Annotated in this window: 54 protein-coding genes and 1 pseudogene (1 of these 55 cut by a window edge); 30 read left to right on the forward strand and 25 right to left on the reverse strand. The window is 58.2% G+C overall.

All coding sequences use genetic code 11. The features are described from left to right. Nucleotides 1–32: 32 nt before the first annotated feature. Nucleotides 33–2,537, reverse strand: coding sequence for an ABC transporter permease (locus ACIPL2_RS07255; RefSeq protein WP_401354411.1), 2,505 nt, complete (start codon nt 2,535–2,537; stop codon nt 33–35). Beyond that, nucleotides 2,537–3,220, reverse strand: coding sequence for an ABC transporter ATP-binding protein (locus ACIPL2_RS07260; RefSeq protein WP_007943616.1), 684 nt, complete (start codon nt 3,218–3,220; stop codon nt 2,537–2,539). Before ACIPL2_RS07260 ends, ACIPL2_RS07255 begins: the two co-directional genes overlap by 1 nt. A gap of 10 nt (nt 3,221–3,230) precedes the next feature. Between ACIPL2_RS07260 and ACIPL2_RS07265 the strand changes: the two genes are divergently transcribed. From ACIPL2_RS07265 to ACIPL2_RS07275, 3 genes are all read left to right on the forward strand, one after another. After that, complete coding sequence (locus tag ACIPL2_RS07265; RefSeq protein ID WP_149417566.1) at nt 3,231–3,836, forward strand: arylesterase; 606 nt, start codon at nt 3,231–3,233, stop codon at nt 3,834–3,836. Between the two features lie 56 nt (nt 3,837–3,892). Beyond that, nucleotides 3,893–4,186, forward strand: coding sequence for a hypothetical protein (locus ACIPL2_RS07270; RefSeq protein ID WP_003226812.1), 294 nt, complete (start codon nt 3,893–3,895; stop codon nt 4,184–4,186). Between the two features lie 102 nt (nt 4,187–4,288). Further along, entirely contained in the window at nt 4,289–5,260 is a 972-nt protein-coding gene (locus ACIPL2_RS07275; RefSeq protein ID WP_401354413.1) for a L,D-transpeptidase family protein, read from the forward strand. A 123-nt stretch (nt 5,261–5,383) separates the two neighbouring features. Here the strand turns inward: ACIPL2_RS07275 and ACIPL2_RS07280 are convergent, their stop codons facing one another. After that, nucleotides 5,384–5,635: an Lpp/OprI family alanine-zipper lipoprotein gene (locus ACIPL2_RS07280; protein WP_401354416.1), complete on the reverse strand. Its 252-nt coding sequence runs from the start codon at nt 5,633–5,635 to the stop codon at nt 5,384–5,386. A gap of 638 nt (nt 5,636–6,273) precedes the next feature. Between ACIPL2_RS07280 and ACIPL2_RS07285 the strand changes: the two genes are divergently transcribed. Next, entirely contained in the window at nt 6,274–6,561 is a 288-nt protein-coding gene (locus ACIPL2_RS07285; protein WP_020800382.1) for a GNAT family N-acetyltransferase, read from the forward strand. Between the two features lie 61 nt (nt 6,562–6,622). On the opposite strand, the gene ACIPL2_RS07290 is transcribed toward ACIPL2_RS07285, so the two are convergent. Then, nucleotides 6,623–7,699, reverse strand: coding sequence for a 3-deoxy-7-phosphoheptulonate synthase (locus ACIPL2_RS07290; RefSeq protein ID WP_059403656.1), 1,077 nt, complete (start codon nt 7,697–7,699; stop codon nt 6,623–6,625). Nucleotides 7,700–7,827: 128 nt separating this feature from the next. Then, complete coding sequence (locus ACIPL2_RS07295) at nt 7,828–8,271, reverse strand: PilZ domain-containing protein (RefSeq protein ID WP_059403655.1); 444 nt, start codon at nt 8,269–8,271, stop codon at nt 7,828–7,830. Here ACIPL2_RS07295 and ACIPL2_RS07300 point away from each other — a divergent pair. The 5 genes from ACIPL2_RS07300 (at nt 8,270) to cysB (ending at nt 12,251) form a co-directional block, all read left to right on the forward strand. Further along, nucleotides 8,270–8,656 carry a thioredoxin family protein gene (locus tag ACIPL2_RS07300; RefSeq protein ID WP_401354419.1) on the forward strand — a complete coding sequence of 129 codons (387 nt, stop codon included), beginning with the start codon at nt 8,270–8,272 and terminating at the stop codon, nt 8,654–8,656. The two genes, ACIPL2_RS07295 and ACIPL2_RS07300, sit on opposite strands and share 2 nt — an antisense overlap. Further along, nucleotides 8,653–9,609: a putative 2-dehydropantoate 2-reductase gene (locus ACIPL2_RS07305; protein ID WP_401354421.1), complete on the forward strand. Its 957-nt coding sequence runs from the start codon at nt 8,653–8,655 to the stop codon at nt 9,607–9,609. Before ACIPL2_RS07300 ends, ACIPL2_RS07305 begins: the two co-directional genes overlap by 4 nt. A gap of 25 nt (nt 9,610–9,634) precedes the next feature. Continuing rightward, on the forward strand, nt 9,635–10,540 hold the full coding sequence (locus tag ACIPL2_RS07310; RefSeq protein ID WP_059403653.1) for a 5'-nucleotidase: 906 nt from the start codon (nt 9,635–9,637) through the stop codon (nt 10,538–10,540). A gap of 95 nt (nt 10,541–10,635) precedes the next feature. Next, entirely contained in the window at nt 10,636–11,139 is a 504-nt protein-coding gene (locus tag ACIPL2_RS07315; RefSeq protein WP_401354423.1) for a universal stress protein, read from the forward strand. A 137-nt stretch (nt 11,140–11,276) separates the two neighbouring features. Next, on the forward strand, nt 11,277–12,251 hold the full coding sequence (gene cysB, locus ACIPL2_RS07320) for an HTH-type transcriptional regulator CysB (protein ID WP_008148549.1): 975 nt from the start codon (nt 11,277–11,279) through the stop codon (nt 12,249–12,251). Nucleotides 12,252–12,259: 8 nt separating this feature from the next. Here the strand turns inward: cysB and ACIPL2_RS07325 are convergent, their stop codons facing one another. After that, entirely contained in the window at nt 12,260–12,742 is a 483-nt protein-coding gene (locus ACIPL2_RS07325) for a transcription elongation factor GreAB (RefSeq protein ID WP_401354426.1), read from the reverse strand. 2 nt (nt 12,743–12,744) lie between these two features. After that, on the reverse strand, nt 12,745–13,155 hold the full coding sequence (locus ACIPL2_RS07330) for a hypothetical protein (protein WP_401354428.1): 411 nt from the start codon (nt 13,153–13,155) through the stop codon (nt 12,745–12,747). A 124-nt stretch (nt 13,156–13,279) separates the two neighbouring features. On the opposite strand from ACIPL2_RS07330, the gene earP reads away from it, so the two are divergent. Then, nucleotides 13,280–14,422, forward strand: a complete 1,143-nt coding sequence (earP, locus tag ACIPL2_RS07335; RefSeq protein WP_401354431.1) for an elongation factor P maturation arginine rhamnosyltransferase EarP — start codon at nt 13,280–13,282, stop codon at nt 14,420–14,422. Between the two features lie 48 nt (nt 14,423–14,470). Beyond that, the gene (locus tag ACIPL2_RS07340) at nt 14,471–15,040 is read left to right on the forward strand and encodes an elongation factor P (RefSeq protein ID WP_007943632.1); all 570 of its coding nucleotides are present in this window, start codon (nt 14,471–14,473) and stop codon (nt 15,038–15,040) included. A 177-nt stretch (nt 15,041–15,217) separates the two neighbouring features. Here the strand turns inward: ACIPL2_RS07340 and ACIPL2_RS07345 are convergent, their stop codons facing one another. The 4 genes from ACIPL2_RS07345 to ACIPL2_RS07360 form a co-directional block, all read right to left on the reverse strand. After that, entirely contained in the window at nt 15,218–16,234 is a 1,017-nt protein-coding gene (locus tag ACIPL2_RS07345) for an alpha/beta hydrolase (protein ID WP_059403648.1), read from the reverse strand. Between the two features lie 32 nt (nt 16,235–16,266). After that, nucleotides 16,267–16,686, reverse strand: a complete 420-nt coding sequence (locus tag ACIPL2_RS07350; RefSeq protein WP_214377271.1) for an organic hydroperoxide resistance protein — start codon at nt 16,684–16,686, stop codon at nt 16,267–16,269. A gap of 354 nt (nt 16,687–17,040) precedes the next feature. Further along, nucleotides 17,041–17,502, reverse strand: a complete 462-nt coding sequence (locus tag ACIPL2_RS07355) for a MarR family winged helix-turn-helix transcriptional regulator (RefSeq protein WP_401354792.1) — start codon at nt 17,500–17,502, stop codon at nt 17,041–17,043. A 67-nt stretch (nt 17,503–17,569) separates the two neighbouring features. Further along, entirely contained in the window at nt 17,570–18,526 is a 957-nt protein-coding gene (locus tag ACIPL2_RS07360) for a LysR family transcriptional regulator (protein ID WP_401354434.1), read from the reverse strand. Between the two features lie 126 nt (nt 18,527–18,652). Between ACIPL2_RS07360 and ACIPL2_RS07365 the strand changes: the two genes are divergently transcribed. Then, nucleotides 18,653–19,387, forward strand: coding sequence for a sulfite exporter TauE/SafE family protein (locus ACIPL2_RS07365; protein WP_401354795.1), 735 nt, complete (start codon nt 18,653–18,655; stop codon nt 19,385–19,387). Here the strand turns inward: ACIPL2_RS07365 and ACIPL2_RS07370 are convergent. After that, entirely contained in the window at nt 19,377–20,231 is an 855-nt protein-coding gene (locus tag ACIPL2_RS07370) for a LysR substrate-binding domain-containing protein (RefSeq protein WP_401354435.1), read from the reverse strand. The genes ACIPL2_RS07365 and ACIPL2_RS07370 overlap by 11 nt on opposite strands. Nucleotides 20,232–20,326: 95 nt before the next feature. Between ACIPL2_RS07370 and ACIPL2_RS07375 the strand changes: the two genes are divergently transcribed. Both ACIPL2_RS07375 and ACIPL2_RS07380 read left to right on the forward strand, forming a co-directional pair. Further along, nucleotides 20,327–20,542, forward strand: a complete 216-nt coding sequence (locus ACIPL2_RS07375; RefSeq protein ID WP_074878333.1) for a DUF1127 domain-containing protein — start codon at nt 20,327–20,329, stop codon at nt 20,540–20,542. A gap of 64 nt (nt 20,543–20,606) precedes the next feature. Then, on the forward strand, nt 20,607–21,836 hold the full coding sequence (locus ACIPL2_RS07380) for a winged helix-turn-helix domain-containing protein (protein WP_401354438.1): 1,230 nt from the start codon (nt 20,607–20,609) through the stop codon (nt 21,834–21,836). A gap of 123 nt (nt 21,837–21,959) precedes the next feature. Here ACIPL2_RS07380 and ACIPL2_RS07385 read toward each other — a convergent pair whose 3' ends face one another. After that, a complete protein-coding gene (locus ACIPL2_RS07385) occupies nt 21,960–23,306 on the reverse strand; it encodes a class II 3-deoxy-7-phosphoheptulonate synthase (RefSeq protein WP_008031425.1) in 1,347 nt (448 codons plus the stop codon). Nucleotides 23,307–23,468: 162 nt separating this feature from the next. Between ACIPL2_RS07385 and ACIPL2_RS07390 the strand changes: the two genes are divergently transcribed. Then, complete coding sequence (locus tag ACIPL2_RS07390; RefSeq protein ID WP_401354440.1) at nt 23,469–24,224, forward strand: spermidine synthase; 756 nt, start codon at nt 23,469–23,471, stop codon at nt 24,222–24,224. Nucleotides 24,225–24,336: 112 nt separating this feature from the next. On the opposite strand, the gene ACIPL2_RS07395 is transcribed toward ACIPL2_RS07390, so the two are convergent. Continuing rightward, nucleotides 24,337–25,128, reverse strand: a complete 792-nt coding sequence (locus tag ACIPL2_RS07395) for a crotonase/enoyl-CoA hydratase family protein (protein WP_401354442.1) — start codon at nt 25,126–25,128, stop codon at nt 24,337–24,339. A 422-nt stretch (nt 25,129–25,550) separates the two neighbouring features. On the opposite strand from ACIPL2_RS07395, the gene ACIPL2_RS07400 reads away from it, so the two are divergent. Beyond that, nucleotides 25,551–27,224 (forward strand): DEAD/DEAH box helicase, encoded by a 1,674-nt coding sequence (locus ACIPL2_RS07400; protein ID WP_059403638.1) that lies wholly within the window; start codon nt 25,551–25,553, stop codon nt 27,222–27,224. A gap of 216 nt (nt 27,225–27,440) precedes the next feature. Here the strand turns inward: ACIPL2_RS07400 and ACIPL2_RS07405 are convergent, their stop codons facing one another. Further along, entirely contained in the window at nt 27,441–28,208 is a 768-nt protein-coding gene (locus tag ACIPL2_RS07405) for a DODA-type extradiol aromatic ring-opening family dioxygenase (protein WP_401354445.1), read from the reverse strand. Between the two features lie 103 nt (nt 28,209–28,311). On the opposite strand from ACIPL2_RS07405, the gene ACIPL2_RS07410 reads away from it, so the two are divergent. Next, the gene (locus ACIPL2_RS07410; RefSeq protein ID WP_401354447.1) at nt 28,312–28,968 is read left to right on the forward strand and encodes a thiopurine S-methyltransferase; all 657 of its coding nucleotides are present in this window, start codon (nt 28,312–28,314) and stop codon (nt 28,966–28,968) included. A 178-nt stretch (nt 28,969–29,146) separates the two neighbouring features. Here the strand turns inward: ACIPL2_RS07410 and htpX are convergent, their stop codons facing one another. Next, nucleotides 29,147–30,034: a protease HtpX gene (htpX, locus tag ACIPL2_RS07415; protein WP_010461286.1), complete on the reverse strand. Its 888-nt coding sequence runs from the start codon at nt 30,032–30,034 to the stop codon at nt 29,147–29,149. A 316-nt stretch (nt 30,035–30,350) separates the two neighbouring features. Further along, nucleotides 30,351–31,562: a pyridoxal phosphate-dependent aminotransferase gene (locus ACIPL2_RS07420; RefSeq protein WP_034151309.1), complete on the reverse strand. Its 1,212-nt coding sequence runs from the start codon at nt 31,560–31,562 to the stop codon at nt 30,351–30,353. Between the two features lie 226 nt (nt 31,563–31,788). Between ACIPL2_RS07420 and msrB the strand changes: the two genes are divergently transcribed. The 3 genes from msrB (at nt 31,789) to ACIPL2_RS07435 (ending at nt 33,314) form a co-directional block, all read left to right on the forward strand. Next, the gene (gene msrB, locus ACIPL2_RS07425; protein WP_401354450.1) at nt 31,789–32,184 is read left to right on the forward strand and encodes a peptide-methionine (R)-S-oxide reductase MsrB; all 396 of its coding nucleotides are present in this window, start codon (nt 31,789–31,791) and stop codon (nt 32,182–32,184) included. Between the two features lie 186 nt (nt 32,185–32,370). Beyond that, on the forward strand, nt 32,371–32,856 hold the full coding sequence (locus tag ACIPL2_RS07430) for a glutathione peroxidase (RefSeq protein ID WP_401354453.1): 486 nt from the start codon (nt 32,371–32,373) through the stop codon (nt 32,854–32,856). Then, nucleotides 32,853–33,314, forward strand: a complete 462-nt coding sequence (locus ACIPL2_RS07435) for a MarR family winged helix-turn-helix transcriptional regulator (protein ID WP_401354455.1) — start codon at nt 32,853–32,855, stop codon at nt 33,312–33,314. Before ACIPL2_RS07430 ends, ACIPL2_RS07435 begins: the two co-directional genes overlap by 4 nt. Here the strand turns inward: ACIPL2_RS07435 and ACIPL2_RS07440 are convergent. After that, on the reverse strand, nt 33,298–35,619 hold the full coding sequence (locus tag ACIPL2_RS07440; protein WP_401354458.1) for a response regulator: 2,322 nt from the start codon (nt 35,617–35,619) through the stop codon (nt 33,298–33,300). The genes ACIPL2_RS07435 and ACIPL2_RS07440 overlap by 17 nt on opposite strands. A 165-nt stretch (nt 35,620–35,784) precedes the next feature. Between ACIPL2_RS07440 and ACIPL2_RS07445 the strand changes: the two genes are divergently transcribed. Both ACIPL2_RS07445 and ACIPL2_RS07450 read left to right on the forward strand, forming a co-directional pair. Further along, nucleotides 35,785–36,675 carry an ATP-binding protein gene (locus tag ACIPL2_RS07445; protein WP_401354460.1) on the forward strand — a complete coding sequence of 297 codons (891 nt, stop codon included), beginning with the start codon at nt 35,785–35,787 and terminating at the stop codon, nt 36,673–36,675. Next, nucleotides 36,672–37,154: a GAF domain-containing protein gene (locus ACIPL2_RS07450; protein WP_401354463.1), complete on the forward strand. Its 483-nt coding sequence runs from the start codon at nt 36,672–36,674 to the stop codon at nt 37,152–37,154. Before ACIPL2_RS07445 ends, ACIPL2_RS07450 begins: the two co-directional genes overlap by 4 nt. Here ACIPL2_RS07450 and ACIPL2_RS07455 read toward each other — a convergent pair whose 3' ends face one another. Genes ACIPL2_RS07455 through ACIPL2_RS07465 form a run of 3 tightly spaced genes read right to left on the reverse strand, consistent with a single transcriptional unit; the run spans nt 37,155 to nt 44,435 of the window. After that, the gene (locus tag ACIPL2_RS07455) at nt 37,155–40,100 is read right to left on the reverse strand and encodes an HD domain-containing phosphohydrolase (protein WP_401354466.1); all 2,946 of its coding nucleotides are present in this window, start codon (nt 40,098–40,100) and stop codon (nt 37,155–37,157) included. A gap of 49 nt (nt 40,101–40,149) precedes the next feature. After that, entirely contained in the window at nt 40,150–43,794 is a 3,645-nt protein-coding gene (locus tag ACIPL2_RS07460; RefSeq protein ID WP_401354469.1) for a transporter substrate-binding domain-containing protein, read from the reverse strand. A gap of 8 nt (nt 43,795–43,802) precedes the next feature. Then, a complete protein-coding gene (locus ACIPL2_RS07465; protein WP_401354797.1) occupies nt 43,803–44,435 on the reverse strand; it encodes a response regulator in 633 nt (210 codons plus the stop codon). A gap of 635 nt (nt 44,436–45,070) precedes the next feature. On the opposite strand from ACIPL2_RS07465, the gene ACIPL2_RS07470 reads away from it, so the two are divergent. Genes ACIPL2_RS07470 through ACIPL2_RS07485 form a run of 4 tightly spaced genes read left to right on the forward strand, consistent with a single transcriptional unit; the run spans nt 45,071 to nt 48,729 of the window. Continuing rightward, a complete protein-coding gene (locus ACIPL2_RS07470) occupies nt 45,071–45,352 on the forward strand; it encodes a hypothetical protein (RefSeq protein ID WP_401354471.1) in 282 nt (93 codons plus the stop codon). 54 nt (nt 45,353–45,406) lie between these two features. Continuing rightward, entirely contained in the window at nt 45,407–46,477 is a 1,071-nt protein-coding gene (locus ACIPL2_RS07475; RefSeq protein WP_401354474.1) for an ABC-three component system protein, read from the forward strand. Next, nucleotides 46,478–46,912, forward strand: a complete 435-nt coding sequence (locus ACIPL2_RS07480; RefSeq protein ID WP_401354476.1) for an ABC-three component system middle component 2 — start codon at nt 46,478–46,480, stop codon at nt 46,910–46,912. Beyond that, nucleotides 46,912–48,729 carry a hypothetical protein gene (locus ACIPL2_RS07485; protein WP_401354478.1) on the forward strand — a complete coding sequence of 606 codons (1,818 nt, stop codon included), beginning with the start codon at nt 46,912–46,914 and terminating at the stop codon, nt 48,727–48,729. The genes ACIPL2_RS07480 and ACIPL2_RS07485 overlap by 1 nt, the downstream gene beginning before the upstream one ends. A gap of 149 nt (nt 48,730–48,878) precedes the next feature. Here ACIPL2_RS07485 and ACIPL2_RS07490 read toward each other — a convergent pair whose 3' ends face one another. Both ACIPL2_RS07490 and ACIPL2_RS07495 read right to left on the reverse strand, forming a co-directional pair. Continuing rightward, on the reverse strand, nt 48,879–50,255 hold the full coding sequence (locus ACIPL2_RS07490) for a hypothetical protein (RefSeq protein WP_401354480.1): 1,377 nt from the start codon (nt 50,253–50,255) through the stop codon (nt 48,879–48,881). 484 nt (nt 50,256–50,739) lie between these two features. Continuing rightward, a complete protein-coding gene (locus ACIPL2_RS07495; protein WP_401354482.1) occupies nt 50,740–50,973 on the reverse strand; it encodes a hypothetical protein in 234 nt (77 codons plus the stop codon). Nucleotides 50,974–51,348: 375 nt separating this feature from the next. Between ACIPL2_RS07495 and ACIPL2_RS07500 the strand changes: the two genes are divergently transcribed. Then, the gene (locus tag ACIPL2_RS07500) at nt 51,349–52,512 is read left to right on the forward strand and encodes a hypothetical protein (protein WP_401354484.1); all 1,164 of its coding nucleotides are present in this window, start codon (nt 51,349–51,351) and stop codon (nt 52,510–52,512) included. A gap of 22 nt (nt 52,513–52,534) precedes the next feature. Continuing rightward, nucleotides 52,535–52,639 (forward strand): annotated as a pseudogene (locus tag ACIPL2_RS07505) (transcriptional regulator); the annotation flags it as partial. Between the two features lie 212 nt (nt 52,640–52,851). Here ACIPL2_RS07505 and ACIPL2_RS07510 read toward each other — a convergent pair. Further along, nucleotides 52,852–54,960 carry a hypothetical protein gene (locus ACIPL2_RS07510; protein ID WP_401354486.1) on the reverse strand — a complete coding sequence of 703 codons (2,109 nt, stop codon included), beginning with the start codon at nt 54,958–54,960 and terminating at the stop codon, nt 52,852–52,854. A 32-nt stretch (nt 54,961–54,992) separates the two neighbouring features. Between ACIPL2_RS07510 and ACIPL2_RS07515 the strand changes: the two genes are divergently transcribed. Beyond that, nucleotides 54,993–55,361, forward strand: a complete 369-nt coding sequence (locus tag ACIPL2_RS07515) for a hypothetical protein (protein ID WP_401354489.1) — start codon at nt 54,993–54,995, stop codon at nt 55,359–55,361. A gap of 23 nt (nt 55,362–55,384) precedes the next feature. Beyond that, nucleotides 55,385–55,573: a hypothetical protein gene (locus tag ACIPL2_RS07520; RefSeq protein ID WP_401354491.1), complete on the forward strand. Its 189-nt coding sequence runs from the start codon at nt 55,385–55,387 to the stop codon at nt 55,571–55,573. 128 nt (nt 55,574–55,701) lie between these two features. Here ACIPL2_RS07520 and ACIPL2_RS07525 read toward each other — a convergent pair whose 3' ends face one another. After that, nucleotides 55,702–55,818, reverse strand: the final stretch of a protein-coding gene (locus ACIPL2_RS07525) for a hypothetical protein (RefSeq protein ID WP_401354493.1). 183 nt of this gene lie beyond the right edge of the window; 117 of the gene's 300 nt are visible here — the last part of the coding sequence; the start codon falls outside the window, past its right edge — the gene reads right to left on this strand; it ends in the stop codon at nt 55,702–55,704.

The following is a 55,818-nucleotide window of genomic DNA, read 5'->3' on the forward strand; positions in this document are numbered from 1 at the left end:
TACTTGTGGTTGAGTGCTTGTGGCTGAGTCTATCAACCCTCGCGCAGGACTGTCAGGGGGCTGGCGTTCAAGGCGCGGCGGGTGCCGAACACACCGGCCCCGCCGATCAGCACGGCACCGATCAACGGCAACACCAGCAGCCATGGATGCGGATGCCAAGGCAGGTCGAAGGCATAACGGTAAAGCACCAGGCTCACCACCTCCGACCCCAGCGCCGCCAACAGGCCGCTGACGGCGCCAAGCAAACCGAATTCGATCCGTCGGGCCTTGACCAGCAACTGCCGCTCGGCCCCCAGTGCGCGCAACAAGGCGCCTTGGCGAATACGTTCATCAAGGGTGGCTTGCAGGCCCGAGAACAATACCGCCATCCCCGCCGCCAATACGAACAGCAACACGTATTCCACCGCCAAAGTGACCTGGGCGAGGATGCTGCGCAGCTGCTCCAGCAAGGCTTCGACTTGCAGAATGGTGACCGCCGGAAAGCTGCGGGACAGGTCGACGATCTGCTGATCATGACCCGCCGCCAGATAGAAACTGGTCAGGTACGTCGCCGGCAAATCCTTCAACGTGCCGGGCTGGAAGATCATGAAGAAGTTCGGCTGGAAGTTGTCCCAGTTGATGTCTCGCAGGCTGGTGACTTTCGCTTCGCGATTGACCCCGCCGACGGTAAAGACCATGTGATCGCCCAGCTTGAGCTTGAGGCTTTCGGCGACTTTGCCTTCCACCGATACGCCGGGAATCTCATCCGGCGGTTGTTCGGTCCACCAGTTGCCCGCCGTGAGCTTGTTGCCTGCCGGCAAATCCGCGGCCCAGGTTAGGCTCAGGTCGCGCTGAATTGCTCGATCACCGGCCGAATCCTTGCTGACGATTGCCTGCACCGGCTCGCCGTTGATGCTGATCAGTCGCCCCGGCACCACCGGGTAAAGCGGCGCCGATTGCGCCGACAGCTCGATCAGGCGATCGGTGAAAGCCTGTTTATCGGCGGGCAGGATGTTCAGCGCGAAATAGTTGGGAGCGTTCTTCGGCAACTGGTTCTGCCAAGTGTCCAGCAGCTCGCCGCGCAACAAGGCGATCAGCGCCATGGACAGCAGAATCAAACCGAAGGCCAGAGCTTGGCCCGCCGCCGCCAGCGGATGCCGCAGCAACTGGCCTAGCCCGAGGCGCCACGGCAAGGAGGCGCGGGCGAGCAGGCGGCGCAGACTTTTCAACAGCAGCAATAGCAAGCCGCCTAGCACCAGCGCCGCGACGACGCCGCCGCCGAGCAGGGCGAAGGTCAGCACCAGATCCAGGCTCAAGCGCCACATGATCAGACCGAGCGCGCCCAAGGCTGCGCCGTAGACCATCCAGGTGCTGGAAGGAATCGGCAGCATGTCCCGGCGTAATACTCGCAATGGCGGAACGCGACCAAGTGCAGCCAGCGGCGGTAGGGCAAAACCGGCCAGCGCCACCAGGCCGGTGCCGATCCCGGCAATGGCGGGAAACAGACCGCCCGGTGGCACGTCGGTCGGCAGTAAATCATGCAGCAATGCGAACAAGCCAAGCTGCGCCAGCCAACCGATAAAGGCGCCGCTGATGCTGGCGAGCAAGCCGAGCACGGTCAGCTGCAAACTGAACAGGACCATGGTTTCCCGACGGGAAAGCCCCAGGCAACGCAGCAATGCACTGGCGTCGAAGCGGCGGGTGGCGAAGCGCGTCGCCGACAAGGCCACCGCCACACCGGACAACAGGACCGCCACCAGACTGGCCATGTTCAAGTAACGCTCGGCCTTGCCCAAGGCACCGCCGATCTGTCGGTTACCGTCGCGGGCATCCTGGATGCGTTGGTTGGGCGCCAGCCCGGGTTTGATCAGTTGACGATAGGTTTCCAGCGATTCGGCTTTACCCCGCCAGAGTTCGCGATAACTGACCCGGCTGCCGGGTTGCACCACACCGGTCGCCGCGAGGTCACTGAGGTTGATCAGCACCCGCGGCGTCAGGCTGTAGAAATTACCGGCGCGGTCCGGTTCGTAGGTCAGCACCCGCGCCAGTTTCAGAGTGCGCATGCCGACGTCAATGCTGTCGCCGATCTTCAAATCCAGTGCGGTCAGCAGTCGTGCTTCAACCCAGGCTTCGCCGGGTTTCGGTCCGCCTCCGGAGGCTTCCGGGGCAAAGGGCGCGGGGGCGCTTTTCAGTTCGCCACGCAGGGGATAGACCTCATCGGCCGCCTTGATGCTGGACAGCTGAATGCCGTTGTCGGTGGCGATGACGCTGGAAAATTCCACCACCTGCGCATGTTCGAGGCCCAGCTCGGTGCCGCTCTTGATCTGCTCGGGCCGCGCCGGCGAGCTGCCTTCGAGCAACAGGTCGGCACCGAGAAACTCGGTGGCGCGCAACATCATGGCGCCGTTCAGGCGGGCGCCGAAGTAACCAATGGCGGTACTCGCCGCCACGGCCACCAGCAAGGCGAAGAACAACACACGCAACTCACCGGCGCGGGCGTCGCGCAGCAATTGGCGGATGGCGAGACTGAACAGGCGCAACAGCGGCAGGCGTGCCATCAAGGCTCCAGAGGGGCGACCAGCAGGCCGGCTTCAAGGCGGATCAGGCGTCGGCAACGATGTGCCAGGCGTTCGTCGTGGGTCACCAGCACCAGGGTCGTGCCGCGTTCCTGGTTGAGTTCGAACAGCAAGTCACTGATGCGCTCGCCGGTGTGGCTGTCGAGGTTACCGGTGGGTTCGTCGGCGAACAGCACATCAGGTTCGGCGGCAAAGGCCCGGGCAATCGCCACGCGCTGCTGCTCACCGCCGGAGAGCTGGCGCGGCGAGTGGGTCAGGCGCTGGCCGAGACCTACCCGTTGCAGCAATTCGGTGGCACGCTCGCGCGCATCTTTGCGGCCATCGAGTTCCAGCGGCAGCATGACGTTTTCCAGGGCATTGAGACTGTCGAGCAACTGAAAGGATTGAAAAACGAAACCCACATGTTCGGCGCGGATGCGCGCCCGTTGGTCTTCGTCGAGCGTGCTCAAGCCTTGCCCGGCGAGGGTGACTTCGCCGCTGCTTGGCAGGTCGAGGCCGGCGAGCAGGCCGAGGAGGGTGGATTTGCCGGAACCGGAGGCGCCGACGATGGCCAGGCTGTCGCCCTTGTTCAGTTCCAGGCTGAGTTCGTGCAGGATAGTCAGTTCACCTTCCGCGCTGGGGACCACTTTGCTGAGGTTCTTCGCGGTGAGAATACTTGCGCCCATGGAGAATCCGATGCGTGTGTGGTTTTTGAGTGCTGGCCTGGCCTTGATGTGCATGGCCCAGAACGCAGCGGCGGGTACTGTCCTGATCGTTGGCGATAGTATCAGCGCCGGTTTCGGCCTGGATACCCGCTTGGGGTGGGTGTCGCTGCTCGAGCAACGGCTCAAGCGCGAAGGTTTCGACGATAAAGTGGTCAACGCGTCCATCAGCGGCGACACCAGTGCCGGAGGCCAGGCGCGCCTGCCGGCGCTGCTTGCAGAGCATAAGCCGGAACTGGTGATCCTCGAATTGGGCGGCAACGACGGGCTGCGTGGATTGCTGCCAACACAATTGCAACAAAACCTTGCAGCAATGATCGACAGCTCTCGCGCCAGTGGCGCAAAAGTGCTGCTGCTGGGCATGCAATTGCCACCCAACTACGGCGTCCGTTACACCGAGGCTTTTGCCAAGGTCTACAGCAACGTGGCCAGCGAGAAAAACATCCCGCTGGTGCCGTTTTTTCTCGACGGCGTGGGCGGCCATCCGGACTTGATGCAGGCCGACGGCTTGCACCCGGCTGCCGGGGCTCAGGACAAGTTGCTGGAAAATGTCTGGCCGACACTGAAACCGCTGCTTTGACGCTTTTCTAGCGGCGGTGTTTCGGCTAAGGTGGCGCCCCCGATTTGGAGCCCCCGATGCCGCGTCCCGCCTGGTCACTTTTTGCCTATCAACTGATCGAGCCTGACGAACAGCTGGATCTGTTCGCCTGCCAGGAAGTGCGGGTACATCTGGTGACCCGTCAACTGGAGCTGGGTGGCTCGGCGGACCGCACCTTGTGCGGCAGCCTGTTGCCCGCACAACCACGCTGGTCGAGCGTCGACCGCCGAGTATTCCAGGACCAGCGCCTGTGCTCGCTGTGCCGGGCCATTCTGGAATCGCAGAAACGCGGCACCTCGCCGATCTGGCCGGAGCTGCGCTTCGAGCTTTAGGGCGATAAAGATAGCTGGCTATCGGCCAACTCCCCGAAATTCCGGACGCCGGTGTACAATCCCGTTTTTATACCCTTGTCGATCATGCGAAGGATTTTCCGGATGTTGCCGCGTTTTCCTGCCGTCACCCGCTGCCTGACTCTTGCCGCCCTCTGTGTGGCCGGTCCCGCTTCAGCATTGGAGCTGCCTCTGCCACCGCCCGGTGAAGACATCATCGGCCAGGTGCAGGTCATCAAGGCCAAGTACGAAGATACCTTCGCCGACCTTGGTACCACTTACGATCTGGGCTATTCGGAAATGCTTGCGGCCAACCCGGGCGTCGACGCCTGGCTGCCGGGCGCCGGCACCGAAATCATTCTGCCGACGCGGTTTATCCTGCCACCGGGCCCGCGCGAAGGCATCGTGATCAACCTGGCCGAGTACCGCCTCTATTACTACCCGAAAGGCCGGAACGTGGTGTACACCTTCCCGCTGGGCATCGGTCGTGAGGGTTGGGGTTCGCCGATCGCCCACACCACCATCACCGCCAAGACGCCGAACCCGACCTGGACTCCTCCAGCGTCGATCAAGGCCGAGCACTTGGCCGATGGTGACCCGTTGCCGAATGTGGTGCCGGCCGGCCCGGATAACCCGTTGGGGCCGTTCAAGTTCAGCCTGGGCACACCGGGCTACCTGATTCATGGTTCGAACAAAAAATTCGGCATCGGCATGCGCACCAGCCATGGCTGCTTCCGCATGTTCAACAACAACGTGCTGGAAATGGCCAGCATGGTGCCGGTCGGTACGTCGGTGCGGATCATCAACGACCCGTACAAGTTCGGTATCAGCGCCGGCAAGGTCTATCTCGAAGCGCACACGCCGCTGGACGACAACGGCAACCCGTCGGTGGTCGACAAGCACACCGCGGTGATCAACGCGATGCTCAAGCGTGAAGACATTACCAACAACTTGCGCATGAACTGGGATGTGGTGCGTGACGTCGTGGCGGCTGAAGATGGCCTGCCGGTGGAAATCGCCGTGCCCAATACCTCTGCGCCGATGGTGACGAGCGCGCCGATCGACCCGCTGCAGTAACGCTTGAAAGGAACCCGCCGACGCCAACTGCGTCGGCGGGTTTTTTATGGCCTGGACAAAACACCGGGCCATAAAAAAGCCGACCCAAGAATGGGTCGGCTTGATAACAATCCCGAGGGACTATTACTTGCGGCTAGCTTTGTCCAGCATGCGCAGAGCACGCTCGTTAGCTTCGTCAGCAGTCTGTTGTGCTTTTTGAGCAGCAGCCAGAGCTACATCCGCATTACGGTAAGCGTCGTCTGCACGATCCTGGGAGCGAGCAGCTGCGTCTTCAGTAGCTGTAAGACGTGCTACGGTTTCTTTCGATGCGCTGCTGCAACCGGTAGCCAGAACTGCGGCCAGAGCCAGAGCAGAGAATTTCAGAACGTTGTTCATCGTGTTCCCCTTCAAGGACTTTCTATTAAGTAGCTGTCTCCTCAGAGTGAGGAAATAGCCGGCGTACATACTACCCAATACTTGTCGTAAGTAAACTGACGTAAAGCAAGAAGCAAAAAAAATTGTAGGCGTTGATTCTTTTTCGAGCAACTTTTAACTGCGTTGTTTAAAAAATACCCAGCTGGGAGGCCCGAGATGAGCGAGCCGGCAAAGAAAAGTTCCCCGCGCTCGCTAGTCTTTTCGCCCTATTGGCTAAACTCTGTCTAGATGGATTCGTCTACACTTTTGTTCGGATTTCGTGCGACGCCTCTCATATCTTTCTCCATGTTCAGGTGACTTTAACAAAGGGCGCTCGTCTTAAGTCTCAACATCCGGCAATGTTCAGGCTATCGACCTTCAGCGACATTCGGTCGAGCCTTCCCTGCGTGACCCGGAGCAGCACCCGCCACCCAGCATGATGACGAGCGTACCTTGAGCATTTTTGCCAATGGTGCCTACTATTTGATACGTGCTCGGTTGCGCGAGATCGGTGCAGCTCTTCTCGGTGTCCATTCAGGCACGAGGTGGCGTAGATGTTCCTTCGCCGGAAAAACATCGGTAAGGTAGGGGTCAGAATTCAAGACCCGCGAGGAGTAGTGATGAGCGAGGCGTTGTCCATCCACCATGACCAGGCTGGTCATCAGTTCGAGACCAATGTGGACGGTCATCGTGCCTACCTGACCTATATGGATCTGGGGAAACAGACCCTGGATATCTATCGCACGTTTGTGCCCAACGCACTGCGGGGACGCGGCATCGCTGCGGCATTGACCGAGCAGGCGCTGCAGTACGCCGAGGAAATGGGCTATACCGTCATTCCATCGTGCTCCTACGTGGAGCGCTACATGGAGCGTCATCAGCGGCACGCTGCGAAACTGAGCCAGTAAACGCTACGCATAAAAAAACGCCGGGTTAGCCCGGCGTTTTTTTGTGCCCAAAAAACAACGATCAGCTGCGATCGCGTTTCGGCAGCACGTCCTTGAGCTTGGCGTGCATGCTGCGCAAGGTGTTTTCGGTCGCGGACCAATCGATGCAGGCATCGGTGATCGACACACCGTATTGCAGGTCGGCGAGGTCTTTCGGGATCGACTGGCAGCCCCAGTTCAGGTGGCTTTCAACCATCAGGCCGATGATCGACTTGTTGCCTTCGAGGATCTGGTTGGCGACGTTCTCCATCACCAGCGGTTGCAGGGCCGGGTCCTTGTTGGAGTTGGCGTGGCTGCAATCGACCATGATGTTCGGCTTGATCTTCGCTTTGTTCAGCGCTTGCTCGCAGAGCGCGACGCTGACCGAATCGTAGTTCGGCTTGCCGTTGCCACCGCGCAGCACCACGTGACCGTAGGCGTTGCCCTTGGTGGTGACGATCGACACGCCACCTTCCTGGTTGATGCCCAGGAAACGGTGCGGGCTGGAAACCGACTGCAAGGCGTTGATCGCCACGGTCAGGCCGCCGTCGGTGCCGTTCTTGAAGCCGACAGCCGAGGACAGGCCGGACGCCATTTCACGGTGAGTCTGGGATTCGGTGGTGCGTGCGCCGATGGCCGACCAGCTGATCAGGTCCTGCAGGTACTGCGGGGAGATCGGGTCGAGGGCTTCGGTCGCGGTCGGCAGGCCCATTTCAGCCAGGTCCAGCAGCAGCTGGCGGCCAATGTGCAGACCGTCCTGAATCTTGAACGAGTCGTCCAGGTACGGGTCGTTGATCAAACCTTTCCAGCCGACCGTGGTGCGTGGCTTCTCGAAATACACGCGCATGACCAGATACAAGGTATCGGACACTTCCGCCGCGAGGGCCTTGAGGCGCTCGGCGTATTCGTGGGCGGCCTTGATGTCGTGGATCGAGCAAGGCCCGATAACCACGAACAGCCGGTGGTCGGTGCCATCAAGAATGTTGCGAATGACTTCGCGACCCTTGGTGACGGTGCGCAGGGCAGCGTCGCTCAGAGGGATATCACGCTTGAGCTGATCAGGAGTGATCAGCGTCTCGTTGGAGGCGACGTTTAGGTCGTTGATCGGTAAATCAGCCATCGTTTACTCGTCAGGTCACGGGTGCCGGCCGCCAGCGAACCCGCGCGGCGGAGCACAGCAAATTAAGCGCGTCGGGGAGCCGAACCTTAGCGCGTTAGGCGCCTTCTCGACAATGGGCAGACACCGGTTTAATCCAGCACAGCCTGCGCAAATGCCCTGCGAACCGTCTCGTGGGAGAACTCGTCGGCATGCTGCTGGACCCATTCGAGGGCCAGGGCCTGAGTTTCCTGCAGGTCATCGTGCGCGTCGTGCAGGCGACAGTAGCGCTCGATCTGAACCACCTGTTCACCCATTCGCGCACTGAACATCATCTGCTCGTCAACAAACGCAATGCCCACCAGATAGCCGCGCTTGCGGCGCAGGCACCAGGCCACATAGCCCAGAAAACGCAGGTCGGGGTTCAACGTCGGCATGCGCACTTCCAGCGCCGTGCCGTGGCGCCAGGCGCGGTGGTAATTGCAAGCCATGCCCCCGAGGCTGATAGTGTGCAGCTGTTGCCGAGAAATACACTCAGGTTTGAGCAACGTTAATTCGACGGGTACATCGTCAGGATGAGGAATAAAACGTCCCATGAGCACGGACTCCATGTGTCGGCCATCTGACATTGTTTCCCCCAGTATAGTGGTCGAATTGGAACTGACCGATTTCGACGCCGACCAACGGCTGCTGGCGATGAGCGGGGTTTCGCTGGTGATCTTCACCAGCGTCGGCTGCGCCAGTTGCCGTTTTGCCCGTGAGCAATTGCCACGGCTCGATCTGCAGGTCGACCGACTGTGCTGGATCGATGCCGGGAACAATGGGGGCGTGGTCGAGCGTTATCAGGTCTTTCATTTGCCGGCGCTGTTTGTGGTGCGCGACGGTGAGTTCTTCGGGGCACTTAAATCACGCCTGACCAGCACCGAGCTGAATGCGGCCGTGGGTCAGGCACTGAGTCAAATTGCAGAGGAGTTGCCATGATGGGGGCAGTTGCCAAACCGACCATCGGTATTATCGGAACCGGCGCGATCGGCGGGTTCTACGGGTTGATGCTGGCGCGCGCCGGCTTCGATGTGCATTTTCTGTTGCGCAGCGAATTTTCTGCGGTGGCCGAACGTGGGTTGCAACTCGACAGCGCGGTGCACGGCGCGTTGACGTTGAATCCGGTCCAGGTCTATTCGACGGCTGAGGACATGCCACCCTGCGACTGGCTGCTGGTGGGCGCGAAGACCACCAACAATGCGGACCTGGCGCCGGCCATCATTCAAGCCGCCGCCCCGAATGCCAAGGTGCTGCTGTTGCAGAATGGCCTGGACGTTGAAGACAGCCTGCGCGAATGGCTTCCCGAGTCGTTGCACCTGCTCGGCGGGCTGTGCTTTATCTGCGTGCACCGCGAGGGGCCCGGCGTGATCACCCATCAGGCGCTCGGCGCGGTGAATGTCGGCTACCACAGCGGTCTGGCCGTTGATGAGCAGGCGCGCTTGGCGATTGTCGAGGAAGGCGCCGGGCTGTTCCGCGCCGCCGGCATCGATTCCCATGCGATGCCGAATTTACATCAGGCGCGCTGGCAGAAACTGGTCTGGAATGTCCCTTACAACGGTCTGTCGGTGCTGCTCGGTGCCAGCACCACGCCGCTTATGGCCGATGCCGACAGCCGGGAGCTGATCAAGGCGCTGATGGCCGAAGTGGTTCAGGGGGCCAAGGCCTGCGGGCACGACATGCCGGCCGGTTATGCCGACCACCTGTTCATGGTGACCGAGAAGATGCCCGACTACTGGCCGAGCATGTACCACGATTTCTTGCACAAGCGTCCGCTGGAGCTGGCGGCGATTTACGCCCGGCCATTGGCGGCGGCCAAAGCGGCGGGGTGCGAGTTGCCGCGCATCGAAGCCTTGTATCGCAGTTTGAGTTTTATCGATCGACGTAACACTTGAGTCGATCAACCTGAGGGGGAAGGGCATGGCAAAGACTATCGACGACAAGCTGGTGCTGGCGATTTCGTCACGCGCGCTGTTCGACTTGAGCGAAAGCCACAAGGTCTATCTGTCGAGTGGCGTCGAGGCCTATCGGCAATATCAGATCGAACACGAAGACGAAATTCTCGAGCCCGGTGACGCTTTTCCGTTGGTGCAAAAACTCCTCAACCTGAACACCAGCCTCGGCCGCGCCCGGGTCGAGGTGATCCTGGTGTCGCGCAACAGTGCCGACACCGGCCTGCGGGTGTTCAACTCGATTCATCATTATGGGCTGGCGATTTCCCGCGCGGCGTTTGTCGGCGGGCGCAGTCCTTATCCGTACCTCAAGGCCTTTGGCTGCGACCTGTTTCTCTCGACCCACGCCGAAGACGTGCGCAGCGCACTGGATGCGGGATTCGCCGCGGCGACCATTCTGTCCGGGGGCGCCAGCCGTGCGGCCAGCGATGAATTGCGCATTGCCTTCGACGGCGACGCGGTGCTGTTTTCCGATGAGTCGGAGCGGGTTTACCAGGCCGGTGGCCTGGAAGCGTTTCAGGCCAGCGAACGTGAAGCCGCCCGCGAGCCGTTGCGCGGAGGCCCGTTCAAAGGCTTTCTCGCGGCGCTCAATCTGTTGCAGCGCGAGTTCCCGGATGACGCCTGTCCGATCCGCACCGCGCTGGTGACGGCGCGATCGGCGCCGGCCCATGAGCGGGTGATTCGCACCTTGCGCGAGTGGGATATTCGTCTGGACGAGTCGCTGTTTCTCGGCGGCCTGACCAAGTCGGCCTTCCTCGAAGCCTTTGCCGCCGACGTGTTTTTCGACGATCAGGCCGGCCATTGCGAGTTGGCCCGCGAAGTCGTCGCCACCGGTCACGTACCCCATGGCATAAGCAACGAGCAAAAAGTTTAAGCCCGCCGTTCAACGCGTTACGCCAACCGTCGTACTCGCCAAGGCACTGCTAAGCTGAATCAATCTCCGCCATTGTTGGCACTCGAGGAGGTCATATGATTCGTTCGATGCTGTATGCCACTGACCTCGGCCTGTACGCACCTTTGGTGATGCAGCATGCCCTGGCACTGGCTCGGACATTCAATGCCGACCTGTATGTGGTGCATGCGGTTGAGCCCATGGGATTGTTTGCCGAGTCAGTTCTTCAAAGTTACCTCGACGAGCAGGCGCTGAACGAGTTTCACAGTCAGGGCCTGAACACCGTCATTGCCAATATCGAGCAGCGGGTGCTCGACAGCTTTCGTGAAGAACTGGGGGACGAGGGCGCGCAGGATCTGGAGCGGATACAAGCGGTGCGGGTGCTTCAGGGCGATCCGTCGCAGGTGATTCTCGACCAGGCGCAGAAACTCTCTGTGGATTTGTTGATCGTAGGTAGTCATAGCCATGGTGCTGGCGCGGATACGCCTTTGGGCCGGACCGCTGCGCGGGTGTTGCAGTTGGCCAGAGTGCCGGTCTATCTGGTGCCGCTGGTGGAACGCCGTCGCCAAGGGGATCGTTAGTGTCCTGCCTCGCCCATACACCAGGGCACGAATAGTGGCGGTTTGATAAAAAAGTTCTAGATTTATTCTTCAAACCATTAATATAGTTATATACCGTCGCTGATGCCCGTGGCGTCTACCTGCTTTGAGGGATTCATATGAAGCTTCAACAACTGCGCTACATCTGGGAAGTGGCGCACCACGACCTCAACGTTTCCGCTACAGCCCAAAGCCTTTACACCTCGCAACCGGGCATCAGCAAACAGATCCGACTGCTGGAAGACGAATTGGGCGTTGAGGTTTTCGCGCGCAGCGGCAAGCACCTGACCCGCGTCACCCCGGCCGGCGAGCGCATCATCACCACCGCCGGCGAGATCCTGCGCAAGGTTGAAAGCATCAAGCAGATCGCCCAGGAATTCTCCAACGAGAAGAAGGGCACCCTGTCGATCGCCACCACGCACACTCAGGCGCGTTATGCGCTGCCGCCGGTGATCAGTAATTTCATCAAGCAATACCCGGACGTGGCCCTGCACATGCACCAGGGTTCGCCGATGCAAATCGCCGAAATGGCCGCTGACGGCACCGTTGATTTCGCCATCGCCACCGAAGCCCTGGAGCTGTTCGGTGATCTGGTGATGATGCCGTGCTACCGCTGGAACCGCTGCGTGGTCGTGCCTCAGGGACACCCGCTGACCAAGCTGTCGAAGCTGACCCTCGAAGCCCTGGCTGAATACCCGATCGTGACGTACGTCTTCGGTTTCACCGGCCGTTCGAAGCTCGACGAAGCGTTCAGCCATCGCGGCCTGACACCCAAAGTGGTGTTCACCGCCGCCGACGCCGACGTCATCAAGACGTACGTTCGCTTGGGCCTGGGCGTGGGCATCGTGGCGAAGATGGCGGTCGATGCCAAACTCGACAGCGACCTGGTCATGCTCGATGCCAGCGATTTGTTCGAATCAAGCATTACCAAAATCGGTTTCCGTCGCGGCACCTTCCTGCGGGGCTTCATGTGCGACTTCATCGAGAAGTTCGCGCCGCACCTGACCCGCGAAGTGATGGCCAAGGCCATCCAGTGCCACAACAAGCAGGAACTGGAAGAGCTGTTCGACGGCGTCGAACTGCCGGTCCACTAACGCCCTGTCTAGACCACCTCGGTGACAGCAAACTGTTGCCGAGCACCCGCCACCAGAATCTCCACTTCGTCCCCTTCGAACTTGCCCAGCAGGCTCTTGCCCAGCGGCGAGCGAGGGGTGATGACGGTCACGATTTGCCCCACCAGGTCGACCTTCAATCCGGCCGCATCCGGGGCCAGGAACAGCCATTGCTCGCGACCCTTTTCGTCTTCCAGACCGAGCAGGGCGCCCACTTCGATGCCACGCTGATCGTCATAAGGGCGCAGGCTCAGGTTCTGGCACAGCGTCAGTGAGTGCCTGATTTCTTCCACCCGTTTGGCCTGGCCGGCGGCCAGATAAGACGCCTCCAGTCCAAGGGTGTCGTACTTGTTTTCGGCGATGTTTTCTTCGTGGGTCGCGGTTTCGTAAGCGGTTTGCGCGGCCCGTTCGGCGATGTCGAGATCGACGCGCAGCTTGTCGAGAATCAATTGGTGGACGATTTGCTTATTCATGATCAATCGCAGAATTGCAGGACATTGGCGCGGCTTTTTTCGCTGGGTGCGTTCTGGTCCTGTTGCAACCAGAACTGGCATTTAGGGTTCGACAGATTGCGACCCGTGCTGCGGGCCTGATCGAGCCGTTGCTGCTGCTCGTTCTTGCGCAGGTTCTGTTCGTACTGTTCGAATATCGGGCTCTGCGGCGGAAGATCCGGTTCCGGTTGCACCACCACCGGTGGCTTGGCCAGTTGCTCCACGGCTGCCGCGACAGGCGCCAGTTGTTCGCTGAACAACAGGCGAGAGGCGAGCCAGCAGGTCAGCGCAATGGCGATGAATCCGACCCATAAACCCAGGGCAATGCTGCCGGTCAGTTGCAGGGCGCTGAGCTGGATCGGCAAGGGGCGGCGCGGGGTTGGACGGTAGGGCATGGCTGCCTCCTGGCGGATGGTCGCGGGCAAGTGGCGATTGTCGCATGAAGATTAATCGCCGTCGGCTCTTCTGCACGGGGTAATTTATGCGGACAATCGGCGCCTTTGCCAACGGGAGCCTGGAATGCCTGAATTGAAAACCCGCTGGGATATTTTTTGCACGGTGGTCGACAACTTTGGCGACATCGGTGTGACCTGGCGTCTGGCCCGCCAACTGGTGGCCGAACATTCACTGGAGGTGCGCTTGTGGGTCGATGATCTGCGAGCCTTCGAGCGCATGTGCCCGGAAATCGACATCCACGCTTCACAGCAGTGGCAGCAGGGCGTCGAAGTGCGTCAGTGGACGGCCGACTGGCAACTCACCGAAGCCGCCGATGTGGTGATCGCCGCATTCGCCTGCCAGTTGCCGAGTGCCTACATGGACGCCATGGCCGAACGGGCGACGCCGCCGCTGTGGATGAACCTCGACTATCTGAGTGCCGAGGACTGGATCATCGGCTGCCACGGCTTGCCGTCGGTGAAGTACAAGAGCGTGCAGAAGTTCTTTTTCTTCCCGGGGTTCCAGAAGGGCACCGGTGGCTTGCTGCGTGAGCGCGGATTGCTGGAGCGGCGTCGGCAGTTTCAGCAAAGCCCGGAGGCCCAGCGAGCATTCCTGCAAGGTCTGGGGATTGATCGCGCGCCGGGTGCGCAGTTGATCTCATTGTTTGCCTACGAAAATACCGGGCTGGCCAGTTGGCTCGACGCCATGGCCACCGATTCGACGCCCACTCATCTGTTGGTGCCGGAAGGTCGAGTGCTTGGGGACGTCGAGCGTTGGCTCGGTGTAGACGGCCTGGCCGCCGGCGCCGTGCATGTGCGCGACGCCTTGACCGTGCAAGTCATGCCGTTCGTCCGACAGGACCAGTACGATCTGTTGCTCTGGAGCTGCGATTTCAACGCCGTACGCGGTGAAGATTCCTTTGTCCGCGCTCAATGGGCAGGTCGCCCGCTGCTCTGGCACATCTATCAGCAGGAAGAAGATGTGCACCTGGACAAGCTCGAAGCGTTCCTGGCGTTGTACATAAAAGGCCTTTCGGCGCCCGCCAGCGAGGCGATCAGCGGTCTATGGCGAGCGTGGAATGCCGGCGACAATATGGCCGGGCACTGGCAATCAACCCGAAAACACTGGCCGGAACTGCAAAAGCATGCCGAAGCGTGGTGTCTGGAACAGGCCTTGCAGGCCGATCTTGCCGCAGCGCTGGTACAGTTTTATGTAAATTGGATATGATACGCGGCCTAGATTTTTGTAAATCCCATCCAAATTCGGATATTCGCAATGAAAACTGGTAAAGAACTGAAACCCGGTACCGTGATCCGTCTCGAAAACGATCCTTGGCTGGTTCAGAAAGCTGAATTCACCAAGTCCGGTCGTAACAGCGCGATCATGAAGACCAAGTTGAAAAACCTGCTGACCGGTTACAAGACCGAGATCGTCTACAGCGCCGATGACAAACTGGACGACGTGATCCTCGACCGCAAAGAAGCGACCCTGTCGTTCATCAGCGGCGACACCTACACGTTCATGGACACCACTGACTACACCATGTACGAACTGAACGCTGAAGACATCGAAGCCGTTCTGCCTTTCGTTGAAGAAGGCATGACTGATGTTTGCGAAGCGATCTTCTTCGAAGAGCGTCTGGTTTCCGTAGAACTGCCGACCACTATCGTGCGTCAGGTTGACTACACCGAAGGTTCCGCTCGCGGCGACACTTCCGGCAAGGTGATGAAGCCTGCCAAACTGAAGAACGGTACCGAGCTGTCGGTTGCTGACTTCATCGAAATCGGCGACATGATCGAGATCGATACCCGCGAAGGCGGTTCCTACAAAGGCCGTGCTAAATAAGCACAGCTTCAGGAATGAAAAAGCCCGACCATTGAGTCGGGCTTTTTTATGTGTTTTTTTTGAGTTCCCTGGCCTTGTAGGAGCGAGGCTTGCCCGCGAAGGCGATGCATCATCCAATATGGATGTCGACTGACACGGCGCCTTCGCGGGCAAGCCTCGCTCCTACAGGGGACGGTGTTATTTCTTCAGGTGTTGCTTGAGCTCTTCGGACGCCTGCAGCATCGCAGAGCGTACTTCCGGCACCTGACTCACCACGTTAAGCAAACCGTAGTCGTGAATCATGCCGTTGTAGCGAACCGACGTGACCGGCACACCCGCCTGGTCGAGTTTGCGCGCGTAGGCTTCACCTTCATCGCGCAGTACGTCGTTGCCCGCGGTCTGCACCAGCGCAGGTGGCAGGCCCTTGAGTTGCGCCGTGGTGGCTCGCAACGGCGAGGCGTAGATCTCGTTACGCTGCTTGGCGTCGGTGGTGTAGTTATCCCAGAACCACTTCATCGCATTTTTCGTCAGGAAGTGCCCCTCGGCAAACTGGTTGTAAGACGCCGTTTCAAAGTTTGCATCCGTCACCGGCCACAGCAATACCTGGAACTTGATCGCCGGTGTGCCCTTGTCTTTGGCCATCAGCGCAACCACGGCCGCCATGTTACCGCCGACGCTGTTACCGGCGACGGCCAGACGCTTGCCATCGACGTTGATTTCTTTCCCGTGCTCAGCCACCCATTGAGTCGCGGCATACGCCTGGTTGATCGCCACCGGGTAGTGCGCTTCCGGCGAAGGCGTGTAATTGACGAACACCGCCGCCGCACCCGAACCCACCACCAGGTCACGAACCAGACGTTCGTGAGTCGGGAAATCCCCCAGTACCCAGCCGCCGCCGTGGAAGAACATGAACACCGGCAGCTCGCCCTTGACCCCGGCCGGCCGGACGATGGTCAGGCTCAGCGGTTGGCCGTCGACTTGAATGGTCTTCTGGCTGACATCGGCTTTTGGCAACGTCAGCTTCACCCCGGCTTGAGCACCCACCAATACGGCGCGGGCATCTTTCGGGCTGAGCTGCTCAAGCGGCTTGCCGGTGCCCGCATTCAACACATCAAGAAACGCCTGGGTGTTGTGTTCAACCCCATCGCCTGCGAACGCGTTGCCGATGGACAAGGCGAGAAGGGTACCGGTCAAGACTTTGCTGAAAGTGTTCATGTTCGTTTCCTGTTCGGCCTGGTAATCAGCGGTTAGACGGTGACGTGCAGACGCACATCGACGTTGCCACGGGTGGCGTTGGAGTACGGGCAAACCTGGTGAGCAGCATCGACCAGGCTTTGCGCGTCGGCTTGTTCGAGACCCGGCAGGCTGACGTGCAGGTCGATGTCCAGGCCGAAACCGCCAGGGATCTGGCCGATGCCGACATGGGCGGTGATCGAGGCATCGTTGGGGATGCTGCGTTTGGTCTGGCTGGCGACGAACTTCAGCGCGCCGATGAAGCAGGCGGAGTAGCCGGCTGCGAACAGTTGCTCAGGGTTGGTCGCTGCGCCGCCGGCACCGCCAAGTTCTTTCGGGGTGGCCAGTTTGACGTCGAGGATGTTGTCGCTGGAAACCGCACGACCGTCACGGCCGCCAGTGGAGGTTGCGATTGCGGTGTAGAGAGTTTGCATGGTGCGAGCCTCGTTGGAGATTGGGTGTTTCGCGCTAAATGTTTGCGCGCTAAGTAAGTGCGAAGTAAATGTAGCTCGTGAATATTTTGCGCGCAAGATAAATTTTTGAAAAAGTTTGACGAAGGCTGATGAGCGCGCAAGCGACCAATCGCGAAAACATTGAGTTAGAGCTTGTGGAGCTGGATTTTTTGACTGAGGATTTTTTGGAGGAGGAGAGAAACGAAGTGGCACCCTAAATCAAATGTGGGAGCGGGCTTGCTCGCGAAAGCGGTGTGTCAGTCAACATTAATGCTGAATGTCTCACCGCTTTCGCGAGCAAGCCCGCTCCCACAAGGGATTTGTGAATGGCTGAGGTCAGAGACTGTCCTGGAGGTGGCGACGCAGTTCCTGCAACTCCGCTTGCAGCTTGCTCAATCTCTCCAGCGTCATCCCGCTGGCGCCGAGGATGCACTGGGGAATGTCCCGCGCCTTGTCCCGCAAGGCGCGGCCCTGCTCGGTGAGTTCGACAATCACCACCCGCTCGTCTTCGCGGCTGCGGGTGCGGCTGATCAAACCCTCGACTTCCAGGCGTTTGAGCAACGGCGTCATCGAGCCGGGATCGGTCAGCAGTCGCGTGCTGATTTCACCGACGGTCAAACCATCCTGTTCCCACAACACCATCATCGCCAGGTACTGCGGATAGGTCAGGCCCAGCGCTTGCAACAGCGGCTTGTAGACCTTGGTCATCATCAGCGAAGTGGAATGCAGGGCGAAGCAGGCCTGATTATCCAGCAGCAGGTGGTCGCAGTTCTCCGGGGTGTTGCGCTCGGTGGTCATGTCAAAGCCTTGATCAGTGATCATCAGAATCTAGCGGACGAATCTTTAATGCACCAGATAATTCTGCCTAGTGGTGATCCAGCGTGTTTTGCAGCGCCAGATCCCACGGCGGGATCGGACTGAAGCGGGTTTTCAGGTATTCCAGCAACAAGCGGCTGCGGGAATTGGGTTGTTGCTCCAGCCGCAACGCATAGATGCCGGTGCTTTCCGGCGGTGGCAGGCCGTTTTCGCAGAACAGCGGCAGCAGTTCCCCACGCAGCAGGTACTCACTGGCCAGCCAGGTCGGTAAGTGCGCGATGCCCAGTCCTGCCAACGCACCGCAGACCAGCGCTTCGGCATTGTTGGCGCTCATGCGGATACGCGCCGGACGGTGCAAGTGCATCTGCCCGTCCCGTTCGAAGCGCCAGGCGAACGGCGGCGCCAGGCCATCCCAATCAAGCCCATCGTGCTCAATCAACTGCGCCGGATCGGTCGGCACGCCACGGCGCTTCAGGTACTCGGGGCTGGCGCAGGCAATCCGCACCATGCTCGCCAGCGGCGTGGCGACCAGTCGGGTATCGGCCATTTGCCCGGCACGCAGCACCAGATCGACTTTGCCCAGGTTCAGCCCCTGCATGTCGACAAAACTGTCGATCAAGTGCAGTTGCACGTCGAGGCCGGGGTACAGCATCAGAAAATCAGCAATCACCGGTGCCAAGTGCCGCCGCCCAAACGCTGCCGGTGCGTCGATCCGGATCAAGCCTTCCGGCGCACTGCTCAATGACACCGCTTCCGCCCGAGCCAGGCGCAGTTCGGCAACGATGCGCCGCGCGCGCTCGGCAAACGCCAAACCTGCCGGCGTCGCACGCACCGCGTGAGTGCTGCGAATGAACAGCTGGCTGCCGACGGCGTTTTCCAGGCTGTCGATGCGTCGCGCGACGGCCGAAGGCGTCAGTGGATGACGGCGTGACGCGGCGGAAAAACTGCCGGTTTCCAGCACGTCGAGGAAAAGGCCCAGCTGTTCGGTCAATTGATTGGGATTCATGGTGAAGTCGCTGCTTGTGCGAAGTTGGCACAGCCATTGTGCGTTGCTGTGCGTTTCCCCGCCAGAACCAAGTGCGTAGGATGAATCGCCTGACGTGAGGGGAAATCGCCTGTGATTGAGTTGTTGATGTATCTGGTCTTTGGCGCTGCCCTGGGAACCCTGGGTGGAATATTCGGCATTGGCGGTGGTTTGATCGCGATCCCGCTGCTGGGCGTGCTGTTCGGTCTCGATCAGCAAATTGCCCAAGGCACCGCGCTGGTGATGGTGGTGCCCAACGTCATGCTGGCGCTGTGGCGCTATCACCAGCGCAACCGGATCGAACTGCGCCACGCGCTGCCGCTGGCTTCGATGGGGTTCTGCTTCGCCTGGATCGGTTCGATCTGGGCGGTGGGCATTGATGCGCAAACCATGCGCGTAGGATTTGTCGCGTTCCTGATCGCGCTGTCGGCCTACAACCTGGCGCGAATGTTCTGTGCCACTGCGCCCGCGTCTTCGCAGATGAATTATTCGTGGCCATGGCTGGGCGTGCTCGGCGCGGCATCCGGCACCATGGGCGGGTTGTTTGGCGTCGGCGGGGCGGTGGTGGCGACGCCGGTGCTGACCAGTCTGTTTGGCACGACTCAGGTGGTGGCGCAGGGTTTGTCGCTGGCGCTGGCGTTGCCCAGCACGGGCGTTACGCTGGCCACTTATGCCGTGCACCATCAGGTGGACTGGAAGATCGGCGTGCCGTTGGCGGTCGGTGGTCTGATGAGCATCAGTTGGGGCGTGAAGATTGCCCACGCCATGCCGGAGCGACTGCTGCGTGGGCTGTTTTGTGGCTTCCTGGTGTTCTGCGCGGTGACGCTCGCCTTTAAAGTTTGAAGCCTTCGACGATGTGCTCGGCCAGGCACTCGGTGATCGGCGACGGGTTGTGCAGGTTGCGCAGCAGCATGATGCTCGCCTCTGGCAGCTCCGGCAGGTCTTCGGCTTCACCGAGAATGCGCATGTCGGAGGTGACCAGGCTTTCCAGTTGCGCGGTCACCGCCAGGCCGGCGCTGACCACCGCCATGATTGCCGACAGGCTGTCGCTGTTGTACGCCACGCGGTAATCGCGACCCCTGGCATCCAGCGCATTGCACGCCCATACGCGGCAGAAGCAGTCACTGTTGAACATCGCCAGCGGCAACGGCGTTTGCTCGTGGGCGCTGTAGCATTGCGCCTCGGCCCAGACAAAACGTTCTTTGCGCAGCAACTGACCGATCTCGTTGCCCGGCTCGCGGGTGACGATGGACAGGTCGAGGTCCTGGCGCAGCAGCAATTGTTTTGATGATTCGCAGTGCACCTCGATCTGGATCAGCGGGTACGTCTGCGCAAATCGCCGCAGAATCCCCGGCAGGAAACGCATCACATAATCGTCCGGGGTGCCAATGCGCACCATGCCGACCATGTGCGGCTCACGCAGGGTGTTGAACACTTCGCTGTGCAGCTTGAGGATGCGCCGGGCGTAACCCAGCAGCACCTGGCCTTCAGCGGTGAGGCGCACTTGCCGTCCGTCGCGCTGGAACAATTGGCGCTGCAACACATCCTCTTCCAGCCGCTTCATCTGCATGCTCACGGCTGACTGGGTGCGATTGACCAACTCACCGGCCCGGGTAAAGCCGCCCTGATCGGCGATGGCGACAAAGGTGCGCAGCACTTCGGTGTCAATACTTGGGAAGGCTGACATTCATCAATCTCCGAGATGTGTGACATCAGAAACATTCGTTGGATTGATCTTAGACCTGGGGCGAGACTGAAGCCATCCAAACGGAGGGCAACAAGATGAAAGGTCAAAAAGGTTATGTCGACGTAGAAAAACACTCGGTGCATCTGATCTCGGATTTGTTGCACAAATTTAACCGCTGGTACGAACTGCACCGTGAACGAGAAATGTTGGCGGGCATGAGTGATGAAGCGTTGAAGGACATCGGGCTCAGTCGTGCGGATGTCGAGCACGAAGCCATCCGCCCATTCTGGGATGACCCGATGCACAAATGAGCACAGCACAACTACACAAACCCTCTACCGGTGAGGTAGGTTGCGAGCAGACAAGGAGATGCTCATGCCCGCAACACTGTCCTTTACCCTCAAACAGGCTCGGCGTCTGGCGCTGGCCGCCCAAGGGTTCAATGGGCGTCAGCCGCCAGCGACGATCAAACCGGTCCAACTCAACCGTCTGATCGAGCGGCTGTGCATTCTGCAGATCGATTCGGTCAATGCGTTGGTGCGTTCGCACTACCTTCCCTTGTTTTCCCGTCTTGGCAATTACTCATCCGACTTGCTCGACCAGGCTGCCTGGAGTTCGGGCCGACGCCGTACGCTGTTCGAATATTGGGGCCATGAAGCGTCATTGCTGCCCTTGTCGATGTACCCGTTGATGCGTTGGCGCATGTTGCGCGCAGCTCGTGGCGACGACATCTATCAGCAATTGGCGCGTTTCGGTCGTGAACAGCAGGACACGATTCGCCGGGTGCTGGCGTCGGTTGAGGAACTGGGCGCGCTGGGCGCCGGCAGCCTGTCGACCCGACAAGAGCGGGCCGGGCCGTGGTGGGACTGGAGCGCTGAAAAGCATGCGCTGGAATGGTTGTTCGCCGCGGGTGAAGTGACCGTAGCTGGCCGGCGCGGATTCGAGCGGCTTTATGATCTGCCGGAGCGGGTGATCCCCTCGGCGATTCTGGCGCAACCGCTGCTCAGTGAAGCCGAAGCCCAGCGGGGCCTGTTGCTGCACGCTGCGACAGCCTTGGGCGTCGGTACCGAGAAAGACCTGCGGGATTATTTTCGCTTGAGCCCGGCAGACGCGCGTCCGCGTCTGGCGGAACTGGTCGAGGCTGGTGAACTATCGAGCTGTGAAGTCCAGGGCTGGCGGCAGCCGGCTTATTGCCTGCCCGAGCCTACAGTGCCGCGCAAGGTCGAGGCCAGTGCGTTGCTTTCACCGTTCGATTCGCTGATCTGGGAACGCAGCCGTACCGAGCGGCTGTTTGATTTCCGCTATCGACTGGAGATTTATACGCCGCAGGACAAGCGGGTCTACGGTTATTACGTGCTGCCGTTTTTACACAACGAACGGATCGCCGCGCGTGTCGATCTGCGCGCCGAGCGAGCGTTGGGCAGGCTGGCGGTGCATGCCGTGCATGAGGAAGAGCCGGGGCTGGACGAGGAGGGGATGCTGGCGTTGGCGGTTAATTTGCGGCAGATGGCGCAATGGTTGGGGCTGACGCAAGTGCAGTTGAATTGCCCGCGGGCGAGTGCGGATAGGTTGAGAGTGGCACTGGCATTGATTGAGGGTGATTGAACTGGCGCCTTCGCGAGCAAGCCCGCTCCCACATTTGACCGAGTTGTCCAGACGGACGCGGTCAAATGTGGGAGCGGGCTTGCTCGCGAAGGCGGTTTATCAGGCAACCCGAGACTTACTGAATCACCGCCGGACTTGCTTCAGGGTCTCGGCAATCAAAAACGCCAACTCCAGCGACTGATCGGCATTCATCCGTGGGTCGCAATGGGTGTGATACCGGTCCGACAACCCGTCTTCAGTAATCGGCCGCGCACCACCGATGCACTCGGTGACGTTCTGCCCGGTCATTTCGATGTGAATCCCGCCGGCATACGTGCCTTCCGCTTCGTGCACCTGGAAGAACTGCTTCACCTCGCCCAGGATCTGCGCGAAATCGCGGGTCTTGTAGCCGCTGCTGGCCTTGATGGTGTTGCCGTGCATCGGGTCGGAACTCCAGAGCACCTGCTTGCCTTCGCGCTGCACCGCACGGATGAGCTGCGGCAGATGATCGCCGACCTTGTTCGCGCCCATTCGCGCAATCAGGTTCAGGCGGCCCGGATCGTTGTCCGGGTTGAGCACGTCGATCAGACGAATCAGGTCTTCAGGGTTCATGCTCGGACCGACCTTGACCCCGATCGGGTTGTTCACCCCGCGCAGGAATTCAACGTGCGCGCCGTCGAGCTGACGGGTGCGGTCGCCAATCCACAGCATATGTGCCGAGCAATCGTAGTAATCATTGGTCAGGCTGTCGCGGCGCACGAAGGCTTCTTCGTAGTTCAGCAGCAACGCTTCGTGGGCGGTGAAGAAACTGGTTTCGCGCAATTGCGGCGAACTGTCCATGCCGCAGGCGCGCATGAAGGCCAGGGTTTCATCGATACGATCGGCCAGGTGGCTGTACTTTTCCGCCAGCGCCGAGTTGGCGATGAAGTCCAGGTTCCACTTGTGCACTTGATGCAGGTCGGCAAAACCGCCCTGGGCAAAGGCGCGCAACAGGTTCAGGGTCGCGGTGGACTGGTGATAGGACTGGAGCAGACGCTCCGGGTCCGGCACGCGGCTTTTTTCGTCGAAACCGATGCCGTTGACGATGTCGCCACGGTAGGCGGGCAGGGTCACGCCGTCGATGGTTTCGTCGTTGGCCGAACGCGGTTTGGCGAACTGCCCGGCCATGCGCCCGACTTTTACGACCGGGCAACCGGCGGCGAAGGTCATGACGATTGCCATTTGCAGCAGCACTTTAAAGGTGTCGCGGATTTTCGCGGCGGAGAACTCGGCGAAGCTTTCGGCGCAGTCGCCACCCTGCAACAGGAACGCGCGACCCTGGGTCACTTCGGCAAACTGACGGCGCAACTCCCGGGCCTCACCGGCAAACACCAGCGGCGGGTAGCTGGCCAGGGTTTGCTCGACGTGCAGCAAATGCGCCGCGTCGGGGTAGTGGGGTTGTTGCTGGATCGGCAGGGCGCGCCAGCTGTCAGGGCTCCAGGGTTGGCTCATCGCGGTCTCTAGTGTTTTACGCTTGGACGCTCATGTTATCAGCAATTAGTGCGTGACCTGTTCCCGTCGCTTCGCGGACAATCGCGCCTTTGCCGCTTCATGTTGCGGCGTGTCGCGTTGCTGTTTGCCAGGTTGCTGGCCCGGTGACGATCAGGAGACGAAATGACTGAGGAGCGCGTCGAGCATCTGCTCGCCGAGGTACAGGACGAATTCGGTGTGATTCGCGTGCTGGAAGTGGCCGATTACCGTTTTCTCGAATTCGGTGATGCCATCGAACAGAGCTGCGTGTTCACCGCCGACCCGAGCTGGCTCGAATACGATTACACCCGGGCCATGCTGATCGGCGCGTTGTGCCATGAACAGCCCGAAAGCGCGCTGTTCCTCGGCCTCGGTGCCGGAACGCTGACCCAGGCGTGCCTCAAGTTCCTGCCGCTGGAAGACGTCGAAGCGATCGAACTGCGCCCCGACGTGCCACGCCTGGCCATTGAATACCTGGGGCTGGATGACGATCCGCGGCTGTACATCCGCGTCGGCGATGCGCTGGAACTGCTCGATACCGCTGAGCCAGCGGACTTGATTTTCGTCGACCTTTATACCGATGTCGGCCCGGGCGTCGGGCATCTGGCCTGGAACTTCCTGGAAAACTGTCAGAAACGCCTGACGCCGGGCGGCTGGCTGGTGATCAACCAATGGGCCACCGATGATGGCAAGCCGTTGGGCGCGGCGTTGTTGCGTGGGCTGTATCACCGGCATTACTGGGAACTGCCGGTGAAGGAGGGCAATGTGATTCTGATCGTGCCGTCGGAACTGGATCAGGAACTGGACATGGACGGTCTGATCGCCCGGGCCGAAGGGCTGGCGCCGCAGCTGGGGTATTCGTTGCAGTCGTTGATCAAGGCGATTCGCCCGGCCACTTGATGGGTTGGCTGTGAGGGCCTCTTCGCGGGCAAGCCTCGCTCCTACAGGAGAACGCGCAACCTTGTAGGAGCGAGGCTTGCCCGCGAAGGCTTCCTTAAAACCAATACCTCTCTCAAAGCCCTTTGAACACGCCAGGCCGCCGCTCCACCATCGATCGCACACCTTCCTTGGCATCTTCACTGGCCAGCAACTTCTTCACCATCGGCGGCAACGCCTGCGCCGCCGCTGTTTCCCCTTCATAACGCGCCTGCCGTGCAGACATCAGCGTCGCCTGCACCCCCAGCGGCGCTTGCCGGGCAATGCGCTCCGCCAACTCGATCGCCCGAGGCAGCAAATCCTCGCTGGCCATGACTTCCTGCACCAGCCCCAGGTGCAAGGCGTCGTGCGCATCGAATTCATCACCGGTCAGCAACCAGCGCATGGCATTGCCCCAACCCGCCACCTGATGCAGGCGCAGCGTGGCGCCGCCGAACGGGAAGATCCCCCGCTGCACTTCTTTCTGCGCGAAGCGGGTGTTGCTGGCGCACAGGTTGATGTCGGCGGCCAGCATCAATTCGATGCCGATGGTCAGGCAATAGCCTTGCGCGGCGACAATCACCGGTTTGCTGACCCTCGGGCCGGCGAAGACTCCCCACGGATCGCAGCCGCCGGGCGGTGCCTGCCAGCCGTCGGCGAGCGCGGCGCTGGCACTGACCAGATCGAGCCCGGCGGTGAAATGCTCGCCATGGCCGAACACCACCGCCACACGCAGTTCGCTGTCGGCCTCGAACTCGCCGTAGGCCAGGCTCAGTTCGTTGAGCAGCGCGAGGTCGAAGGCGTTGCGCTTGGCCACCCGGTCCAGGCCGATCAACAGGACATGACCGTGACGTTCACGGCTGACACGACTGGAACTGGGCTCATTCATAGGGCATTTCCTTGGGCGGGAAGGGGGGTATCAGACCGCAGGTCTGCGTCACAAGGGTGAACCGTTTTAGCGCTATCGCCAGCCGGGCCGGGCCTTTGAAAAATAGACCGTTGCACGATTATCCGCAAAGCCTGTGACATAACGGTGTATCCGTCAGTTTTCCGACAAATAATGCTCCCTTTTTGGGCTATTTCCGGTATAGTGCGCGCCGGCCTTTAACCGGGCCGCGTTTAGGTAGCGCAATTTCCCGAAGTCAGCTTCGGCTGCACGTCCGCACAGCGGACTCTCCCTTGACGAATCTTTTTCATTCATTCGTTTTCGCAAATCCCCGCCGACAAAGCAGCCAGGGCGACTCTTGAGTCTTACACGGCATGCGCAGCTTTGGAGCATGGGTCTTTGCGGATGCACTTAGAGGCAGACCCATGACCCAGGAAACCGGCGGCTTCGCCGCTTTTAATCTTAATCCGAATATTCTTGCAGCCGTCATCGCGACTGGCTACGAAGAGCCTTCGGCTATTCAGCAGCAATCGATCCCGATCATCATGGCCGGTCACGACATGATTGGTCAGGCGCAAACCGGTACGGGTAAAACCGCCGCGTTCGCCCTGCCGATCCTGCACCGCATCGATCCTGCTAAGCGCGAGCCGCAAGCCCTGATCCTGGCGCCAACCCGTGAGTTGGCGCTGCAAGTAGCAACCGCTTTCGAAACCTACGCCAAGCAAATGCCGGGCGTTACCGTTGTGGCCGTTTACGGCGGCGCCCCTATGGGTCCACAACTGAAAGCAATCCGTAATGGCGCACAGATCGTTGTCGCCACGCCGGGCCGTCTGTGCGACCACCTGCGTCGTGACGAAAAAGTCCTGTCGACCGTGAACCACCTGGTTCTCGACGAAGCGGACGAAATGCTCAAACTGGGTTTCATGGACGACCTCGAAGTTATCTTCAAGGCCTTGCCTCCAACCCGTCAGACCGTATTGTTCTCGGCCACCCTGCCGCAGTCGATCCGTGCCATTGCCGAGCGCCATCTGCGCGATCCGCAACACGTGAAGATCCAGACCAAGACTCAGACCGTTACCGCGATCGAACAGGCTCACCTGTTGGTTCACGCTGACCAGAAGACCTCGGCTGTATTGAGCCTGCTGGAAGTGGAAGATTTCGACGCCCTGATCATGTTCGTGCGCACCAAGCAAGCGACCCTGGACCTGGCCAGTGCCCTGGAAGCCAAAGGCTACAAAGCCGCTGCGCTGAACGGTGACATTGCTCAGAACCAACGTGAGCGCGTGATCGAATCCCTCAAGGATGGCCGTCTGGACATCGTTGTGGCGACCGACGTTGCTGCTCGTGGCCTGGACGTTCCGCGCATCACTCACGTGTTCAACGTTGACATGCCGTACGATCCAGAGTCCTACGTTCACCGTATCGGTCGTACCGGCCGTGCCGGTCGCGAAGGTCGTGCACTGCTGCTGGTGACTCCGCGTGAGCGCCGCATGCTGCAAGTGATCGAGCGCGTAACCGGTCAGAAAGTTGCCGAAGTTCGCCTGCCGGACGCCCAAGCTGTTCTCGATGCTCGCATCAAGAAATTGACCAACAGCTTGTCGCCGCTGGTCGCAGATGCCGAATCGACTCACGGTGAGTTGCTCGATCGTCTGACTGCCGACATCGGTTGCACCCCGCGTGCCCTGGCCGCTGCGCTGCTGCGCAAGGCCACCAACGCTCAGGCGCTGACCCTGGCTGCCATCGAGAAAGAACGTCCACTGGTGCCGAACAATGCACCGCGTGGCGATCGTCCAGAGCGTACCGGTGATCGTCCGGACCGTGGTGATCGTGAGCGTCGTGCTCCGGTTCCATTGGCCGAAGGTCGTGCTCGTTGCCGTACCGCGCTGGGTGCGCGTGATGGTATCGCGGCCAAGAACCTGCTGGGCGCCATCCTCAACGAAGGTGGTCTGGCTCGCGAAGCAATCGGTCGCATCCAGGTGCGTGACAGCTTCAGCCTCGTCGAGCTGCCGGAAGATGGTCTGGAGCGTCTGCTGACCAAGCTGAAGGACACTCGCGTTGCTGGTAAGCAGTTGAAGCTGCGTCGCTATCGCGAAGATTGATCCGCTCTCGGGCTGATTGATCGAACATAAAAAATCCCCGACTGGTTCGGGGATTTTTTTTGCCTGCTGTTTGTGCCTGACCATTGAACGGAGTCGCGCCCTTCGCGAGCAAGCCCGCTCCCACACTGGATCTCAGCTGTACCCATATTTTGTATTCACTGAAAATAAAATGTGGGAGCGGGCTTGCTCGCGAATGGGCGCGACTCGATCTACCGGTCAGCCGAAGCGATAAATGTCCATGCCCAAGGCGCCCAGGGTGAACCCTTGATGGGCAACGCTGAACTCACCCCCGGCGCCACGAGCAAAGTACAACGGCAACAAATGCTCATCACTCGGATGATTGCGCACCGCATTCGGTGCCTGCTGGCGATAATCGTGCAGTGCGGTTTCATCGTTCGCCGCCAGCTTCTCAATCATCCAGTCGCGAAACGCCTTCGCCCACGGTTCAACACTCTCCGGGCCGGCGTGCCAGTCCAGTTCACGCAGGTTGTGGGTGATGCTGCCAGAGCCGATCAACAGCACGCCCTGTTCGCGCAAGCTACGCAAGGCGTGGCCGACGCGGGTTTGCAGGGCAGGGCCACCACGGGTCGGCAGTGAGACTTGCACCACCGGAATGTCGGCCTGCGGGTACATCAGCGACAACGGCACCCAGACGCCATGGTCGAACGGCCGTTTGGCGTCGATGCGTGCGGGCAGGTCGTCGGACTTCAGCAGTTCGACCACCTCGGCCGCCAGTTGTGGATCGCCGGGCGCCGGGTATTGCACCTCGAACAAGGCCTTTGGAAAGCCGCCGAAGTCATGCCAGGTTTCAGGCTGTGGATGGCCACTGACCAATAGTTCATGACTTTCCCAATGCGCGGAAACGATTACGATGGCCTTGGGTTTCGGTAATTCGGCGGCCAATCGCGCGAGGGCCGGGCCACTGGCGCCCGGTTCCAGTGCCAACATGGGTGAACCATGGGATATATACAGGCTGGGGAACATGAACGAGCTCCTGAGGGGTAAGATGGCACCATCTTCAGTCAGATCATTGATCTAAATCTAATATAAGTTTTAGGGTCTTTTGATCGAATTTTCGGGATTAATTATGCAGCCGGAGTTTTGGCACAAGCGGTGGACGTCGAATCAGATCGGCTTTCACCTGCCGGAAGTGAATCCATACCTGCAGCGGTACTGGCCGCAGCTCGGCCTGGAAGAGGGCTCGCGCGTACTGGTGCCGTTATGTGGGAAAAGCCTGGATCTGCTGTGGCTGGGGAAATGCGGTCACGAGGTATTGGGTGTCGAGTTATCGGAAAAGGCCGTGGAAGACTTTTTCCACGAACATCAGTTTGACCCGGACGTCAGCGACCAAGGCCCCTTCACCGTCTATCGTGCGGGTTCGATCGAGATCTGGTGCGGTGATTTCTTCGCGTTGACGGCCGGTGATGTCGCCGATTGCAGCGCGCTGTACGACCGCGCTGCGTTGATCGCCTTGCCACCGAAGATGCGCGAGCAATACGCCGAGCACTTGAAGCGGATTGTGCCGAAGGATTCTCTGGGGCTGTTGATCACCCTGGATTACGACCAGGCGCAAAAGGAAGGTCCTCCCTTTGCAGTACTGGACGACGAAGTGCAGCGGTTGTTTGGCGCGTCGTGGGAGCTGAAGATTCTGGAGGATCAGGACGTTCTGGGCGAGAGCTGGAAGTTTATCGAGAGCGGTGTCACCCGGCTTGAAGAGCGGGTGTATCGGGTTTCCAGCCGTTAAGGTGTATTGAGTTCACTGGCCCCTTCGCGAGCAAGCCCGCTCCCACCTTTGACCGCGATCTAATGTGGGAGCGGGCTTGCTCGCGAAGGGGCCAGAATGAACACCGCACCCATCAGCAGACAAAAAAAAGGCCCGCATCGCTGCGGGCCTTTTCTTTTAGCGCGTTGTGCGGAGTTTATTAGCCCCGACGACGCAGTGCGTCAATACGCTCTTCCAGCGGCGGGTGGCTCATGAACATGCGGGCGAACCCTTGTTTGATGCCACCGTTGATGCCAAAGGCGTTCAGGGTGTCCGGCATGTGCACCGGCAGCCCTTGTTCGGCCCGCAAGCGTTGCAGGGCGCCAATCATCGCGCTGGTACCGGCCAGGCGTGCACCGGCTTCGTCGGCACGGAATTCGCGTTTGCGCGAGAACCACATGACGATGGAGCTGGCCAGGATACCCAGGACCAGTTCGGCGAAGATGGTCGCAATGTAGTAGGCAATGCCCTGGCCTTCTTCGTTTTTGAAGATCACCTTGTCGACAAAGTTGCCTATGATCCGTGCGAAGAACATCACGAAGGTGTTCACCACGCCCTGGATCAGCGCCAGCGTCACCATGTCACCATTGGCCACGTGGCCGATTTCGTGGGCCAGAACGGCTTTCACTTCATCTGGCGAGAACCGCTCGAGCAAGCCCTGGCTGACCGCGACCAGTGCGTCGTTCTTGTTCCAGCCGGTGGCGAACGCATTCGCCTCGTAGGCCGGGAAAATCCCGACTTCGGGCATCTTGATCCCGGCTTCGCGGGACAGTTGCTCAACGGTTTGCAGCAGCCATTGTTCATGGCGAGTGCGCGGCTGGCTGATGATTTGGGTGCTGGTGCTCATCTTCGCCATCCACTTGGAGATGAACAGCGAGAACAGGGAACCGGCGAAACCAAAGACCGCACAGAAAATCAGCAGCTGATTGAGGTTGAGATCAACCCCGTTGGCCGCCATGAACCCGTTGAAGCCGAAAAGGCTCAGGGTGATGCTGGCAATCAGCACGACCGCCAGGTTAGTGGCCAAAAACAGCAGGATGCGCATCATGGTTGTAGAAATCTCCTCATGCTAAAGATGTAGCGTACTGCGGGGTATATAAGGTGCTGCACCGGGCTATTCAACCGAGTGACTATTTCAAACTGTGTCCTACGGCAATAGTCTAGCTGGTTGAAGGGCATTTCCGACGTCGTTGCGGGAAGTGGTTGTCAGCCGATTCACGTCGCGACCCCCGTCGTTGTTGGACGCGAGCACGCAACGGGTCATCGGCCAGCGATCGAAGCGGCGACGGTCGGCAGTGCGCAAAGATATGTTGCAGAATCAATCACCGTGCGACCGGGGCATGCGTCGCACGGTGACAGGCCACTTATTGGCGATAGGACTTGAGGAAATTGCCGATGCGTCCGATGGCCATGTCCAGGTCATCCACGCGCGGCAGGGTCACGACCCGGAAGTGGTCCGGCCATGGCCAGTTGAAGGCGGTGCCTTGAACCACCAGCAGCTTCTCGGAGAGCAGCAGGTCGAGCACGAACTTCTCGTCGTTGTGGATCGGGCAGACCTTCGGATCGATGCGCGGGAACGCGTACAGCGCACCCATCGGCTTGACGCAGCTCACGCCCGGAATGTCGTTGAGCAGTTCCCAGGTACGGTTGCGCTGTTCCAGCAAGCGACCTTGCGGCAGCACCAGGTCATTGATGCTCTGATAGCCGCCGAGGGCGGTCTGGATCGCGTGCTGACTCGGCACGTTGGCGCACAGGCGCATGTTGGCCAGCATGTCGATGCCTTCGATGTAGCTCTGGGCGTGCTGTTTCGGGCCGGAAATGGCGATCCAGCCGGAACGGAAGCCGGCCACGCGATATGACTTGGACAGGCCGTTGAAGGTCAGGCACAGCAGGTCCGGCGCCAGCGAAGCGGTGCAGATGTGCACGGCATCGTCATAGAGAATCTTGTCGTAGATCTCGTCGGAAAAAACCACCAGGTTGTGCTGACGGGCCAATTCCAGCATGCCCAGCAGAACTTCCTTCGAATACACCGCACCCGTCGGGTTGTTCGGGTTGATGATCACCAGCGCCTTGGTGTTCGGCGTGATCTTGGCCTTGATGTCGGCCAGGTCCGGCCACCAGTTGGCCTGCTCGTCACACAGGTAATGCACCGGGTTGCCGCCCGACAGGCTCACGGCTGCGGTCCACAGTGGATAGTCAGGCGCCGGCACCAGCACTTCGTCGCCGTTGTTGAGCAAGGCCTGCATCGACATCACGATCAGTTCGGAAACGCCGTTGCCCAGGTAGATGTCTTCAATGCCGACACCTTCCACCTGCTTTTGCTGGTAGTACTGCATGACGGCCTTGCGCGCGCTGAACAGGCCCTTGGAGTCGCTGTAACCCTGGGCGGTCGGCAGGTTGCGGATCACGTCCTGGAGGATTTCATCCGGCGCTTCGAAACCAAAGGGCGCCGGGTTGCCGATGTTCAGCTTGAGGATGCGATGGCCTTCCTCTTCCAGGCGTTTGGCGTGCTTGAGCACTGGGCCGCGAATGTCGTAGCAGACGTTGGCGAGCTTGTTCGATTTGCTGACCTGCATGGCGATGTGTTCCCGAAAATGAACGATCCAGGCGGCGTATGAACGACCGTGCTGGGAATCCTGCGTATTCACACAGGCCTGACGCCTTGAGAGGCAGCACCCATAAATCCGTTTGAATGCGCGTGGTCTGGCTGCCAGACTGGCGTTTGACGAGGCGCAATCATACGTGCCGCCCGATCCGTGGAAAAGGTACAGATCGGGCTTTTTCAGCTGCTGAGGTGTGACAATGGAAAAGTTGGAAAAAACCCTGGAAGAATGGAAGGCGATGCTCGATCCAGAGCAGTACAACGTGTGCCGCCTCAAGGGCACCGAACGGCCGTTCTCCGGCAAATACAACGACAGCAAGGTCGACGGTGTTTACCACTGCATCTGCTGCAACGAGCCACTGTTCGACTCCAGGACCAAGTTCGATTCCGGCTGCGGCTGGCCGAGCTTCTACGCACCGATCGGCGACAGCGCGATGGTCGAGATCCGTGACGTCAGCCACGGCATGGTCCGTACCGAAGTGGTCTGCGCCAAATGCGACGCGCACCTGGGGCACGTGTTCCCGGACGGCCCGCCGCCGACCGGCCTGCGTTACTGCATCAATTCGGTGTGCCTGGAACTGGTCCCACGCACGTAAAGAACCCCCTGTAGGAGCGAAGCTTGCTCGCGAAGGCGGATTTACAGTCGACATCAATGTTGAATGTCAGTCCCTCTTCGCGAGCAAGCTTCGCTCCTACAGGTGCACGCCATCGATTTATTAAATTGCACGCAATTCAATTGCTCGCTATGTTTGCCTCATCTTCCTTCATTCAGAGTCCGGATCATGAGCGACAACCTGCTGACCATCCCGGTGACCACCATCAAAGGTGAACAAAAGACCCTGGCGGATTTCGCCGGCAAAGCCGTGTTGGTGGTCAATACCGCGAGCAAATGCGGTTTCACCCCGCAATACAAAGGCCTTGAAGAGCTGTGGCAGACCTACAAGGATCAAGGCCTGGTGGTGCTCGGCTTCCCGTGCAATCAGTTCGGCAAGCAAGAGCCGGGCAACGAAGGGGCGATTTCCGAGTTCTGCGAGCTGAACTTCGGTGTCAGCTTCCCGCTGTTCAAAAAGATCGAAGTCAATGGCGCCGACGCTCATCCATTGTTCGTTCAGTTGAAAAAACGCGCACCGGGTGTCCTCGGTTCCCAGGGCATCAAGTGGAACTTCACCAAGTTCCTGATCGGCAAGGACGGCCAATTGGTCAAACGCTTTGCGCCGGCGACCAAGCCGCAGGACCTGAGCCGCGAGATCGAAGCCCTGCTCAAATGAACACGTTGTCAGTCGATTCCCTGAAGCTCGACAACCAACTCTGCTTCAAGTTGTACGCCGCTTCCCGGGCGGTGATCCGCGCCTACAAGCCGATGCTCGATCAGCTCGGCCTGACGTACCCGCAATACCTGGCGATGCTGGTGTTGTGGGAATGGCAGGACGCCGCGCCGGAGCAGCCGACGGTCAAGGCGTTGGGCGAACGCCTGGCGCTGGATTCCGGCACGCTGACGCCGCTGCTCAAGCGTCTTGAGCAACTGCACCTGGTCCAGCGGCAGCGTTCGGCGCGGGATGAGCGTGAAGTGCATTTGAGTTTGTCGCCCGCCGGCCAGGCATTACGCGATCAGGTCGGGCCGCTCAAAGCTCGCCTGTTGTGCGACAGCGGGGTCGATCTGGATCGCCTGAATGAGTTGCGCGACGGTCTTGATCACCTGTTGGGGCAAATCAAAGCACTGTCGTAGCCGGTATCCATAAGTCCAGCAGGGCAGCGAGTTCTTCCCGGCGGAAGGGTTTGGCCAGGTAATCGCTCATGCCCGCCGCACGGCAGCGTTCGCGTTCTTCGGACATGGCGTTGGCGGTCAGGGCGACGATGGGCAGTTGTGGCCAGCGGCCGCTGCGACGGATTTGCCGACTGGCTTCGTAGCCGTCCATCACCGGCATGTTGCAGTCCATCAGCACCAGATCGAATTCCTTGTGCTCAAGCTGATCCAGTGCTTCGCCACCGTGCGCGGCGACAATCACCTCGCAACCGAGTTTGCCGAGCATGCCCTTGGCCACCAATTGGTTGACCGGGTTGTCCTCCACCAGCAGCACCCGTCCGCGTCGCAGCGGTGAAAGGGTGTCGAGTCGGGCACCGTTGATCGTGTGCAGTTCCGGTTGCAGCACGCGCCGCAAGGTCTGGTACAACGCGTTGCGCGCCAGCGGCCGCGCCTGTTGCTGCAAAGGCGCGAGGGCGCTGGCTTCTTCGCTGGGCATGAAGTTGCCATAGGCGGTGACCAGCAGAATGGGCGCAGCGCAGGTGGTGCGCAGGCCGAACAGGCATTCGGGGCAATCGGTGATCAATACATCGGGGTTCAGGCCGATCATCGGCTCATCGATGGACCGCTGTTCAAAGTCGAGTCCCCAACCGGGCAACAAGGTTTTCAACAATTCCGCCAGACCGCTGCTGGCACTGGTAATGGCGATGACCTTGCCCTGCAACGTTGCCGGCGCAAGGGCTCGGGTGTGGCTGGGCAGCGGCAGGTCGGCGCAAAACTGGCTGCCAAAGCCCGCTTCCGAGCTGATGGTGAGGCGCCCTTGCATGGCTTCGCAGAGGTTGTAGGTCAGCGCCAGCCCGAGCCCGGTCCCGCCAAATTGCCGGGTAATACCGGCACCGGCCTGGGTGAAGGGCTGGAAGATCTTAACCTGGGCGTCCTGCGCGATGCCGATGCCGGTGTCACAGACTTCGATTCTGACACCGTCTTCGAACGTCGACAGGCGCACGTCGACCCGACCGAAACGGGTGAACTTGAGGGCGTTGGACAGCAGGTTACTGACGATCTGCCGGACTCGGGTCGGATCACCGAGCACCAGCGCGGGAAATTGCGGATCGATCAGGCAGCTCAGCTCAACGTTCGGCGCGGCATTCTGCGACAGCAGGTTGGCGGTGTCCTCAATCAGCGAGCCGAGGTCGAACGGGATATGTTCAAGCTCAAGTTGGCCGGCGTCGAACTTCGACAGATCGAGGATATCGTTGAGCAGTTCCACCAGGACTTTGCCCGAGTCATGGGCGATGGACAGCTGTTGCTGTTGCTCGCCATTGAGCGGGCCGTCCAGGGACAGCGCGATCATCCCCAACAGGCCGTTGAGGGGCGTGCGGATTTCGTGGCTCATGTTGGCCAGGAACACCGAGCGTGCTTCGGCCATGTCCAACGCCGTGCTGCGGGCGACTTCCAGTTCCTGATTGGATTGGCTGAGCCTGGCGTTGATGGCCTTGAGTTCCGCCGTGCGGGCCGAGACGATGTTTTCCAGTTGACTGAGGTAGTCGGTCAGGCGGTTTTCAGCGTTGCGCCGTTGCTGGATCTCGGTGGTAATGTTTTCGAATTGCTGGTTGGCGGCCTCGACCAACACACCGATCTCATCGTTTTCATGGCCCGTCGGGCACTCCAGCGACGTTGGCTCCGTGCTGCGCGGATCGCGGCCGCTGAGTTCGCGGATGACCCGCACCAACGGCTTGGTCAGCATCACGTAGAACAGCGCCAGCAGGATTCCGGTCAGCAACAGGCTGCGCGCGAAGCCATTGAGCAGGGTCACTTCGGCCCGACGCAGGAAGCGGCTGCCGAATGAAAAGGTGTCGACGTCCAGGCGCAGGGTGCCGAGGGATTCACTCGGCAGGTGATCCAGATAGAGGCGGTCTTCAAATTGCCGGTTGGCGCCGAACAGGAAGTCGCTGAGCAGTCGATAATCGCTTTGCAGCCCCGGTCGCTTGACGCTGGCCAGCACGGTCCCGTTGTTGTCGGTCAACTGCGCGCCGACGATGGCGGGCGAGCGCAGCAACCCCAGGGTCAGTTCCTGGGAGAGTTCGGCGTCGATGTTGTAGGCGATGCGTGAGGCCGGGTTATGGCTGATTTCCAGCAAAGACCGTATTTCACGGTTGATGGAGGCGTCTTCACTGGCATAATCGATGCCTATTTGCAGCAGGCTGAGCAGCGTGCCCAGAATGAAACCGACCAGCACGGTAAGCCGGGCTTGTTTGTACGACAGCCGGTTGGTGAACTTAATATCCATGGGGTGTTGAACCACTTCCGTTTCCCTTCGCTGCTCAAGCATAGCCGATCATGCATGGATACCGATGTTCTCGCGAGACCTTGTATCAAGGGATGAACAGGGCCTTGAACGCTTGTTTCGGTGCTGTAGCATCATCATCACTGTGAACGAGCCCGAGGAGAAGACGTGGATTCCCGATTAAATGCTTTTCTTGAACGCGCCGATGCTGTCCTGGCCCGTATCGAACCGCTGTTGCCCGCACCTCGGCAAGCCATCGACTGGAATGATTGCCTGGCCGCACGCTGGCAACGCGAAGGGCGCAGCGGTTTTCTGCTGCCGCTGCACGTCAGCCTCGAAACGCGATTGTCCGACCTGATCGGTGTCGACCGACAAGTGGAGCAACTGGGGCGCAATACCCAGCAGTTCCTCGACGGCATGCCGGCCAACCATGCACTGCTCTGGGGTTCGCGTGGCACCGGTAAATCGTCGCTGGTTCGCGCGTTGTTGTCCGAACACGCCGAGGCCGGCCTGCGGCTGATCGAGATCGAACGCGATCACCTGGCAGACTTGCCGCGGGTGGTCGAACAGATTGCCAGGTTGCCCCAGCGTTTTGTGCTGTTCTGCGATGACCTGTCGTTCGAGTCGGGCGAGGGCGACTATCGCGTGCTCAAGAGCGTGCTCGATGGTTCTCTCGAACAGGCCCCGGATAACGTCTTGCTCTACGCCACGTCCAACCGTCGCCACCTGGTGCCGGAAAAGGAAAGCGATAACGAAAACTGGAAACGGGTCGACGGCGAACTGCATCCCAGCGAGGCGGTGGAAGACAAGATCGCGCTGTCGGATCGATTTGGCTTGTGGCTGTCGTTCTACCCGTTTACCCAGGAGCACTTCCTCAACGTCGTCGAACACTGGATCGGTCAATTGGCCGACAAGGCGGGCCTTGAGTGGCAGCGTAACGAAGAACTGGACATCCTCGCCGTGCGCTGGGCAACGGGGCGGGGCAATCGCAACGGACGTTGCGCGTATCAATTTGCCCGCTATTGGGTCGGGCTCAAGCTGTTGGAGCACAAGGCATGATCGATTTACAACAGAGCGGCCAGGGCCTCGAAGGCTACGGCATGCTGTGGGCACAGTTGGAATCATTGCTGGCGAACGAGCGGGATTTCATCGCCAACGCCGCACAGTTTTCGGCGTTTCTGTACAACCAGCTCGATGACCTGAACTGGGCCGGTTTCTACCTCAATCGCAACGAAGAGCTGGTGCTCGGTCCGTTTCAGGGGCAGATCGCTTGCGTGCGGATTCCCTTCGGTCGCGGTGTCTGCGGGGCGGCGGCGGCGAGCTTGAAGACCCAGCTCGTCGAAGACGTGCACGCGTTCCCCGGGCATATCGCGTGCGACAGCGCGTCGAACAGCGAACTGGTGGTGCCGCTGGTCAAGGACGGTCGATTGATCGGCGTGCTGGACCTCGACAGCCCGAGCCTGGCGCGTTTTACCGCTGAAGATCAGGCCGGCATCGAACAATTGGCCGCGATATTCCTGCGCCTGACCGACTGCTGATCATGCCCGCAAGCCTGCCTTGACCAGCAGGCTTGCCGGGTCGACCGCATCAATCTGTTGCGGGTCGAGGAATCGCTCGGCGTATTGCAGATAGATGTGCGCATTGATGAACAACTCGAACAATTGCGGGTCGATGTGGGCGTCACGACACATCGTCGCCATGATCCCCAGCGCTTCGCTCAACGACTTGGCTTTCTTGTAGGGGCGATCGGCGGCGGTCAGCGCTTCGAAAATATCGGCAATCGCCATCATCCGCGCCGGCAGGCTCATTTCTTCGCGCTTCAACCGTTTGGGGTAACCGGTGCCGTCCATTTTCTCGTGGTGACCACCGGCGATTTCCGCGACGTTGTTGAGATGGGCGGGGAAGGGCAGGTGGCTGAGCATCCGGATCGTCTGCACCATGTGGTGATTGATGATGTAACGCTCTTCGCGCGTCAGGGTGCCTCGGGCAATGCTCAGGTTGTACAGCTCGCCCCGGTTGTACTTGTAGCGCGGCACATCGAGCTTGAACCCCCAGGGATTGTCGTCGGGAATCCGTTCGGCTTCCGCCCGTTCGAACAGGTGCTCGGGTTTATCCGCCAGCAGCGGCTCGCTGACGGGCAGGGTCGGCGCCGGGGTGCGGGCCTGACGCCGATTCTCTTCCCAGGAAACGCCCAGCCGGTCATCCAGCGTCCGGGTCCAGGTGCGTTGGGCCAGGCTGCGCAGGCGCTGCAGGTCAGGCTCGGCCATTGCCTCACCACCCAGGTTGCAGCGGGCAACGAAGGCAAAATCATCGTCCAGACCGGCCAACGTGGCATTGCGCTGTTCGGCCAGGTGCTGCTCGTCACCACCTAAAGCAATGGCTTGCCAGTAGTTGATCCAGGCATCGCGCTTGAGCACTTCGAAACGGGTGCGGATTTCGTGGATGCGGTCGTTCAGGGTTTCCAGTTTCGTCGCTTTGTCGACGACGTATTCCGGGGTGGTGACCTTGCCGCAGTCGTGCAGCCAGGCGGCGATGTGCAACGCCTCCCACTCGTCTTCGGTGGGTTGATAGCCGCTGAAGGCCGGGTCCTGGCTGGCGGCGGCAGCCTGGGCGAGCATCAGCGTCAATGCCGGCACGCGCTGGCAGTGACCGCCGGTGTAGGGGCTTTTGGCGTCGATCGCACCGGCGAGCAATTGAATGAAGGCGTCCAGCAGCTGTTTTTGTTTGGCCTGCAGACGCTGGCTTTCAATGGTCACCGCAGCCGCGCCGGAGACGGCCTGGAGAAATGCGATGCGGTCCGGTCGTAGTTTTTCCAGGTCGCTTTCATGGCCGCTATCGGCCAACAACAAAATCAGCAGGCCCACGGTTTCGCTATGGCGGTTGTGCAGGCGAATGCCGATCAGATGAACCCGGGGAGATTCCAGCGCAAGCAACACCTTTTGCAGATCCCCGGCCTGTTCGAAACCGAGATTGATCACCACATTGTCGGCATTCGCCAGCTGCTGCAGCCATGCGGGGCTGCGTGGGCTCTGGAGTTCGTGTGCTCGAACGTCGAACGAAGACAATGCCTGTGACGTGCCGTTGATCACCAGACCCTGAGGTTCCATGAGATCGCCATCACTTTCGCGCAGGTAGAGCAGACCCGCCTGCGCCTGACCTATGTTCACGGTTTCAAACAGCACCCGTTCCAGCAACGGCGCGAAGCGGGTTTCGGCGCTGAGGCTGTCGGTGATCTGGAAAAAACTCGCCAGGGTGTCCTTCATGCGCAGCATCGAGACGCTCAACTGGTCGACTTCAAGCACTGGCGAGCGACGGGATGCCGGGAAGTTGAAATTGAAGCTGCGAATCGCATCGGCTTCCTGCACCAGCGCGCGCAAGGGTTTGACCAGGACTCTGGAGGTCAACCAGCCCACCGGCAGACACAACAACAGCGTGGCCAAGGTGATCAGCGCTCCTTGCCAGCGCATGCGGTAGGCGTCGACGAGCAATTCATCTTCCGGCACCAGCAACGCCAGTTGCAGTCCCTGCGGTCCACCTTCCTGCATGTGGCTGCGGGCGACGATCCATTGCCGACCGGCCGCGTCCAGTCGATTGCCTGCGGGGGGATGATTGAGCAGCGCGCCGAGGCTGGGGCTGAGGTCAGCCGCCTTGGCCAGGTGTGCTGTTTGATCGTCGATGATCAGTTTGCGGCTGTCGGGATAAGCGATAGCATTGCCTTCGGCATCGAACAGCACGATTTCGGTACTGGGAGTGACGACATGATTGGCCAGGGTCGCGGACAGTTCGGCCAGGGTCAGGTCGGCGCCCATCACCGCGCTTTCACCACTGCGCCGGGCCAGGGTGGTGCCGATGTTGTGGGTGGAAAAGAAGAGGTAGGGTTCGGTGGTGATCTGATCGCGGTCGCGGCTGGCGCTGGAGAACCAGGCGCGGGTTCGTGGATCGAAGGTTTCGTCGGGGTTGTCCTGGCGGCTGATGAGGGCCAGGTCCTGATCGAAAAACAATCCCTGGGAATGGACCTGGCCGCTGCTGTTTCGCTCAATGCTCCACACTTGATAGGCCGCCGTCTCCGGGGCCTTGAGCAGGGTTTTCAGTTCGGCGGTGCGCAGCGGGCGAACCATGAAGAAGTCGCCGTTGCCGTAGCCCAGGTACAGCGAGGCCAGATCGGGATTGTCCTTGAGGGACTGACTGAAGGGTTTGAGCAGGGCCAGGCGTTGTTCCAGGTCGGGGGCCTGGGCCGCCGGGTTATCCGCCAGCAGGCTTAACAAGTGACGAATCGGTTCATAGGTGTTGTGCAGGTCCAGGCGCACATCCTGCTCGATGCGGTTGAAGAGCTTCTCACTGCTGGAAAGAATGATCTGCGTGGTTTGTCGGTAGTTGAAAAGCCCCAGCACCACCCCGGTCAGCAACAGCAGGAAGGTGAACATCACGCTGATATGGACGTGCAACGGCAACCGCCGTTGATCCGGGCGCAGTGGGCTGGGCATTGCAGGTCTCTCCATGATGGTAAACACACTGCTCAGCGACCAAGCATAGTTAAGGCTCTGTCATCCTGCTTTTGTCGTTGACTGCGATCTGTTGCTGCAACGCGTGCTCCAGTTCGAACATGGAGCGCTCCATGGCCCTCGTGCAATGGGCCACGAGTTGATGATCAAACCCTTGCTGGCACGCCTTCTCCAGTGCCTCGCAGCTGTCGATCAACCGGGAGGCCTGGACGATTCGCGCGGCGCCCTTGATTTTATGGGCAATGTCGATAAATGACTGCGGACCCTCGGCGCGGGACAACGCCAGCAACGCCTCTCTGTCCAGACGATTGCTGTTCAGCAGTTCGGTCAATAAACGCAGGTCCAATGCCGGGTTGCCACCCGTCAACAGACGCAGCCCTTGCAGACTGAACGCCGGCGCGCGGTCGGTTGGTTCAAGCCCTTCAACCCATTGACTCAAGGCGGTCAGGGTGAGGGGTTTGAACAGGCAGTCGTCCATCCCGGCTTGTTTGCAGCGTTGCACTTCTTCCGGTTGGGCGTTGGCGGTGAACCCCAGGAGAGTGCAGGGCAGGCGTTGGGTTTGTCGTTCATGGCGGCGAATGGCGCGGGCCAGTTCGTATCCATTGAGGATCGGCATGTTGCAATCGGCGATCACCAGGTCGAACGGCTCGACCTTCCACGCCTCGAATCCCGCCTGGCCATCCTCGGCGACACTGAATCGATGCCCCAGAAATTCCAGTTGCTGGCACATGAGCAAGCGATTGGCCGGGTGATCGTCGACCACCAGAACATTCAACGGGGCCGTGGTCACGTGAATCGGCGTTTGCGCAATCGCCGACACCGGCACGAATGGCAGGGCTGCCAGGTGCAACGACACCTGGACACGCGTGCCGAAACCCGGCTGGCTGCTCAAATGCAGGCTGCCGCCCATCATCTCGCACAGGCTGCGGCTGATCACCAATCCAAGCCCTGCGCCCCCTCGGCTCGACTGGCCGGTGTCACTGGCCTGGGCGAAGGGTTCGAACAAGCGCAGCTGATCTTCCTGGCTGATCCCGATCCCGCTGTCCTGAACCTGCAACAACATCTGCACCTGTTCGGGGTCGGCGGTCGGGTGCAGGTCGACGGTAATCCTGACCTGGCCCTGCTCCGTAAACTTGATGGCGTTGCTGATCAGGTTGGACAGCACCTGCTTGAAACGCATCGGGTCCAGCAGGACGTCGATTGCCGGGTTGGCAGGGTGAAAGTCTACCCGCAAGTCGAGATTCTTCTGGCGAGCCAGGCCATCGAAAATCCGCACCACCGAGGCGATGATCTCGCCCGGATTGACCCGCTCCGGGCTCAGGCTGAGGTGCCCGGATTCGATCCGTGCAATGTCGAGAATGTCGCCGATCAATTCTAGCAGGTCCCTGGCCGAGTTGTACGCGACATCGATGGCCGGACGATCCGGATGGTCGAGTTCGATACGCTTCAGCGTCAGCTCAAGCATGCCGATGACAGCATTCATCGGCGTGCGGATCTCATGACTCATGGTGGCCAGAAACGTGCTTTTCGCTCGGTTGGCTTCGTCGGCGCGTTCTTTGGCGCAGCGCAGGTCATCGAACAATTGCCGCCGTTCGCTGATGTCGATCCAGCCGCCGATGATGCCTTGCACTTCACCGCTGGAATCGCGGTAGGGAAGAATCCAGTGGTAAATCGTCAGCCGGCGACCACCGATGTGCAGCGCACGATCGAGAATCAACGGGATGCCCTCGGCCACGACGCGCTGATAGTCGGCCTGATATTCCCAGGCTTCGAACGCATTGCTCATGTTGCCCTGCATGACGCTTTTGCCGATCACGTCTTCACGTCTTGCGCAGAAGGCTTCCAGGTAACTGTCGTTGCAGCTTTGCAGCAGGCCCTGACGATCACGCACGTAAATCGGATGGGGCGTGCCGTTGACCAGTGATCGCATGAATTCGAATTGATCGTTCAACGCACGCTCGGCCGCCTTGCGCTGGTTGATCTGACGACGCATGTAGGCGTTCCAGGCAACGGAAATCAGCAGCAGGACACCGGCACCGATAACCACCTGAAAGAACACTCGGTGATAGCTGCGCCAGGTGCTTTGCGAAGACGCCGAATAGCCACGCCAGCGGCTGTTGATGATGCCCAGCTCTTCTGGCGCAATGCTCAGCAACGCCTTGTTGAGAATCGAGTTCAGTTCTTTGGCGTCGCGGCTGGTGGCGAGCGCGAACGCGGCTTGTCGGGTGCCGATGGTGGTGCTGATTTGAAGTGTGTGCTCGAACAGGCGCGATGAGATGAAGTAGTTGGCAATCACCAGCGAGTTCACCGCACCTTCCGCCTTGCCCTCGGCGAGCAATTCGACAGCGCTGAAGGTGTCCGCCGTTTCGATCAGTTTGATTCGCGGGTACTCGCTGCGCAGGTAATCGAGCAACGGATTGCCCTGGGTAATGGCCAGGCGTTTGTCCTGGAATTGTGCAAGGTTTGCCGGGCTGTCGGCGGCTTTGCGCGTCAGCAGGACGAACGAGTTTTGCAGATAGGGACGGGTGAAGTTCAACGTCGTTTCGCGTGGCGTACTGGGCAGCAGGGCGGCGATCAGGTCGGCTTGATTGTTGTTGATCTGCTCGATCATCTCGCTATTGCTTCGGCTGCGACGGATGTCGAAGCGCAACCCGGTGCGTAATCTGATCAGTTCAAGCAGGTCGGCCGTGACGCCACGAAAATGGCCATTGCTGTCGAAAAACGTCAGCGGCGCAAAGGCCTCATTGACCACCACGCGTACCACCGGATGTTGCGCCAGCCAGCGTTCTTCGCTGTAGCTCAGGTCCAGTTTCTGATCGGTGAGCAGAATGTCACTGCCGGCGCTCCAGCGCTTGGCGATGTTTTCTCGCTCGCTGGTGGGGATGACCAGGAGCATCGCATTGATGATGCCGAGCAGCTCCGGGTTGTTCTTGTGCACGGCAAAACTGAAGCCGTGGGCTTCGTGCTTGCCGAAGTTGGCCATGCGGATGTTGTTCAGGTATCCCTTGTTGATCATGTAATGGGTGGAAATGGTGTCGCCGAGAAACACGTCAGCCTGATCGAAGGCCACCGCGTTGATTGCATTCTGGTAGGACGGATAGGAAGTGATGATCGCCTTCGGATACATCGCCTTGACCTCTTCCAGCGGCAAGTAGTGATACACCATGCTCAACCGCAGATCGGCAAGGCCATCGGTCAGGGATCGGGTTTCCCCTTCGCGTGTCACCAGGACCGGTTGATCCACGGCATAGGGCGTGGAAAGCACGATGTCGGCAGTGCGCGCCTCGAATCCATTGGCGGTGCCGAGCAGGTCGACTTCGCCATTCTCAAGCGCCTCGATGGCTGCACCGCGAGAGGCGAAACGCTGAACCTTGATGGGCAAACCGGTGGTGTTGCCGAGGATGCCTGCGTAGTCGGCGGTAAAACCCTCATAGTCGTGGCCGCTGATGGTCAGGTCGAAGGGCGGATAATCCGGGGCCGAGGTACCGAGGATCAGTTCACGTTTGTTCTTGACCCATTGCCGTTGTGATTGATCCAGCTGGACTTCCAGGTTTCCTGTCGTTGAGCGACTGAGCAAGGTGTAGAAGTCATTGGTTGTCTGCGCAGCGGCCACCGAGGCGCTCAGGCATACACCCGCGGCCATCAGTATCAAATAGTCCTTTATACGACTGGGCATCCTGTCCCTCACACTAATGCGTTACGTTTTGCCATTTCAATGAGCTCAACCAGCGATTGGGCCTTGAGCTTTTGCATGAGTCGTTTTTTATAGGTGCTGACCGTCTTGTTGCTCAGAAACATGCCTTTGGCAATTTCCTTGTTGGTGCGGCCTTGAGCAAAAAGTTGCAATACCATCAACTCCCGGTCATTGACTGACTTGAATAACTCCAGGTCAGCGTAGCGTGCATCATCTCCTCGAACAGGGTTCAAGGCCTGACTTGGAAAGTAGTTGTAACCTGACAATACTGCTTTTATGGCGCTGATCAATTCACTCAGGTCTTCCTGTTTGCACACATACCCCGAGGCGCCGGACTGCATGCAGCGAATACCAAACATCGTCGGGCACTGCGCTGTTAATACCAATGTTTTGATGGGGGTACTCATGGCGTTGAAACGGGAGAGCACTTCCAGCCCATCCAGTTTTGGAATGCTGATGTCGAGTATGACCAGGTCGGGCATGCATTCTCGAACCATCTGCATGGCGTCGACCCCATTATCTGTTTCACCAACAACTTTGTAACCTTCGTGTTCAAGCAGCATTCGAACGGCAAGGCGGATGACGGGGTGATCGTCGACAATAAAAACGTTTTGTGGACAGATGTCTAATTGGTGTCAAAGTCCTTAGGCTTTGACCTGCTCCTGCTCCTGCTCCTGCTCCTGCTCCTGCTCCTGCTCCTGCTCCTGCTCCTGCATTAACAAGCTTAAGCTCTGCTTTCGATAGGGAGTGCTCTAAGCTAGATGTTACTGACACACCACTATCTATGGCATACCCCGGAGGCCTCAGGATTTTGCCGGTTTGCTTTTGCCCCCCTAAACCGGCCCATATCGATGCATAGTCGATCTCGCCAGTTCAAGCCTCTTAGAGGTGTCGATACAGGGGAGCTTTGGCCTGGCTTACGAGCCCCTCACGATCCATAAAGATCGCGACGGAGATGGGCCAGCGGGTTTCACAATGCAGCGCAATGACGATAGTATTGTGCCATTACCCAGGGACACCCGGATGCCCAGTAACCCTCGCCTAGCGGGTGAGGAGGGCGGTAGGAGCTCGGCATGGATCAGCTACGCCACAGGAACGCAGACATACAGCGACTATATCCGGAGTATTTACTCGGGAGCTTTCGTCGTGCCTGAGATTTGATGAACATCTAACCAACGCATCTGACCAACACCCTCGATGAGTCGCCCAGCCGAACATAATCAGTCGAACAACATTTCAATAACTAAGGGATTCATGCATGAGTGAGCAGGAACAGGAATACGCTTTTCACCCAGCTGATCTAATCGAATATGCGATGGACAAGCCAATTGGCGCAGCCCGTGCGGCGTTGACAATGGCGTTGGAAGAAGCTGACGTTTACCCCGATATTATCATTGGTGAACTATCAGGGAACATGGAGTTGAATCAGCGTTTCCTGAAGAAGCTCACGGGTGCCTTGCGGAAGAACCAAAATAAAATTATTGGTGATATGCCAAATCATATCAAGGCTCTTCAGTTGGAGCGCGATCTCGGATTATGATTTCCTTTAACTATTATTTTGTGGGTGGCGCACCTGGTCGGAGAGGTGAAGCTAATGTCTTTTGGTGAGAACACCATCAAGCTCCCTTCAGCCCCGGAATTCGAGCTCACGGCACTAGATATAGAAAAAGGTGAGCCAGTCCACCCTCTGGATCGTCTGCAGATCATGTCTGCGGATGATTGGGAAGTCTTTACTCTGGAATTCGTTTCTTACCTAGGTAAAGGTTACGAGACGGTAACCCGCTGTGCTGGTGCGGGAGATAAGGGGCGCGATGTCATCGCCCGGTACGCAACGGGGTGGGACAATTATCAATGCAAGCACTACAAAGATAAGCTGAGCGTTGCAAACGTTGTGGCGGAGTTGGGTAAGCTGGTTTACTACACATGGAAAGAAGATTACACCCTGCCCCGTGAGTACCGCTTTGTGTCGCCGAAGGGCTGTAGTTCTGACTGCATTGACATGCTGGCCAAAAAGTCTCGCATTAAGGTCGAGATCATCAAGCGCTGGGATAAGGCCTGTAAGGATAAGATCACTAAGACAGAGTCCATTCTTCTTGAGGGTGCTCTGTTGGACTATCTCAACACCATCGACTTTTCTTTTGTTGATGAGATGTCCTCTCAGGAGTTGATTGCTAAGCATGCGCTGACACCGTATCACTCGACGCGTTTCGGGAGCTACCATCTAAAGCGGCCACAGGTTCAGAAATCCGTACCTGATTCTGTTGGGGATAACGAGAAGGTCTACATTGAAGCTCTCCTGCACGCTTTCTCCGATGCCGATGGGGCAGAGTATTCACTTGATAGCGTTATGGACACTGATTACAAGGATGATCTGGAGCGAGCGAGGATCAACTTCTTCAGCGCAGAGTCATTGGAGATGTTTTCGCGCGATGCGTTTCCTACAGAGTGCTATCAAAAGCTCAAAGACGAGTGCCACGAAGGCGTGCACAGTGTTGTGCGACAAAAGCACGACGATGGATATCAGCGTTTTCTCCAAGTGAGCACACAGTCCGTAAATATTCCATATGACTCCCATCCACTCCGTCATTTCTTGCAGACCTCCGATCGAAAGGGCCTGTGCCATCAGTTGGTGAATGACCTGAAGTTTAAATGGATCAAGAAATAGATGATGAACTCAAAGGATTTGTACAACAGCCCTGTGGAGATTGGGGCACGTATCGTCATGTTGCTCGCTGGCCTTTCCCGGAAGCTTGACCTAGACGAGCTGATCTTCTTGGACTATGCATCGATTTATAGCGGTGACTTCCAAGGAGGGCCAAGCCTGCATCCAATGATGCTGAATCGTCTGGCTGAACTGGTTCGTCGGCGGGAAATTTTCCCTGACGCCATCAAGCTTTTTACCGCGAAGGGGCTGATGAACTCTCAGGTTGATGAGCACGGCATTCGATACTCTATTACTGACGCAGGCATGGCATTTGCTGCCAAGTTAACCACTGAGTATCACGCAGATTTCAGGCGGCGCGTTTCATGGGTTGAGCAAAATATTGATTACCTCTCCGCTCAGCGCCGCACTATTTATAAAGTTGACAGGGTAGTCTGATGTATATTGAAAGTGTTGTTGTGAGTGGCGCTGAGCGTAGGGACGCCGCTGTTTTTTTTACGAAGGGTGCTAACGTTGTCCAAGGCGGCTCTAACACAGGTAAATCTTACATCGTTCAGTGTATCAAATTTGCTCTGGGTGCAAACAAGCCTCCAAAGCCCATTGGCGAGTCTCTAGGGTATACTTCGGTCAAGGTTAAGTTTGTAAATGATGATGAGACCTCCTTTACGATCGAGAGGGAGCTTTCTGCAAGTTCCAAGCCTACCTTTTATGATGAAGAGGGGAAGATTCAAATTCTGGGGGTAAAGCACAACCCTACGAAGATGAACTCTATCTCTAACCAGTTTTTGGACAGGTTGGGGTTGAATGGAAAGCTTTTGCTGAAAGGTACCGTTTCGCTAAACAATGCTTCTTTCTCGCTTCGCGATTTCGAAAAAGTTTTTTTGATGGATGAAACGCGAATTGTGGCTGATTACTCTCCTCTGGGGACTGGTCAGAATGATGAGGGCACTAAAGAAACATCCATCCTGAAGTTGTTACTTACGGGGAAAGACGACGCAGGGGTCAAACAGGCTAAGAAGGAGCTGGCGTCAAAGGGGGCGTTAAGGCATAGGGTTGCTGCTGTCGAAGACATCATCAAGCAATTCTATCCGGGTGACGATGCCGCTGATGTCCTTGAACTCCAGAAATTCAATTCGTTTACGACCCAGGTCTCGCTTCGGCTGGAGTCGGCTGAAACTGAACTGAAAGGCGCGTTCCATTCGAGTGAAGACCTATTCACACAGAAGGCTAACCATATATCCGAACTGGAGGTAGTCGAAGGCAAAATTGCTGAAGACAAGGCTCTCCTTGGCCGATTTGATATGCTTGGTCAGAAGTACGAATCAGACCGTCAGCGTCTACAGGGCATTGAGCAGGCCGCAGTCCTGCTTGATGATTCAGACTCGGTGCTTTGTCCAACCTGCGGCAACCATTTCGACTCCGAGTTATGCACGACGGATGTTGATGACATCAAGAAAGGTGTTTCCTTCGAATTGGATCGAATCTCGAAGAACATCCACGAGCTCGCGGAAGCACAGGGATCCCTTACGGTAGCGATTGAACGGAACTCCTCCAGCGCGCAGGCCACCAAAACGTCCATCGCCGCACTGGAGAAGCTGATCACGTCCGAGATCCAGGACTCGGTACAGACAGTGAGCGACCTGAAGGAGCTTGCTTCGTGCCTCAAGCATGATCACTCGGCGCTGGAAAGACGCGTTGCCGATAAGGCCAGGCTGAGGGATGAGCTAAAACGACTGGGTGTTCTGCTGCTTGAAGAACAAAACACGTATACACCGGAAAGCTTTGAGCAATCAGCCCAGCCGCTGGTGCAAGAGATTCAGGCGATCTTGGAGCGCTGGAGCTTCCCTAATTACCTCCCGGTAAAATTCGATTTCACAGCACGAGACATCACCATTGGTGGGAGTGCGAGAGGCAATTTCGGCAAGGGGTATCGAGCGATCGCTTCCGCAGCATTTGCGCTGGGGCTGATGAATTTGCTGAAGCTTTCTGGGCGCCATCCTGGCTTTGTGGTGCTCGATTCGCCACTGACCACTTACAAGGAAGGAGATCCGGAGCCAGAGGAAGACGATGAGGAAGTTGCCGCGGACGTGATTTATGCGTTCTATCAGGACATTGCAGATAACTTCAAAGATTCTCAAGTGATTATATTTGAGAATAAGGAGCCTGATATGGCGCTTATCCCTCAGATGAATTATCAGCACTTTACCAAGAGCAGAAGGAATGGGCGATATGGCTTCTTCCCGCTGATAAACTGATTCGATGCTGCGATGTTGTCGATTACCCGTCACATGGCGCGGTGATCGACTAACTTAACACCCGACCACCAGTCGATACATTAAGTTACGGTGTTGGGCGCAAGATGCCCATAGATGCCTCAAAGTGGAACGTGCCGGGTCGAATAGAATCACGGTGCCCGCAACAGCGAGTACCGCTCAAACAATGAGCGATAGAATCCAATAAGCACCTCCTCCCCATTGGGCTGCCCGAGTTCATAAGCGCCAAAACGATAGACCTCATACCCCACTAGCCTCAATGCCCTGTCAGCTGCCATCATCTCTGCGTAGAGGCGTGGATTTGGGCGCCCGTTTGCGTCGGAATAGTGGTGTTTGCCATCAATCTCGATGACAACCCGCACCCCGCCCGGAAGAAGCAGTAGGAAGTCCATGCGCGACCTCAACAGTGCCTCCTTACCGCGCCGTGAGACCGTTTGGGGATCCCAGTGAAACCAGACCTCAGGCAGCAAGACTGGAAGATCAGGAATCGCTGTCGTGAAGGCTTTGAAGAAACTGCTAAAGGCCAGCGCTTGAGGGGGCGATGATTTCGGCAAGCTCGCTTCCAGACGTCGATACAGGCTTTTTTTGGCTTGGCTTTCCTCGACGCCATAAGCTTGGGAGTACCAAGCCTGCAAGTCCCGCCACAGGAGACCAGAACTCCCGATCGGACGGTCATAGATCAGGACATCCGTTGGGTCAGACATCACCTCGATATCGTTGTCCAGGGCGTTGCCCAGTCGCAGGTCTGGCTTCGTGGTAGAAGCAAAGATGAGGTTCTTGGGGGATGACTGTTTGCCTGTTCCTACGTAGGCCAAGGAGGCAGTCAGGAACGCATCCTCTCCCACCCCTACGACAACGTGGACTCCACATGCTTTGAGGATGTCGTTAACGATTTCGATGAATTTTCGTTGAGCGGGTTCGTTGGGCAATACCTGCGACGAAGCCAGGGCTTCGACGAATCGCCCAAATCGGGGATGCGAGGACTGAAACGCCCCGAGTCTGTCGAACAGCGTCACCGCATCCCAGTCGGGATTCTCGATGTAGTGACGGACAATTTCTTGGCGAAGTGTCGGGGTCGGTCGGATCAAGTTCACGAACGACATCGTGTCGATTCGCCAGAACTCGTTGAGCACCTGTTCGAACGCATCCCTTTCCATGTACAGGTCTATGGCGTTGAGCTTTTCTGCCAGCTCTCGACGGTAGCGACCTGGAATGACAGGTGCTGTCCCATCGTCCCACACAAGCTCTTGAAGCTGGTCGCGCTCATGAACCTCGAAGCCAATTAGCTCTAAAGCCCTCTGAGCGGCAGCCACTATTTGGACATCCCCCGCAGCTTCTACGGCTTTCTGGAGATGCCGCCTTTTGGAGTCGTACTCAGTGCAGTCATCAAGACCCAGCTTGAAGAGCAATTCAGGGATCCGTGCATCCGTGTAGTGGTCTTTTTGATTACCAAGAATCTCGCTGAAGGCGTCTCTCAGCTTGGTGAGGTTTTGCTGGGTACGAGGCATGCGCTAGGGTTCGGGCTGATGTCGTTCTGGCGATGCTAACACTTGCAGCTGAATCGTTGAGTAAGCCAGCATGTCACTAGCTTCGGTCTTATAACCGGATCGAGACGGGGAGACCCAACATCCATCCTGATACTGCACGAAGCGTGGCTGCGTGCCGATGGGAGTTGGATGCAGCGCTATAGCTTTCATGCCTGATGGAGCTCATCTAGGTCACCCTAGTTCTATATTCGGCCCATACGTCAGAATATCCACCAGACGCAGCGCCTTTCGTGCATCCGTTTTTAGGTTGGCGAACTCTGGTTCTTGCAGGGCGGTGATGAGCATTGACCGATCACCGGAATCAGTTGCGGCTATGAGCAACTGGCGAGTCCAGTACTTTTTCGAATCTGGGTTATTTGACGCATACACCGCAGGAAATGCCTGACCGGCTGTGATTTCGCGGGCGTATAACGCCGCTAGTGGCGGGGTTGCCTCCAAAGAGGCTTCACGAGCCGAAACGGCAGTTGGGGCCGTGCGCTCCATTAGGTTGCAAGCGGAAGAAGGCACGAACCTTTGAGGGGTTGTCGTAGCAGTCCCGAGTGAAGGAACCGACATGAATTACTGTGGCGTCGCAGCGCTCACAGTTCAGGGGTTCTGCGCCCATGCCCTTGGAGTATTCGTCTGCAGCCCATTTGACGCCTTTTTGATCGAAGGCGTGGGTCATCTTGATACCGGCCATACAAATCCTTTTGCGCTTGCTACCGCCTGGCTGGGGCATCGCGCAGCCAGGCGGTTACAGCGGTGAGTCGATACTCATGTCGAAATTGGTCGAGGCTAGCAGTCTACTGGCGCGAAGCGCTGTTGCAACTGGGGACGAGAGAACTCCCGTCAGCTGAGTCGCCTGAGGTCGAGTAAGGCTTGAAGCCGAGCAAGGTCTGACTGAGCAAAGCCAGAGGTTGAGCAGGAGGGGGAGGGGGCATTGCCATGGAGGTGCCTGTTTACGGGGCGTTGGCCAAATAAAATTAGTCCTCTAGACAAATATTACTTAAAATCCGTTACTGAGCTGCCCTCTAATCCTCCTCATTGAAAGTATTTTATTCAGAAGGCATATGAGATGGATCTTTTTAAAACAAAGCTGCCACAAAATAGACTGCATGAATCTTTCAAGAAAATCTCCAGTGACCCTTGTTACGCGCCAGTGAAGGACGTGATCCAGTCATGGGGCAAAGGGCTGCTGGAGAGATCGGGAGAGCAAACAAAATTCATCAATGAGTTTCAAACTACCTTCAACTCTGCATTTTGGGAGTTGTATCTCAATAAGATGATCATTGATCTTGGCTTTTCTGTCGACTACTCAAAGGGGAGCCCGGACTTTTGCGTCAGCACGCCAAGCGGATGTCAGTTCAGTATTGAGGCGGTCGTATCAGATCGCCCAAGCGCTACTGCTCCCAAAGCAAACTCGTTGAACGAGAAAGAGTTTAGGGATCACTGCACCTTTAAGCTCATGGGGAAATTAAAAGACAAAAAAGATCTTTTTGCTGGGGTCAATGGGAAAAAATTCCCCTACTCATCCCTTGAGCACGTGCGCGACAGGCCGTTCGTCATTGCAATTGCTCCATTCGATAGTGATCTATCGCTTACGCAAAATAATGAAATAATAAATCGTGTTCTTTTTGGTATAGAACCTCCTGACGCGTATGCCTTTGAAACAGGAAAGCAACGAAAGGTCTCAAGTATTAACAAACCGTCGGGCGCGCCAATTGAGTTGGGTATATTTACAAATGACTCCTACAAGGAAATTAGTGCAGTCATTTTTTCTACCACTGGTACTTTCGGCAAGGCGGTAGTGGAGAGCGGTATCGAGAGAATAGTTAGGGCTACGAATTTCAGACAATTCAATAAGGATGAATTCATCGCCCTTCAAGGGTTGAGCGGTATGGGGGTAAAGGGCTATAAATTAGGGTCGTTGAATTATCTTATCTCTACTCGAAGTGACTTTGGCAGTTGTGTGGCTGGTTCTGATATGCATATTTACCATTCGTCTTACCATCGAGAAACTCATTTTGATGGGCTGCATATATATTACAATCCATATGCCACCACTCCCCTTGAGGCCAACATCATAGATGTTAAGGGTGTTACTCATAATTTTTATGATGTCGAGTCTGATTATCCTATTCAGCATCATCCTGATGGTGCAATGGTATCAAGGCAGGTGTACGAGCCAACAGTCAGCAATTTAAAGTTTCTTCTAGATGCGTACTCAATAAGGTATTAAGTTACGCAGCATAAGGTCTACAAAAAATCCCCACTCGGGCAAATTTATCGAGACCAGGGGTGGGAATCACAAAGGCCTGAAGGCTTGGAAAGAGCAGTACGGCGCGGATACTGTTGAGTCGTGGCTCATTGATCCATCAGCTTTACGGCAGGGCCTCAGCCTATCGAGACCGGGCAGCTCATACCGCCAGTCACAATTGATGCTTCTGGCTGGCTCGGGCATCTATGGCTCAGCAGGCTCAGCGGGCTGTTGATTTGGCTCACTGAATTTGGCCTATTGGTTTGATCCCCCTGTATTCGGCATACCATGGCTGGCAAGCCGAACACTTAGCGGGTCAGCTTAGCGACTTGCTTGCGTAGCCAGCACAAGCATCCCGAGCAATTCGGACTCCTGGCCAGCGTGTTGCTTCAACGCACCGTCCAGTAGCGTCTCCATATCCGTCTTCGCAAGCCGAAGCGAGCCCAAAGCGATCGCGGCGGCGAACTCCAGGGCTGCATCGCCGAAGTCCTTGTCCGAACGTGCAAACACTTTTACCAAAAGCTCTTTCATCACCTTGCTGAGCTCAGGGCTGGATGAGTAGTCCAACTCCGCTGGATGGCATGCCCTCAACATGCACGCTTGCAGGATGGCTTCGTTGAACCTGAGGAAGCACTCTGGGGCCAATACGACCGACTCGTAGCCATTGGGGCAGAGGCGCCTTTCGTGATCTTTGTGTTCCCGGGCGTTTTGGAGCACGGCTGATATGGTGAGGTGCACCATGCTGGGCTCAACGTCGGCGTAGCGCTTGGCGATATCGGTTTTGTTTCCGAAAAAGAGAAAACCTTCCGAAAGGCGCAGCGTGTTGCCTCGTGGCGAAAGCAAAAAACCTCGAAACGCGTTTAAGGCTGCTTTACCAGCCAGATCGAGGGACGGCAGGATGTTGGAGGAGTCGGGCAGGTGCCCAAGGCCTAATTCATGGATGCTTTGATCCGAATTAGCCTTGTGAGTCGCGATCAAGCGATACCAAGAGGTGTCATTGGAGTCTTCCCCAAGGGGTAGCTGGATCCAGTTGGAGAAGCCGTACTCCCTGGTCGTGGGGTTTCGAACCAGGAACATGCGCAATTGGTTCCATGACGCGTTCGTCTGGGGGATCCCGATCGGGGAGAGAAAATGCCTCGGGATGTACGCTTTGATGTACGAGCGCAGATCGCGACTGATCTCGCGAAGTACGCCGCCATCTCTGGCGACGGTGGAAACGATCACTACGCCAGTGGCGTCTTTGCAGTTGTCCTTCTCCAGTTCTTGGTACGGAAGCACCGTAATCGACGAACCAGCAGCCAGGCGAGTGCGCAGGCGAGCCACGACGATCCCCGCGAGAGCCTTGGAAGCCTCGTCATCGGCGTGGATAACGTGACTGACGGTCAGGGGGAATGACCAGTCAATTTCTGCGTCGAGCCATTTCTGAAACTCTACGTCTTCCAGCACCGTGATGACATCAAGCTGCAGCAGCTTGCTCTTTGTTCCGACTTGGGTATTGAAGGGGTGTATCGAGAAACCAAAGTATTGATGAAAATCGGCCAGGGCTTTCGGAGTATGTGGCTGACCGAGAACGACTGGTCGAGGAGGCTTGGCTTTGGACGAGAAATTCTCGCCGATGATCTCGATCAAGGTGCCGTCGCTGACTTTCAAGTCCGGGAAGGCGACCCCCATGTTATCAAGCGCGACCATTACGTCGCCGGCTCGTCCCTGGGACGTCACATCGACGATGGTGGCGATTCGCCGGGGATTCCACACGCTACTTGCCATCTTTTCTGCCATGCTTCCGGACGTCGAGGCGGAGACAATGCAGAAATAGGGATCCGATGGAGGATTGATCTTCTCCAACTCATCATAGGAGTGGAAGCTGACGATCTCTGCCTCGGAGCGGCACAGGGCCAGGGCGCACTTGACGTAGGCATAGATACCCATGGTATCGATGAAGACCTTAGTGCTGCCTTGCAGGGCCCGCCCGTGGCATAGCGTAATCAGGTACGCGACAACGTACAACTCTGCCTCACCTGAGGCTATTTCCCTTGCTTGGATGAAGACCTTGTTCCGCCGTTGGGAAGGGTGCTTGAACACATGCCCAGAGGGAGCCTGGTGGATGGCATTGTTCTTCTCTATGAGGCTATTTACGCCATGGGTCATGAGAAGCTTCAGATCCACGTTGTAAGGGCCCGGATGCGCTCCAAGGGCGTGGTGGTTGAAGTTTGTGCCATCCCACTCAACGAAGGTGTATTGCTTCACGAAGTCAAAGCCTGCCTTCATGCCGCGCTTTATCATGGTTTGCAGGTGCGTATTGGCCGGATCCCAGGCTGCCTTGAACGTGTTGTATTGCTCGGTAGAGCCCACGATGTACACGCAATCTGGAAGATTGGCATCACTCTTGAGGGCGGTCTCTACATCCGCATAAGCGATGCTCGTCGACAATTTATACAAAGTCGTTTTGGAGCCTGGGTTGGATGCCTGAAATTATCGAAGTCGAATTTCATAGTAAATATCTCAGTGACTTTCAAATGAGTCGCCTCGTACAAGCGAGTCTCCGAAAATACACCGTGGCCATTACGGCTTTTATCAGTGATGCAGTGATTATTGATGATAGGTGCCTTGGAGTGTCTTTCGATCACCTGCAGCAAGACGACGCGTATCGGACAGCCAATGGCGGAATTGTTCGCACAGAAAAAATCCAAAGGGCATGGAAAGAAGGGCGTTTCTGGCTTCTTGAGACGAGAGAAGGAAATTACCTTATTGGAAGCTTCAAGCGTGGGGGCGGGCGACGTAGTTTTCTTGAGTTGCTTCGTTCCGGTGAACGTCTCCAATCTGTGGATTGAATGTTCTGGAGGAGTGGAACTGCATGGCAGTTGATGAACGCTGGACAGTTGCTTGGGCAGCGAGAAATTTCGATGAGTTGCTTGAGAAGGTAATCATGACTCGTAAACCGATTTTCATCGATAGTGAGCAAAGGAGCGCTGTTCTGATCTCGATAGAAGAGTGGCACGCCGTCCAGGATAAGCTCCGCCACCGCGTTCAGTCAGACCACTGAGACATCGCTTACTAGGCCTAATACGGTTTGAATTAGCAGCGCTCCGAGTTAGCCGTGCGGAGCGCTTCAAACTGACTCTATTCTGTGACGCCTGGTTTTACCATCGGACGGCTCACAGCGGCCTTGGCTTAGTAACGGTACTCGCTCAGCAGTTTCTGCAAAAACTCACGTCGCCGCTGGACGATGCTCAAAATGAGATAGTCGCGTTCGGGGTCTCTTGTCGACAAATGCCCAGCGTCGACAAA

The organism is Pseudomonas sp. NPDC086251, assembly GCF_044746405.1.
Taxonomy (GTDB): Bacteria; Pseudomonadota; Gammaproteobacteria; order Pseudomonadales; family Pseudomonadaceae; genus Aquipseudomonas.

Coding starts and splice junctions, on each gene's coding strand:
- ACIPL2_RS07295 (WP_059403655.1), bottom strand. CDS start 8,271: ATGGGACGTTTTATTCCTCATCCTGACGATGTACCCGTCGAATTAACG.
- cysB (WP_008148549.1), top strand. CDS start 11,277: ATGAAGCTTCAACAACTGCGCTACATCTGGGAAGTGGCGCACCACGAC.
- ACIPL2_RS07255 (WP_401354411.1), bottom strand. CDS start 2,537: ATGGCACGCCTGCCGCTGTTGCGCCTGTTCAGTCTCGCCATCCGCCAA.
- ACIPL2_RS07405 (WP_401354445.1), bottom strand. CDS start 28,208: ATGTTCCCCAGCCTGTATATATCCCATGGTTCACCCATGTTGGCACTG.
- ACIPL2_RS07360 (WP_401354434.1), bottom strand. CDS start 18,526: ATGAATCCCAATCAATTGACCGAACAGCTGGGCCTTTTCCTCGACGTG.
- ACIPL2_RS07265 (WP_149417566.1), top strand. CDS start 3,231: ATGCGTGTGTGGTTTTTGAGTGCTGGCCTGGCCTTGATGTGCATGGCC.
- ACIPL2_RS07390 (WP_401354440.1), top strand. CDS start 23,469: ATGACTGAGGAGCGCGTCGAGCATCTGCTCGCCGAGGTACAGGACGAA.
- ACIPL2_RS07400 (WP_059403638.1), top strand. CDS start 25,551: ATGACCCAGGAAACCGGCGGCTTCGCCGCTTTTAATCTTAATCCGAAT.
- earP (WP_401354431.1), top strand. CDS start 13,280: ATGCCTGAATTGAAAACCCGCTGGGATATTTTTTGCACGGTGGTCGAC.
- ACIPL2_RS07475 (WP_401354474.1), top strand. CDS start 45,407: ATGTCTTTTGGTGAGAACACCATCAAGCTCCCTTCAGCCCCGGAATTC.
- ACIPL2_RS07300 (WP_401354419.1), top strand. CDS start 8,270: ATGAGCACGGACTCCATGTGTCGGCCATCTGACATTGTTTCCCCCAGT.
- htpX (WP_010461286.1), bottom strand. CDS start 30,034: ATGATGCGCATCCTGCTGTTTTTGGCCACTAACCTGGCGGTCGTGCTG.
- ACIPL2_RS07520 (WP_401354491.1), top strand. CDS start 55,385: ATGGCAGTTGATGAACGCTGGACAGTTGCTTGGGCAGCGAGAAATTTC.
- ACIPL2_RS07385 (WP_008031425.1), bottom strand. CDS start 23,306: ATGAGCCAACCCTGGAGCCCTGACAGCTGGCGCGCCCTGCCGATCCAG.
- ACIPL2_RS07380 (WP_401354438.1), top strand. CDS start 20,607: ATGCCCGCAACACTGTCCTTTACCCTCAAACAGGCTCGGCGTCTGGCG.
- ACIPL2_RS07345 (WP_059403648.1), bottom strand. CDS start 16,234: ATGAACACTTTCAGCAAAGTCTTGACCGGTACCCTTCTCGCCTTGTCC.
- ACIPL2_RS07275 (WP_401354413.1), top strand. CDS start 4,289: ATGTTGCCGCGTTTTCCTGCCGTCACCCGCTGCCTGACTCTTGCCGCC.
- ACIPL2_RS07310 (WP_059403653.1), top strand. CDS start 9,635: ATGGCAAAGACTATCGACGACAAGCTGGTGCTGGCGATTTCGTCACGC.
- ACIPL2_RS07355 (WP_401354792.1), bottom strand. CDS start 17,502: ATGACCACCGAGCGCAACACCCCGGAGAACTGCGACCACCTGCTGCTG.
- ACIPL2_RS07470 (WP_401354471.1), top strand. CDS start 45,071: ATGAGTGAGCAGGAACAGGAATACGCTTTTCACCCAGCTGATCTAATC.
- ACIPL2_RS07480 (WP_401354476.1), top strand. CDS start 46,478: ATGATGAACTCAAAGGATTTGTACAACAGCCCTGTGGAGATTGGGGCA.
- ACIPL2_RS07515 (WP_401354489.1), top strand. CDS start 54,993: ATGCCTGAAATTATCGAAGTCGAATTTCATAGTAAATATCTCAGTGAC.
- ACIPL2_RS07485 (WP_401354478.1), top strand. CDS start 46,912: ATGTATATTGAAAGTGTTGTTGTGAGTGGCGCTGAGCGTAGGGACGCC.
- ACIPL2_RS07315 (WP_401354423.1), top strand. CDS start 10,636: ATGATTCGTTCGATGCTGTATGCCACTGACCTCGGCCTGTACGCACCT.
- ACIPL2_RS07395 (WP_401354442.1), bottom strand. CDS start 25,128: ATGAATGAGCCCAGTTCCAGTCGTGTCAGCCGTGAACGTCACGGTCAT.
- ACIPL2_RS07330 (WP_401354428.1), bottom strand. CDS start 13,155: ATGCCCTACCGTCCAACCCCGCGCCGCCCCTTGCCGATCCAGCTCAGC.
- ACIPL2_RS07285 (WP_020800382.1), top strand. CDS start 6,274: ATGAGCGAGGCGTTGTCCATCCACCATGACCAGGCTGGTCATCAGTTC.
- ACIPL2_RS07495 (WP_401354482.1), bottom strand. CDS start 50,973: ATGGCCGGTATCAAGATGACCCACGCCTTCGATCAAAAAGGCGTCAAA.
- ACIPL2_RS07500 (WP_401354484.1), top strand. CDS start 51,349: ATGGATCTTTTTAAAACAAAGCTGCCACAAAATAGACTGCATGAATCT.
- msrB (WP_401354450.1), top strand. CDS start 31,789: ATGGAAAAGTTGGAAAAAACCCTGGAAGAATGGAAGGCGATGCTCGAT.
- ACIPL2_RS07270 (WP_003226812.1), top strand. CDS start 3,893: ATGCCGCGTCCCGCCTGGTCACTTTTTGCCTATCAACTGATCGAGCCT.
- ACIPL2_RS07460 (WP_401354469.1), bottom strand. CDS start 43,794: ATGCCCAGTCGTATAAAGGACTATTTGATACTGATGGCCGCGGGTGTA.
- ACIPL2_RS07375 (WP_074878333.1), top strand. CDS start 20,327: ATGAAAGGTCAAAAAGGTTATGTCGACGTAGAAAAACACTCGGTGCAT.
- ACIPL2_RS07340 (WP_007943632.1), top strand. CDS start 14,471: ATGAAAACTGGTAAAGAACTGAAACCCGGTACCGTGATCCGTCTCGAA.
- ACIPL2_RS07350 (WP_214377271.1), bottom strand. CDS start 16,686: ATGCAAACTCTCTACACCGCAATCGCAACCTCCACTGGCGGCCGTGAC.
- ACIPL2_RS07365 (WP_401354795.1), top strand. CDS start 18,653: ATGTATCTGGTCTTTGGCGCTGCCCTGGGAACCCTGGGTGGAATATTC.
- ACIPL2_RS07455 (WP_401354466.1), bottom strand. CDS start 40,100: ATGCCCAGCCCACTGCGCCCGGATCAACGGCGGTTGCCGTTGCACGTC.
- ACIPL2_RS07290 (WP_059403656.1), bottom strand. CDS start 7,699: ATGGCTGATTTACCGATCAACGACCTAAACGTCGCCTCCAACGAGACG.
- ACIPL2_RS07410 (WP_401354447.1), top strand. CDS start 28,312: ATGCAGCCGGAGTTTTGGCACAAGCGGTGGACGTCGAATCAGATCGGC.
- ACIPL2_RS07440 (WP_401354458.1), bottom strand. CDS start 35,619: ATGGATATTAAGTTCACCAACCGGCTGTCGTACAAACAAGCCCGGCTT.
- ACIPL2_RS07420 (WP_034151309.1), bottom strand. CDS start 31,562: ATGCAGGTCAGCAAATCGAACAAGCTCGCCAACGTCTGCTACGACATT.
- ACIPL2_RS07435 (WP_401354455.1), top strand. CDS start 32,853: ATGAACACGTTGTCAGTCGATTCCCTGAAGCTCGACAACCAACTCTGC.
- ACIPL2_RS07430 (WP_401354453.1), top strand. CDS start 32,371: ATGAGCGACAACCTGCTGACCATCCCGGTGACCACCATCAAAGGTGAA.
- ACIPL2_RS07305 (WP_401354421.1), top strand. CDS start 8,653: ATGATGGGGGCAGTTGCCAAACCGACCATCGGTATTATCGGAACCGGC.
- ACIPL2_RS07325 (WP_401354426.1), bottom strand. CDS start 12,742: ATGAATAAGCAAATCGTCCACCAATTGATTCTCGACAAGCTGCGCGTC.
- ACIPL2_RS07490 (WP_401354480.1), bottom strand. CDS start 50,255: ATGCCTCGTACCCAGCAAAACCTCACCAAGCTGAGAGACGCCTTCAGC.
- ACIPL2_RS07260 (WP_007943616.1), bottom strand. CDS start 3,220: ATGGGCGCAAGTATTCTCACCGCGAAGAACCTCAGCAAAGTGGTCCCC.
- ACIPL2_RS07450 (WP_401354463.1), top strand. CDS start 36,672: ATGATCGATTTACAACAGAGCGGCCAGGGCCTCGAAGGCTACGGCATG.
- ACIPL2_RS07370 (WP_401354435.1), bottom strand. CDS start 20,231: ATGTCAGCCTTCCCAAGTATTGACACCGAAGTGCTGCGCACCTTTGTC.
- ACIPL2_RS07280 (WP_401354416.1), bottom strand. CDS start 5,635: ATGAACAACGTTCTGAAATTCTCTGCTCTGGCTCTGGCCGCAGTTCTG.